Origin of the sequence: Streptomyces sp. NPDC058955 (assembly GCF_042741435.1) — a bacterium.
Taxonomy (GTDB): Bacteria; Actinomycetota; Actinomycetes; order Streptomycetales; family Streptomycetaceae; genus Streptomyces.
Window position 1 is genome coordinate 1 of record NZ_JBHYKM010000034.1, and the last position, 49,726, is coordinate 49,726.

Annotated in this window: 44 protein-coding genes, 1 pseudogene and 1 riboswitch; of the genes and pseudogenes, 13 read left to right on the forward strand and 32 right to left on the reverse strand. The window is 73.4% G+C overall.

Translation table 11 applies throughout. The features are described from left to right. Nucleotides 1-161: 161 nt before the first annotated feature. Complete coding sequence (locus ACFW1I_RS15795) at nt 162-707, forward strand: winged helix-turn-helix transcriptional regulator (protein WP_384670101.1); 546 nt, start codon at nt 162-164, stop codon at nt 705-707. On the opposite strand, the gene ACFW1I_RS15800 is transcribed toward ACFW1I_RS15795, so the two are convergent. Genes ACFW1I_RS15800 through ACFW1I_RS15815 form a run of 4 tightly spaced genes read right to left on the reverse strand, consistent with a single transcriptional unit; the run spans nt 680 to nt 6,209 of the window. Beyond that, a complete protein-coding gene (locus tag ACFW1I_RS15800) occupies nt 680-2,407 on the reverse strand; it encodes a dipeptide ABC transporter ATP-binding protein (protein WP_384670102.1) in 1,728 nt (575 codons plus the stop codon). The genes ACFW1I_RS15795 and ACFW1I_RS15800 overlap by 28 nt on opposite strands. Further along, nucleotides 2,404-3,396 carry an ABC transporter permease gene (locus tag ACFW1I_RS15805; RefSeq protein WP_384670104.1) on the reverse strand — a complete coding sequence of 331 codons (993 nt, stop codon included), beginning with the start codon at nt 3,394-3,396 and terminating at the stop codon, nt 2,404-2,406. The genes ACFW1I_RS15800 and ACFW1I_RS15805 overlap by 4 nt, the downstream gene beginning before the upstream one ends. A 35-nt stretch (nt 3,397-3,431) precedes the next feature. After that, nucleotides 3,432-5,228: an ABC transporter substrate-binding protein gene (locus tag ACFW1I_RS15810; protein WP_384670105.1), complete on the reverse strand. Its 1,797-nt coding sequence runs from the start codon at nt 5,226-5,228 to the stop codon at nt 3,432-3,434. A 54-nt stretch (nt 5,229-5,282) separates the two neighbouring features. Then, nucleotides 5,283-6,209 (reverse strand): ABC transporter permease, encoded by a 927-nt coding sequence (locus tag ACFW1I_RS15815; protein ID WP_384670107.1) that lies wholly within the window; start codon nt 6,207-6,209, stop codon nt 5,283-5,285. A gap of 617 nt (nt 6,210-6,826) precedes the next feature. Here ACFW1I_RS15815 and ACFW1I_RS15820 point away from each other — a divergent pair. Next, a complete protein-coding gene (locus ACFW1I_RS15820) occupies nt 6,827-7,681 on the forward strand; it encodes a DUF1684 domain-containing protein (RefSeq protein WP_384670109.1) in 855 nt (284 codons plus the stop codon). Between the two features lie 180 nt (nt 7,682-7,861). Then, entirely contained in the window at nt 7,862-8,410 is a 549-nt protein-coding gene (locus ACFW1I_RS15825) for a rhodanese-like domain-containing protein (protein ID WP_384670110.1), read from the forward strand. Here ACFW1I_RS15825 and ACFW1I_RS15830 read toward each other — a convergent pair. Next, nucleotides 8,401-9,765, reverse strand: coding sequence for a uracil-xanthine permease family protein (locus tag ACFW1I_RS15830; protein ID WP_384670112.1), 1,365 nt, complete (start codon nt 9,763-9,765; stop codon nt 8,401-8,403). The two genes, ACFW1I_RS15825 and ACFW1I_RS15830, sit on opposite strands and share 10 nt — an antisense overlap. Further along, on the reverse strand, nt 9,762-10,886 hold the full coding sequence (locus tag ACFW1I_RS15835) for an arylsulfotransferase family protein (RefSeq protein ID WP_384670113.1): 1,125 nt from the start codon (nt 10,884-10,886) through the stop codon (nt 9,762-9,764). The genes ACFW1I_RS15830 and ACFW1I_RS15835 overlap by 4 nt, the downstream gene beginning before the upstream one ends. A gap of 166 nt (nt 10,887-11,052) precedes the next feature. Here ACFW1I_RS15835 and ACFW1I_RS15840 point away from each other — a divergent pair, with 166 nt between their 5' ends. Next, nucleotides 11,053-11,607: a helix-turn-helix domain-containing protein gene (locus ACFW1I_RS15840; RefSeq protein ID WP_384670115.1), complete on the forward strand. Its 555-nt coding sequence runs from the start codon at nt 11,053-11,055 to the stop codon at nt 11,605-11,607. Nucleotides 11,608-11,664: 57 nt separating this feature from the next. Here ACFW1I_RS15840 and ACFW1I_RS15845 read toward each other — a convergent pair whose 3' ends face one another. Further along, the gene (locus ACFW1I_RS15845; RefSeq protein ID WP_384670116.1) at nt 11,665-13,032 is read right to left on the reverse strand and encodes a peptidase C39 family protein; all 1,368 of its coding nucleotides are present in this window, start codon (nt 13,030-13,032) and stop codon (nt 11,665-11,667) included. Nucleotides 13,033-13,213: 181 nt separating this feature from the next. Between ACFW1I_RS15845 and ACFW1I_RS15850 the strand changes: the two genes are divergently transcribed. Both ACFW1I_RS15850 and ACFW1I_RS15855 read left to right on the forward strand, forming a co-directional pair. Further along, nucleotides 13,214-13,843, forward strand: a complete 630-nt coding sequence (locus tag ACFW1I_RS15850) for a uridine kinase (RefSeq protein ID WP_384670118.1) — start codon at nt 13,214-13,216, stop codon at nt 13,841-13,843. Nucleotides 13,844-14,153: 310 nt separating this feature from the next. Then, complete coding sequence (locus tag ACFW1I_RS15855; protein ID WP_384670119.1) at nt 14,154-16,061, forward strand: AAA family ATPase; 1,908 nt, start codon at nt 14,154-14,156, stop codon at nt 16,059-16,061. A 1-nt stretch (nt 16,062) separates the two neighbouring features. Here ACFW1I_RS15855 and ACFW1I_RS15860 read toward each other — a convergent pair whose 3' ends face one another. From ACFW1I_RS15860 to ribD, 10 genes are all read right to left on the reverse strand, one after another. Next, nucleotides 16,063-17,121 carry a hemolysin family protein gene (locus ACFW1I_RS15860; protein ID WP_384670120.1) on the reverse strand — a complete coding sequence of 353 codons (1,059 nt, stop codon included), beginning with the start codon at nt 17,119-17,121 and terminating at the stop codon, nt 16,063-16,065. Then, nucleotides 17,118-18,455: a hemolysin family protein gene (locus ACFW1I_RS15865; RefSeq protein ID WP_384670121.1), complete on the reverse strand. Its 1,338-nt coding sequence runs from the start codon at nt 18,453-18,455 to the stop codon at nt 17,118-17,120. Before ACFW1I_RS15865 ends, ACFW1I_RS15860 begins: the two co-directional genes overlap by 4 nt. Before the next feature lie 244 nt (nt 18,456-18,699). Beyond that, entirely contained in the window at nt 18,700-19,152 is a 453-nt protein-coding gene (locus tag ACFW1I_RS15870) for a PH domain-containing protein (RefSeq protein ID WP_384670123.1), read from the reverse strand. A 37-nt stretch (nt 19,153-19,189) separates the two neighbouring features. Further along, nucleotides 19,190-20,038: an ATP phosphoribosyltransferase gene (gene hisG, locus ACFW1I_RS15875; RefSeq protein WP_384670124.1), complete on the reverse strand. Its 849-nt coding sequence runs from the start codon at nt 20,036-20,038 to the stop codon at nt 19,190-19,192. A gap of 52 nt (nt 20,039-20,090) precedes the next feature. Next, complete coding sequence (locus ACFW1I_RS15880; RefSeq protein WP_030493648.1) at nt 20,091-20,372, reverse strand: phosphoribosyl-ATP diphosphatase; 282 nt, start codon at nt 20,370-20,372, stop codon at nt 20,091-20,093. A gap of 35 nt (nt 20,373-20,407) precedes the next feature. Then, nucleotides 20,408-20,893, reverse strand: coding sequence for a 6,7-dimethyl-8-ribityllumazine synthase (gene ribH, locus ACFW1I_RS15885; protein WP_024760819.1), 486 nt, complete (start codon nt 20,891-20,893; stop codon nt 20,408-20,410). Between the two features lie 33 nt (nt 20,894-20,926). Beyond that, a complete protein-coding gene (locus ACFW1I_RS15890) occupies nt 20,927-22,198 on the reverse strand; it encodes a bifunctional 3,4-dihydroxy-2-butanone-4-phosphate synthase/GTP cyclohydrolase II (protein WP_384670127.1) in 1,272 nt (423 codons plus the stop codon). Further along, nucleotides 22,195-22,782 (reverse strand): nicotinamide riboside transporter PnuC, encoded by a 588-nt coding sequence (locus ACFW1I_RS15895; RefSeq protein ID WP_384670173.1) that lies wholly within the window; start codon nt 22,780-22,782, stop codon nt 22,195-22,197. The genes ACFW1I_RS15890 and ACFW1I_RS15895 overlap by 4 nt, the downstream gene beginning before the upstream one ends. 44 nt (nt 22,783-22,826) lie before the next feature. Next, the gene (locus ACFW1I_RS15900; RefSeq protein ID WP_384670128.1) at nt 22,827-23,435 is read right to left on the reverse strand and encodes a riboflavin synthase; all 609 of its coding nucleotides are present in this window, start codon (nt 23,433-23,435) and stop codon (nt 22,827-22,829) included. 2 nt (nt 23,436-23,437) lie between these two features. Then, nucleotides 23,438-24,511: a bifunctional diaminohydroxyphosphoribosylaminopyrimidine deaminase/5-amino-6-(5-phosphoribosylamino)uracil reductase RibD gene (gene ribD / locus ACFW1I_RS15905; RefSeq protein ID WP_384670130.1), complete on the reverse strand. Its 1,074-nt coding sequence runs from the start codon at nt 24,509-24,511 to the stop codon at nt 23,438-23,440. A gap of 172 nt (nt 24,512-24,683) precedes the next feature. Continuing rightward, a riboswitch (FMN riboswitch) is annotated at nt 24,684-24,814 on the reverse strand. 245 nt (nt 24,815-25,059) lie between these two features. Between ribD and ACFW1I_RS15910 the strand changes: the two genes are divergently transcribed. Next, nucleotides 25,060-27,429, forward strand: coding sequence for a chitinase C-terminal domain-containing protein (locus tag ACFW1I_RS15910; RefSeq protein WP_384670131.1), 2,370 nt, complete (start codon nt 25,060-25,062; stop codon nt 27,427-27,429). Nucleotides 27,430-27,657: 228 nt separating this feature from the next. Here ACFW1I_RS15910 and ACFW1I_RS15915 read toward each other — a convergent pair whose 3' ends face one another. Further along, nucleotides 27,658-28,782, reverse strand: a complete 1,125-nt coding sequence (locus ACFW1I_RS15915) for an ROK family transcriptional regulator (RefSeq protein ID WP_384670132.1) — start codon at nt 28,780-28,782, stop codon at nt 27,658-27,660. Between the two features lie 109 nt (nt 28,783-28,891). On the opposite strand from ACFW1I_RS15915, the gene ACFW1I_RS15920 reads away from it, so the two are divergent. From ACFW1I_RS15920 to ACFW1I_RS15930, 3 genes are all read left to right on the forward strand, one after another. Continuing rightward, a complete protein-coding gene (locus ACFW1I_RS15920) occupies nt 28,892-30,112 on the forward strand; it encodes an MFS transporter (protein WP_384670133.1) in 1,221 nt (406 codons plus the stop codon). A gap of 142 nt (nt 30,113-30,254) precedes the next feature. Next, nucleotides 30,255-31,661, forward strand: coding sequence for a uracil-xanthine permease family protein (locus tag ACFW1I_RS15925; protein ID WP_384670135.1), 1,407 nt, complete (start codon nt 30,255-30,257; stop codon nt 31,659-31,661). 73 nt (nt 31,662-31,734) lie between these two features. Continuing rightward, nucleotides 31,735-32,442 carry a DUF5995 family protein gene (locus ACFW1I_RS15930; RefSeq protein ID WP_384670137.1) on the forward strand — a complete coding sequence of 236 codons (708 nt, stop codon included), beginning with the start codon at nt 31,735-31,737 and terminating at the stop codon, nt 32,440-32,442. A gap of 27 nt (nt 32,443-32,469) precedes the next feature. On the opposite strand, the gene ACFW1I_RS15935 is transcribed toward ACFW1I_RS15930, so the two are convergent. From ACFW1I_RS15935 to ACFW1I_RS15945, 3 genes are all read right to left on the reverse strand, one after another. Beyond that, nucleotides 32,470-32,700: a hypothetical protein gene (locus tag ACFW1I_RS15935; protein ID WP_384670138.1), complete on the reverse strand. Its 231-nt coding sequence runs from the start codon at nt 32,698-32,700 to the stop codon at nt 32,470-32,472. Nucleotides 32,701-32,761: 61 nt separating this feature from the next. Further along, nucleotides 32,762-34,477 (reverse strand): flavin monoamine oxidase family protein, encoded by a 1,716-nt coding sequence (locus ACFW1I_RS15940; protein ID WP_384670139.1) that lies wholly within the window; start codon nt 34,475-34,477, stop codon nt 32,762-32,764. 51 nt (nt 34,478-34,528) lie between these two features. Next, nucleotides 34,529-35,335 carry a carbon-nitrogen hydrolase family protein gene (locus ACFW1I_RS15945; RefSeq protein WP_384670140.1) on the reverse strand — a complete coding sequence of 269 codons (807 nt, stop codon included), beginning with the start codon at nt 35,333-35,335 and terminating at the stop codon, nt 34,529-34,531. Nucleotides 35,336-35,620: 285 nt separating this feature from the next. Between ACFW1I_RS15945 and ACFW1I_RS15950 the strand changes: the two genes are divergently transcribed. After that, a complete protein-coding gene (locus tag ACFW1I_RS15950; RefSeq protein ID WP_384670141.1) occupies nt 35,621-36,196 on the forward strand; it encodes a Repetin in 576 nt (191 codons plus the stop codon). Nucleotides 36,197-36,202: 6 nt separating this feature from the next. On the opposite strand, the gene ACFW1I_RS15955 is transcribed toward ACFW1I_RS15950, so the two are convergent. Both ACFW1I_RS15955 and ACFW1I_RS15960 read right to left on the reverse strand, forming a co-directional pair. Beyond that, complete coding sequence (locus ACFW1I_RS15955; RefSeq protein WP_015032260.1) at nt 36,203-36,658, reverse strand: Lrp/AsnC family transcriptional regulator; 456 nt, start codon at nt 36,656-36,658, stop codon at nt 36,203-36,205. Nucleotides 36,659-36,668: 10 nt separating this feature from the next. Next, nucleotides 36,669-38,135 (reverse strand): amino acid permease, encoded by a 1,467-nt coding sequence (locus tag ACFW1I_RS15960; protein WP_384670143.1) that lies wholly within the window; start codon nt 38,133-38,135, stop codon nt 36,669-36,671. Between the two features lie 361 nt (nt 38,136-38,496). Between ACFW1I_RS15960 and ACFW1I_RS15965 the strand changes: the two genes are divergently transcribed. Then, nucleotides 38,497-39,495, forward strand: a complete 999-nt coding sequence (locus tag ACFW1I_RS15965) for a GDSL-type esterase/lipase family protein (protein WP_384670144.1) — start codon at nt 38,497-38,499, stop codon at nt 39,493-39,495. 98 nt (nt 39,496-39,593) lie between these two features. Here the strand turns inward: ACFW1I_RS15965 and ACFW1I_RS15970 are convergent, their stop codons facing one another. The 8 genes and pseudogenes from ACFW1I_RS15970 to fmt form a co-directional block, all read right to left on the reverse strand. Further along, nucleotides 39,594-41,036, reverse strand: coding sequence for a GuaB1 family IMP dehydrogenase-related protein (locus tag ACFW1I_RS15970; RefSeq protein ID WP_384670146.1), 1,443 nt, complete (start codon nt 41,034-41,036; stop codon nt 39,594-39,596). A 65-nt stretch (nt 41,037-41,101) separates the two neighbouring features. Continuing rightward, nucleotides 41,102-41,470 carry a barstar family protein gene (locus ACFW1I_RS15975; RefSeq protein ID WP_384670147.1) on the reverse strand — a complete coding sequence of 123 codons (369 nt, stop codon included), beginning with the start codon at nt 41,468-41,470 and terminating at the stop codon, nt 41,102-41,104. Beyond that, on the reverse strand, nt 41,457-41,888 hold the full coding sequence (locus ACFW1I_RS15980; protein WP_384670148.1) for a ribonuclease domain-containing protein: 432 nt from the start codon (nt 41,886-41,888) through the stop codon (nt 41,457-41,459). The genes ACFW1I_RS15975 and ACFW1I_RS15980 overlap by 14 nt, the downstream gene beginning before the upstream one ends. A gap of 123 nt (nt 41,889-42,011) precedes the next feature. Then, nucleotides 42,012-43,049: pseudogene (locus ACFW1I_RS15985) on the reverse strand (sugar-binding transcriptional regulator); the annotation flags it as partial. A gap of 121 nt (nt 43,050-43,170) precedes the next feature. Next, nucleotides 43,171-43,854, reverse strand: coding sequence for a ribulose-phosphate 3-epimerase (gene rpe / locus ACFW1I_RS15990; protein WP_384670149.1), 684 nt, complete (start codon nt 43,852-43,854; stop codon nt 43,171-43,173). Nucleotides 43,855-43,950: 96 nt separating this feature from the next. After that, nucleotides 43,951-45,363, reverse strand: coding sequence for an RsmB/NOP family class I SAM-dependent RNA methyltransferase (locus tag ACFW1I_RS15995; RefSeq protein ID WP_384670150.1), 1,413 nt, complete (start codon nt 45,361-45,363; stop codon nt 43,951-43,953). 58 nt (nt 45,364-45,421) lie between these two features. After that, complete coding sequence (locus tag ACFW1I_RS16000) at nt 45,422-45,760, reverse strand: hypothetical protein (RefSeq protein ID WP_384670152.1); 339 nt, start codon at nt 45,758-45,760, stop codon at nt 45,422-45,424. Further along, on the reverse strand, nt 45,757-46,689 hold the full coding sequence (gene fmt / locus ACFW1I_RS16005; RefSeq protein WP_384670153.1) for a methionyl-tRNA formyltransferase: 933 nt from the start codon (nt 46,687-46,689) through the stop codon (nt 45,757-45,759). The genes ACFW1I_RS16000 and fmt overlap by 4 nt, the downstream gene beginning before the upstream one ends. Nucleotides 46,690-46,908: 219 nt before the next feature. Here fmt and ACFW1I_RS16010 point away from each other — a divergent pair, with 219 nt between their 5' ends. Then, on the forward strand, nt 46,909-47,424 hold the full coding sequence (locus tag ACFW1I_RS16010; RefSeq protein ID WP_384670155.1) for a hypothetical protein: 516 nt from the start codon (nt 46,909-46,911) through the stop codon (nt 47,422-47,424). An 81-nt stretch (nt 47,425-47,505) separates the two neighbouring features. On the opposite strand, the gene ACFW1I_RS16015 is transcribed toward ACFW1I_RS16010, so the two are convergent. Then, nucleotides 47,506-49,635 (reverse strand): primosomal protein N', encoded by a 2,130-nt coding sequence (locus tag ACFW1I_RS16015; protein WP_384670156.1) that lies wholly within the window; start codon nt 49,633-49,635, stop codon nt 47,506-47,508. Nucleotides 49,636-49,726: the final 91 nt, after the last annotated feature.

Sequence of the window (49,726 nt, forward strand, 5' to 3'; positions counted from 1 at the left end):
CCCATCCCCCCGCGGCAGTCGGCGGACAGGAGCCTCACCGCTCTTTCCGGGCCGCCCCGGCCCGGTCTTGCCCCTTTCTTTCCGGTCGCCCGTCCCGGCGGGCGCCGGGGCGCAGAATCGGCACCGAACCCCTCCACTCGCCGACCCGACGGGAGCCGACGGTGAACAGCCCTACCCGGGAGACGCGCGACAGCGGGCCCGCGGACGCCACGCGCGCGGCCGGCCCGAAGCCGCGGATCCCCGACTGCCCGCTGGCCCGTACGGTCGAGGCCGTCGGTCCCTGGTGGACCCTGGAGATCCTGCACGAGGTCTTCGACGGCCACACCCGCTTCGACGAGATCCGCCGGAACCTGGCGCTCTCCCCCGAGGTGCTGACGGAACGGATCGCCGCCCTGACGGCGAGGGGCCTGCTGGAGACGGAGGAGGCCGCCCCGGACCACGACGACCCGCGGTACCGGCCGACCGGCCCCGGCCGCGCCCTGCGCCCGCTCGTCCTGGTCATGGCCGCCTGGGGCAACCACCGGCTGGCCCCGGAGGAGCGGAGCCTCGTCCTGGTCGACGCCGTGACGGGCGTGGCCGCCGACCCGGTCGTGGTGGACCGCCGCACCGGCCGCCCCCTGGACACCCCCGACTTCGTCTTCGCCCGCGGCCCCGCGGCGAGCGCACAGATCGCCGCCCGCTACCCGGAGGTCCCGGAGCGCAGCTGACCGAGCGGGAGGTTCTGCGGGAACGCGGCCAGCAGTTCCCTGGTGTAGGGGGCGGCGGGCGCCTCGAAGACGGTGTCCCTCGGGCCCGCCTCCACCAGTTCGCCCTGCTTCAGGACCGCGATCCGGTCGCAGAAGTGGCGTACCACCGCGAGGTCGTGGGAGATGAAGAGCAGCGAGAGGCCGAGTTCCTCGCGCAGGTCCATCAGCAGGTTCAGGACCTGCGCCTGGATGGAGACGTCCAGCGCGGAGACCGGTTCGTCGGCGATGATCAGGCGCGGCCGGACGGCCAGGGCGCGGGCGATCCCGATGCGCTGGCGCTGACCGCCGGAGAACTCGTGCGGGTGGCGGGAGAGGTGGGAGGCCGACAGGCCGACCTGTTCCAGCAGTTCCGCCGCCCGTGCCTTGCGCCGGGTCCGGTCCAGGTCCGTGTGGATGCGCAGCGGCGTCGCGAGGATCTGTTCCACCGTGCGGCGCGGGTTCAGCGAGGCGTACGGATCCTGGAAGACCAGCTGGACGTCCCGGCTCAGCTCGCGGCGCAGGCGCGAGCTGGTCGCGGCCTTCGCGATGTCCCTGCCGTCGAAGCGGACCTCTCCGCCGGTGGGGCGGCGCAGGCCGGCCAGGACTCGGGCGATCGTGGACTTGCCGGAGCCGGACTCGCCGACGAGACCCAGGGTCTCGCCGTGCGCCACGTGGAGGCTCACCCCCTTCACGGCGGGATGGGTGTGGCCCCGGCGGCGGCCCGGGTAGTCCACGCGCAGCTCGCGCAGTTCGGCCAGGACTCCGGAGCCGGTGGCGGTGCGGGGACCGGCCCCCGCCCGCTGCTCCGGACCCACCCGCTGCTCCGGCCGCGTCCGCGGTTCCGGTTCCGGGTCGTCGACGGTGGGGAGGCGGGTGCCGGGTGGGGTGCGCAGGGTGGGGGCCGCGCCGATCAGCGCCCGTGTGTAGGGGTGGGCCGGTGCGGTCAGGAGGCGCTCCGTGGGGCCCTCCTCCACGGTCCGCCCGCCGCGCAGGACGAGCATGCGGTGGCAGGTGTCCGCGACCACGCCGACGTCGTGGGTGATGAGGACCATGGCCGTTCCGGTCTCCGCCTGGAGCCGGCGGATCAGGTCGAGGACCTGGCGCTGGACCCGGGCGTCCAGGGCCGTGGTCGGTTCGTCGGCGATCAGGACGGCCGGGTCGTTGATCAGCGCCATGGCGATGACGGCCCGTTGGCGCATGCCGCCCGAGAGGTGGTGGGGGTGGTCGGAGGCCCTGGCGGCGGGGATGCCGACCCGTTCCAGCACGGCCGCGGCCCGCTCCCGGGCCTCCTTGCGGCCGGCCTTCGGGTGGTGGACGCGGTACGCCTCGGCGATCTGCGCGCCGATGGTGTGGTACGGCGACAGCGCGTCCAGGGCGTCCTGGAAGACCATCGCGACCCGGTCGCCGCGGATCCGGGTGAGGACGGACTCGGGCGCGCCGACCAGGTCGTCCGGGTGGCCGGCGAGCCGGACGCTCCCTTCGACGCGGGTGCGGTCCGGGTCGTGCAGGCCGAGGGCGGCGAGGCCGACGGTGGACTTTCCGGAGCCCGACTCCCCCACCAGGCCGAGGACTTCGCCCGGGGCGAGGTCGAAGGAGACGTTCCGGACGGCCGGCACCGGACCGCGCGGGGTGGTGAAGGTGACGGTCAGGTCGTGGACGGACAGGGCGGGCCGGTCGCTCATGCGAGCCTCACTCGGGGATCCAGCCAGGCGACGACGAGGTCGGCCAGGGCGACGAACACGACGACGAAGAACGCGGCGAGGAGCACCGTGCCGACGACGGTGGGCAGGTCGTTGCCGTTGACCGCGTCGACGGCCAGCTTGCCGACGCCGCCGAGTCCGAACACGGTCTCGGTGATGAAGGCACCGCCGAACAGGGCCCCGACCTCCAGGCCGAGCAGTTGCACCAGCGGGCCGGCCGCTCCGCGCGCGGTGTACTTCAGGTGGACGCGCACGGTGCCCAGGCCCTTCGCGCGGGCCGTGCGGACGTACCCGTGGTGCATGGTCTCCAGCATCTGCGAGCGGGTCAGGCGGGCGAAGACGGCCGCGTTGACGAAGCCCAGCACCACCCAGGGCAGGATCAGGCCGAGGGCCCACCGGGCGGGCGCCTCGGTGAAGGGCACGTAGGCCGGGGGGTCGAACAGGCCGGTGGAGTAGACGAGCAGGAGCAGCAGCATGTAGCCGAGGAAGTAGATCTGGACGCTGGCGCCCAGCAGGTTGAGGCCGGACAGGAGGCGGTCGGTCGCCGTGCCCCGGCGCAGCGCCGCCACCAGGCCCGAGCCGACGCCGAGGACGAGGATCACCGCGAGGGCGCCGACCGCGATCGAGACGGTCACGGGGAGGCGGTCCTCGATGGCGTCGAGGACGGGCTGGTGCAGGGTGTAGGAGTAGCCGAGGCAGGGGGCGGGGCAGTCGATCGGGGTGCGGTCGACGTCCGCGATGGTGCGGCCGGTGACGATGCCGCCGACGTAGTCGGCGAACTGGGAGACGACCGGCTGGTCGAGGCCCATGCTCGTGCGGACGGCCGCGAGCTGTGCGGAGGTGCACTTGGGACCACAGGCGATCAGAGCCGGGTCGGAGGGGGCGGCGTAGAAGAGCCCGAAGGTCGTGGCGGTGATCGCGAGGAGCACCGCCACGGCCTGCGCGACCCTCTTGAGGAGGTATCGGATCATGATCGCAGGAGGTCAGGGGTTCTTGTCGCCGGAGGTCAGGACTTCTTCACGTACACGTCGGCCAGGGCCGTGACGCCGTAGATCGGGTGGATGGCGGTGCCGCCGATGTCCTTGCCGCGGAACTGGGAGACGCTCTTGTAGAGGAAGGGCACCAGGGGGACGTCCTTCATGACCGTCTGCTCCAGGCTGATCAGCTCCTCGGCCTTCTGCTGCGCGTCACCGATCTTCGCGATGCGGGCCAGCTCCCGGTCGACCCGCGGGTTGGCGTAGCGGATGGGGTTGGACACCGCGTCCAGGTGGCTCTCGTAGCCGAGCGGGAGCAGGGTCGACGGGGTGGGCCAGTCCACGGAGTTGGTGGACAGGAACAGGTCGTACGGGCTGTCGTCGCCGCCGAAGACCTGGTCGTTGAACGCGTTGGGCTGAAGGCCCTTCAGGACGAGCTCGATGCCGGCCTTGGCGAAGGCGTCGGCGAGGACCTGTGCGACCTGGTCGTCCGCCGGGCTCGCGGTGGGGTACGCGTACGTCAGCCTGGTGACCTTCGTCTTCGCCTTGGCCAGGTGCTCCTTGGCCTTGGCGATGTCGCCGGTGGGGGCGACGGGGTAGAGGTCGTACTTCTTCCAGCCGACGACGGCCGGCGAGGAGAGGGTGGTCGCGAAGTCGCCGGCGTAGCGGCCGCCGAGGACCTGGCGGGCCTGCTCGCGCGGGAAGAGGTAGTGGATGGCCTTGCGGACCTCGGGATCGGTGACCCGGTCGTTCCTGATGTACAGGTCCTGGGTGTAGGCGCCCCTGCTGCCGGAGACGACCAGCTTGCGCTTGGCGGGGTCGCGTTCGACCGTCGAGATCAGCTCCGGCGGCAGGAGGTCCTTGGTGGTGAGCGTGGTCGCGCCGGTGCCCTGGCCGTTGAGCACCTCCTGCGCGGTGTTGAGGGCGGCCTTGCCGAAGGTGAACTCGAAGCGGTCCGGGTAGGCGTGCCGGATCGAGTCCGTCTCCGGCTTCCAGTACGGGTTGCGCTCCAGGGTGAGGCTCTGGTTCTGCTTGTGCTCGACGATCCTGTACGGCCCGGTGGCGAAGGGCTTCACGTCGTAGCCGGTGCCCGTGTCCTTGTCCTCGCGGACCGGCGAGGAGGAGGACTGGGCGGCCATGTAGGGCACGTCGGACTGCGGCTGGGGGAAGTGGAAGACGATGGTCTTGTCGTCGGGCGTCTCGATGGCCTTGAGGTCGCCGTCCTTCTTGGGTCCGCCGTACTTCTTCACCGCCTCGGTGAGGTCCTTGGTGCCGGTGAGCCACGGCTGCCAGTAGGTGGGGCCGACCTCGAAGCCGGGGGCGAAGGTGCGCTCGATGCCGTACTTGACCTGCTGCGCGGTGACGGGCTTGCCGTCCTCCCAGGCGATGCCGTCCTTCAGGTGGTACGTCCAGGTGCGGCCGCCGTCGGAGGGGGTGCCGGTGTCGGTGGCGAGGTCGCCGACCAGCCGGGGCCTGCCGTCGACGATCTGGTACTGCGTCAGCTGCCGGCCCCACAGCAGCGAGGTGCTGTACCGCTCGCCCGCGTAGATCTTCTGCGGGTCGAGGTGGGAGAAGTCCTCCTCGTTGGCGACGGTGACGGTGCCGCCCCTGCGGGCGCCGGGGATCTCCGGTGCGGGGCCCTGGCTGTCCTTCGCGGTGCCGAGGGTGACGGTCAGCCGCTGGCCGCTCTTGGCGGCGGTGCCGTTCCCGCTCTTGCTCGTGTCGGCGCCCGGGCCGGCTTCCGCGCCCGCGCCCGCGGAGCAGGAGCACAGCAGAAGGGCGGTGGCGAGGGCCGGGACTGCTGCAGCGCGTGGGGTGAATGCGGGCATGACTGACTCCGGTGTCGTGTGCGGGTGTTGCTCGGGGAGGGGAAGGTCGGGGGTTCAGCGGACGGTGTGCGGGTCGAGCGCGTCCCGTACGGCGTCGCCGAGGAGGTTGAAGGCGAGGACGAAGACGAGGAGCGAGACACCGGGGAACACCATGTAGGTGGGGTCGTCGTGGAAGACCTCGGAGCCCCGCGAGATCATGCGGCCCCAGTCGGGGATGGGCTCGCTGATGCCGACGCCCAGGAAGGACAGCGCGGCCTCGGTGGTGACGATCGCGGGCACGGCGAGGGTGACGTGGACGAGCACCGGTGCCCATACGTTCGGCAGCAGTTCGCGCAGGACGATGTGCCGCCGGCTCGCGCCGAGGGCTCGGGCCGCCTCGACGAACTCCCGCTCGCGCAGGGAGCGGACGAGGGTGCGCAGCACCATGGCGAGCGGTACCCAGCCGAAGGCGGAGAAGACGAGGACGAGGACGGTGAACTGCATCCAGGCGGGTTCGTTCTCGTCGGGTCCGACGAAGCGGGTCTGGATGACCGGGCCCAGGGTGAGCAGGAGCAGCAGGGTCGGGAAGGCGAGCAGGACGTTGCAGACGAAGGTGAACGTCCTGTCGGCGAGGCCGCTGAGATAGCCGGCGGTCACGCCGACGATCACCCCGACGGCGGCGACGACGGCGACCGAGGCGAAGGCGATCAGCAGGGAGGTGCGGATGCCGTAGAGGAGCTGGGTGAGGACGTCCCGGCCGAGGCCCGGCTCGATGCCGAACCAGTACTGGGCGGAGATGCCGCCGTTGGGCAGGAGGGGCAGGCCCTCCGGGCTCAGCAGGCCGGGCTCGTTCTGGCCGTAGTGCTCGGTGGGGTTCTTGCCGTAGAGGAGGGCGACGAGGGGCGCCGCGACGGCGAGGAGCACGAAGAACGCGACGACGCAGAGCGAGAGGATTCCGACTCGATCACGCCGGAACGCGTCCACCACCGATACCGCTGCCACGCTGTCGTACTCCCGACTCGTCCGGGGCGCACCGGCTGTGGTGGCGCGCCCTGCATCACATCGGAGGCGGGATGGCCGCTCCGACGCCGCACATTAGATCGAAAGATCCATGCGGTCGCAACGGATCGAATTTGAAGGTGAATCGGCGATATTGCCTTGGATTTCTGGAGTGTTTCTCCGTTCATATGGCCGCAACGGAAATGCGTACGGATCGCCGCGAATCGCCCCATCACGGGAGACGAGCGTCACAGCCGTCCGGCCCACCGGGGGCGCCTCCTCGCGATGCGGGGACCACTGGCGCGCCGCACCGGGGCCGTGTTCTCCTGAACCCGTGAGCCTTCTCGTGATGCGTCGACACGTGGACTACGTGCGCGTCACGACCATGGCCTGTTCCGGCTGACACCGAGGCCCGTCCCGGCGTCCGGACACCGGCGCGCTCACCCCGGACGACTCCTGGGCGCCCTCCGACGGCCTCGTTCCGCCCCCGCGCTCCGCCCCCCTCCCGCCGTCCGGCCCGCCTCGGCTCTTCCGGCCTCCCGGCACGGGACACGGGGCCGCGCGCACCGGACCGTCCGCCACCCCGCCGCACCGTCCACCGCACCAGGAGGAGAAGACCCATGAGCGTCCCTCACGTCCGCGACACCCGTACCGGCACCGCCGACCTTCCCGACCGGGAGGTGTTCGCCGCGGAATGGGAGAAGTGGCACCGGGACAAGGACGCCCGGCTCGCCTCGGAGCACGGCTTCCTCGCGATCACCGGCCTGCACTGGCTCTCCGCCGAGCCGCAGGCCTTCCCCGGCGTACCGGGGACCTGGTCGACGGGACCCGAAGGCGTCGTCGTCGAGCTCGACGAGGGCACGGAACTCGTCGTCGACGGCGTGGCGGTGCGCGGCCGGCACCTCTTCGGCGTCGTTCCGGAGCGCGGCGGCGTCGACGCCGTCTGGGGCGACACCGTGATCGAGGTCGCCAAGCGCGGCGGCCACGACGTGGTCCGGCCGCGCCACCCCGACCACCCGCTGAGGGCCGCCTTCACCGGCACACCCGCGTACGAGCCCGATCCGCGCTGGGTCGTCACGGGCCGCTACGAGGCCTTCGCCGAGCCGCGGCCGACCACGGTGGGCGCCTCCGTCGAGGGCCTTCGGCACGTGTACGACGCTCCCGGCCGCGTCGTCTTCCGGCTGGACGGACAGGAGTTGAGCCTGACCGCGTTCAACGGGCAGGCGCCCGGCAGCCTCACGGTGCTGTTCACCGACGCGACCTCGGGCGTCACCACGTACGCGGCCAACCGCCACCTCGGGGTGGCCGCGCCCGGTGCCGACGGCACGGTGGTGCTCGACTTCAACCGCGCCACCAATCTGCCCTGCGCCTACACCGACTTCGCGACCTGCCCGCTGCCGCCGTCCGGGAACCGGCTGCCCGTCGCGATCGAGGCCGGCGAGCGGATCCCGCACGAGCGCCGCCCGCTCTCCTAGCGGAGCGGGCGGGCGGCGCCGGCGCGGACTGTTGCCACGGTGTGGCGGCGGCATGGCGACCCCGTGACGATGCCGTCCGCCTCCCGGCGCGGCCGCGCTGCGCCGCCTACCGTTCGGTGACGGCCCCGCCTCGGTGGTGTGCGGGGCCGTCACCCCGTCTCCACCAAGGGCAGGTTCCTCATGAGTGTTCCCGGCGTCCTCAGCGTCGACGAGGCCGCGCCGCGGCTGGCCGCACTGCGCGTGGTCGACGTGCGGACCCCCGGCGAGTTCGCCTCCGGCCACGTGCCGGGCGCCGTCAACGTTCCCCTGGAGCGCGTCGAGGCCGGCCTGGCGGAGCTGCGGAAGGCCGCCGAGAGCGGACCGCTGCTCCTGGTGTGCGCCTCCGGTGCCCGCTCCGAGAAGGGCGCCGCGATCCTCGCCGCGCACGGGATCGCGGCGGCCAGCCTCACCGGCGGCACCCGGGCCTGGGCGGCCGCCGGCCGACCGCTCGACCACCCGCCCGGCCGCGTGCGCGCGGTCTGGGGGATGGAGCGTCAGGTGCGTCTCGCCGCCGGCGCCCTGGTGCTGCTCGGCCTGGCTCTGGGCCTGCTCGTGCATCCGGCGTTCCAGCTGCTGTCGACGGCGATCGCCGGCGGCCTGGTGTTCTCGGCGCTCACCGACACGTGCGGCATGGCGGCGGTCCTCGGCCGGCTTCCCTTCAACCGGCGCGGCGCCGCGCCTCAGGCCTGACCCGGGCCGCCGCCCCCGCCGGCGTCACGCTCCGCGCGACCGCTCCCCCGGCCGAACCCGCCGAGCAGCGCGGTGAGGAGGACCGCCGTCAGGGTGCCGGCGACGACGCCGCTGCCCAGGATCGTGCGGGCCCAGCCGGGGAACCCCGCGTACAGGTCCGGGCTGAGGAGCGGCAGCAGCCCCGCGGTGAGCGCGAGCGCGGCGATCAGATTCCCCGTCCCGGAGCCGGACAGGTCGGCGCGGCGCAGCATCTCGACGCCCATCACGGCGATGACCGCGTAGACGACGAGGGCGGAGCCGCCCACGACCGCCTCGGGTATGCCGGCCAGGGCCCGCGAGACGGGCGCGGCCAGGCCGAGGAGGACCAGGAGCGCGCCCGCGCCGGCGGTGACGTAGCGGCTGCGGACGCCGGTGAGCCGGCCGATGCCGATGTTCTCGGCGCTGGTGACCATGAGGGAGGTGCCGAACAGTCCGCCGGCCAGGGACACCAGGGCGTCGGCCCGGGCGACGCGCGGAACGTCCCGTTCGGGAGCGGGAGTCCGGCCGACGGTCTCGCTGTTGAGCACGGTCTGCCCGGTGATCTCGGCCAGGGTGGTGAGGCTGAACACGAGCAGCGGAAGGGCGGCCACCAGGTCGAACCGCGGCGTCCCGAAGGGCAGGAACGCGGGCAGCGCGAACCCGCTCCCGGCAGCCGAGGCGAAGGTCCCGAGCCCGGTCGTCACGGCCACGGCCGTTCCCACCGCCATCCCCATGAGCACGGAGGTCTGGCGCCAGACGCCGCGCAGGAGCACGTACGCGGCGACGGTCGCGGCGACCGTGAGCGCGGCGAGGAGCACCGCGCGCGGCTCCCCGGTGCCGTCGGGACCGGTGACGAGCCGGGCGGCGACCCGGATCATCGCGATCCCGATGAGCAGCACGGTCACCCCCATGACCAGGGGTGGGAAGAGCCGCACGACACGGGCGTACAGCGGCAGCACGGCCAGGAGCAGCGCCGCGGCCAGGAGGACGGACCCGGCGGCGGTCGGCGCCCCGTGCTCCTGCGCGATCTGGAGGAAGAGCGCGGTCGCGGCGCCGCCCGGCAGCATGACGAACGGGAGCCGGCCGCCGATCCGCCACACGCCGAGGGACTGCAGCAGCGCGCCCGCCCCGCACAGCAGCAGGACGGCGCTGAGCAGCGAGGCCGTCGCACCGGGCGGCAGCCGCAGAGTGCCGGCGACGAGGAAGACGGTGGAGACCGGGGCGGCGATCATCGCCAGGACGTGCTGGGCCGCCAGGGGCACCAGTCGCCGCACCGGTACGCGTGCGTCGACGGCCTCGGGGACGCGGCCGTCCGCGGTGGTCCGGGTGGTCGTCATGCCGTCGCCCGCAGCCAGGGGATGTCGGCGGCGGCGTAACGGTAGGCGCGGAAGACGGCGTTGGGCTCGGACGGGAAGAGCCCGCGGACCTCGCTCTCGCCGTAGCCGGCGAAGTACGGGACGACGTACTCCCAGCACAGGTAGCCGTCCTTCGTCACCTCGAACAGCCGCCCGGACGGGGAGTCGGTGACCAGCGTGTTGCCGTTGGGAAGGCGCTGCGCGGAGCCCATGAAGGGCGCGAAGAAGAACTCGCGCGCCGGATCGTGGTACTCCCACACCACGTCGCCGCCGGCCCGGTCGATCTCGACGACCCGGGAGTACGGCACGTCGTGGCCGGGCCGGAAGACGCCGTTGTCGAAGACCAGGAACCGGCCGTCGTCCAGTTCGGTCGGCGCGTGCTGCTGGCTGACCGTGCCGGGGCGGCTGCGCCAGAGGATCTCGCCCGTCTCGCGGCCGATGACGACGACCGCCGAGACGCTCCGCAGACTGGCGAGGACGTTGCCGTCCCGCAGGGGCGTGACGCTGTTGATCAGCGGCCAGTGCTCGCGGGCGTACGCCTCGTGCAGCGGGAACTCCTCGCGGTCGAGGTGCTCCGCCGCCCGCCAGGACCACAGGAGTTCACCGTCCGGGCCGACCTCCTTGATGGTGTCGGCCCAGACCACGCCGTCCGCGGCCTCCGAGCCGGGCACGCCGCCCCGCACCGCCGCGGCCTCGTCCCCCGAGAGGGGTTCCAGGGCGGTGTAGAGGATGCGCCCGTCGTCGAGGTGGTGGGCGTCGTGGTGCTGGAGGGGGTCCCGGTGCTCGCGCAGCACGGTCCCGTCGGGCGCCGCGTGGAGCATGACGCCGCCGCGGTACTTGTGCCACATCGGGAAGTGGGCCGGCTCGCCCGGCAGGACGCCGTTGTAGGCGAGCGTCCCGTCGGCGAGGAGCCGGGCGTGCCGGCCGGGGCGGTACGGCAGGTCCCAGCGGTGGACGGTCCGGCCCCGGAGGTCGATGAGGTGGACCTCCCCCGACCCGGTGAGCGGTGCGTAGAGGGTGTAGCCGTCGGACACCGCCTCCTCGTCGAGGGCGATCAGGCCGGTGGGACGTCGGCGACGCGAGTTCTGGTCGATCGGGGGCACGCCGGAGCTCCTTCTTCAAACTTTCTTTGATGAGAACAACCGGCTTTGACGTTAGGGGCGTTGTGTGACGGGCGTGTGTCGGCCGTACGAAACCGCCTGCGGGCCCCGGCCGACCGGCGCGTAGGGTGCGGTCATGCGTCACGGGGCGGGAAGGGACGGGACAACCATGGAGGCGGCGAACACACCGCGGGTCGGCGCCGCCGTGCGCCGTCGGCGCCGGGCACTCGACCTGACGCTCGCCGAGGTGGCCGGGCGCAGCGGGCTCTCCTCCCCGTTCCTCAGCCAGATCGAGAACGACCGGGCGCGCCCCAGCATGCGTTCGCTGCAACGGATCGCGGACGCGCTCGGGACCACGGCGGTGCAGCTGCTCGCGGCTTCCGACGCGACCCGCACGGTCGACGTGGTGCGCGCCGGCGACGACGGCGGTCTCGACCGGGAGGCCCGCGTCCGGCCGGTCGTGCGCGGCCGCCATCAGCTGCACGCGCTGGAGTTCACCGGCGAGCACGAGGCGGACCGCGAGTTCCGGCACCGCAACGACGAACTGATGTACGTGGCGGACGGCTCGGTGGAGGTGGAGGCCGACGGCCGGATCCACCGGCTGGGCCGCGGGGACACCCTGCTGCTCTCCGGCGGCGTCCGCCACCGCTGGCGCTCCGCCGACCCCGCGTCGCGGATCCTGGTGGTCGCGATCGGCGACCACGTGGAGGTGCTGGAGTCCTGACGGCGCGCCCGGAGCGCCGCCGTCAGGACACGGAGCCGGCCGTCGGGCCGCACCTGCTCAGAGCAGCCCGACCGACCGCAGCACGAGCCGCTGCGCCGGCACCGGCTCGACCGGCCAGAAGACGTAGCAGACCCCGCCCGTACCGCTCCTGACCCTGCCGTTCGCGTCGTAGCGTTTGGTGCGCAGCCAGATGTTCTCCCACTCGCGCCGCCGGTAGACCCGGCGGACGGCCTGGTTGTCCGGGGAGGCCGGGTCGTTGGCGATCACGTCGCCCTCGGGGGTGAAGCCGATCACCGTCATCAGGTGGCCGGAGGTGCCGTAGCCGGCGCCGGTCAGCTCCTCCTTGCGGAAGGACTGGGAGGTGATGACCGGGATGCCCGCCCGGATCAGGGTCTCCACGTCGGTGAGCGAGCGGAGCCGGGTCACCACCGCGTTCAGGTCGGGGTAGGCGGCCGCGTAGGCGGCGTTGAAGGGCCAGTTCCCGCAGCCGGAGTACTGGTGGTCGTAGGTGTGCCGGGCCGCGTGGCAGACCTGCGGGTCGGCGAAGTCCGGGTTCACCCAGGCCAGGTCGGCGGCCGAGGGCTCCCGGCCCCAGTACTCGACGATCATCTGCGAGGAGGTCGGGCTGCACCACGCCTCGCCGCCGTTGTCGTACTCGGGGTACTGGCCGACGTGGGTGTTCTGCGAGTAGCGCGGGACGGCCAGCTCGTGGGCGGCACCGGGCACGGAGGCCGGGACCGTGAACCGGTCCGGGACGTCCGAGGCCATCGCGCCGAGCCGCCAGACCGTGGGGGTGAGGGTGGTGCCGGGGCGCCGGTAGAGGGTGAGCCGGAGGCGGTACGAGGCGAGGCGGAGGCCGCTCGCCGGGTCGTCCACCGCGAGGGTGTCGGTCCAGACGGTGGACCGGCCGTCCGTCTGGTCGTCGACCGACGTGCGTCTGATGTCGGTGTCGCCCGAGGCCCACCGGCCCATCACGAACCAGGGGGTGCCGGTCCCGTCCCCGTAGGTGCCGGAGAGCTCGACCTGGAGCCAGGTGCCGGCCGGCGTGCGGGCGTTCCAGGAGGCGATCACCTCGGTGGCGGGCACCGCCGGGGTGTGCGCGGGCGAGGTCCAGCGGGCGTACTCCCAGGCGGAGGTGCGCCCGGTGTGCGGGTCGGTGTAGTCGGTGCGGCCCAGCGGGGCGTCCAGGACCAGGCCCGGGCGGCGCCCGGGGACGGCCCGGGTGCCCTCGGCGTCCCCGGCCCGCCAGTCGGTGTACGTGGACCAGAAGCGGTTGGCGACGGTCCCGGGGGCCACGAGGCCGGCCCCCTCCTCCGTACCACCGGGTTCGGACGCCGAGGCCGGCACGGCTCCGGCCGCGGCCGTGCCGGCGGCGGCCGCGAGCGCTGCGGCGAGGACGGTCCGGCGTGAGGCTGATCCGGGCATGGCGAGGACCCCCAGTCGAGGACGGAACGGCGATCGGGCGGGCTGCGCGGGCCCACTATCCCGGCTCCGCCTGGCCTCCGCCAGCACTTCGGCCCGCGTCGCCGCCACCGTCATGGGTATGGACCACTGGCGGCGGCACCTCGCTGACCTGCGACGGCACCCCTGACCTACGCTGGGCCGCATGGACGACCTCGACCGCGCCGCCCGCGCACTGCGCCGGCTGCCGCCCTCGCTCGGACCCGTCCGGCTGGTCGCGGTCGACGGCCACGCCGGCTCCGGCAAGTCCACCCTCGCCGGCCGGCTCGCCGCCGCGCTCGGCGGCGCCCCGGTGCTGCGCCTCGACGACCTCGCCAGCCACGACGAGCTCTTCTCCTGGACCGGCCGGCTGCGCGACCAGGTGCTGGAGCCGCTGGCCCGCGGCGCGACCGCGCACTACCACCCGTACGACTGGAACCTGCGGCGCTTCGGTCCCGCCCGCGCGCTGCCGGCGGCGCCGGTGGTGCTGGTGGAGGGTGTGGGGGCCGGGCGGCGCGCGCTGCGCCCGCACCTGGCGTGGCTGCTGTGGATGGAGCGGCCGGCCGGGGCGTCCTGGGAGCGGGGCCGGCGCCGGGACGGACCGGAGCAGGCGGAGTTCTGGGACGGCTGGGTGGTGGCGGAGACTCGCCATTTCGCCGAAGACCCGTCGCGGCCCTTCGCCGACACCCTGGTACGGGAGCGGACCGAGGGGTACGACTGGCTTCCCGGGCCCGCTGTGACAGCGGGCCCGGACCAGATCATCACCCACCGTGACGGCCTGATGGCGGTGGACTGAGCCGTCGGAATTCCGCTTCCGCAAGTGCCTCGACGGCGCTTGACCCCGGGGGCGTACAGGTCTTACGTTCTCAATGTGCGGCTTTTCGACAGCCGCCGCGGACACGAAGCCCCCGGTTGTTCCCCCGTGATCGGGGGCTTCGTTCTGCCCCTCCCCCACCCCTCCGGACCCCTCCTCCGGCCCTCGCGCTCACCCAGGGTCACCGATTCCGGATCTTGCGCTTCTCCTTAAGCGCACCACCCCTGCGCAGGTACGATGCCCGCAGGTGCGGTCAAATCCCGTCCATACGCCGACGGTTGTGGGGGACCCGATGGACATCGGCACGCAGGGCGCGCAGGCCCCCGCCGAACTCGCCTGGCTGCGCGGAGTGGACGCCTACACGATGGGCGCCTATCCGCAGGCCGAGGAGGAGTTCCGGGCGGCGGTCCGGATCGATCCCGGCATGGCGGACGCCTGGCTGGGGCTGCACGCGCTCCGGGTGGACACGACGGCCGCGCTGCTGCGCATGTACCGCAACCGCGAGCGGTTCGGGGAGCAGCGCACCCGGCACCGCCGCACCCTCAACTCCTGGTACTGGCTGGGCTGGTGGGTGCAGCCGGTGCTGGAGAGCCCGCGCGACCTGCTGCTCGCGCACGCCTCCCACTGGCTGGACGGACGGCACGTGCCGGAGCTGGACCGCGCCCTCGCGGAGCTGCCGCCGGTCGACACCGACCCGCAGGTCCGCTTCCTGCACGCCTGCCGCGCCTATCTGGTCAAGGACTGGGAGCAGCTGGTCCGGCACACCGAACCGCTGGTGGACGACCCGCTGCTCGGCATCGAGGCCGGTCTCTTCGGCGGCATGGCCCGGGTCCGGCTGGAGATGTACGGGCAGGCCGAACCGCTGCTCTCGGCGGCGCTGATGCGCTGCCGCAGCGAGCAGCCGCAGCGCAAGGAGCTGCGCTACTGGCTGGCCCGCGCCCACGAGGGCACCGGCCGCAGCGCCGCCGCCCTCCCCCTCTACCGCGCGGTGCACCGCGTCGACCCGGCCTTCATGGACACCGCCGCCCGGCTCGCCGCCATCGCCGAGTACGACGGCTTCGACGGGCTCGACGGCATGGACGAGCAGGCCGGCCTCGCCGCCGTCGCCCTCGGCACGGTGGGCACCGGCCCCGGCCCGGACGGCACGGACACCGCCGCCGGGCCCGAGACGGAGGCCGGCGCCCCCGGCGGCGACGGGCTGCGCCGCTCCCCCGACCCGGCGCCGGCCGCGCCCCCGGAGGTCGTACGGCACAGCTCGCCGGTGCCCACCCAGGCCGGGCCGCCGCGCTTCCCGGCCGGGCCGACGGACCCGGTCCTGCTCGCCGAGGCCCTCGCCGAACTGGAGGGCATGGTCGGGATGGAGCCGGTGAAGCGGCAGGTCAAGGCGCTCTCGGCGCAGCTGGAGATGGCCCGGCTGCGGGCCGGCCAGGGGCTGCCGGTGCAGCCGCCGAAGCGGCACTTCGTCTTCTCCGGCCCCTCCGGCACCGGGAAGACGACGGTGGCCCGGATCCTGGGCCGGGTCTTCTACGCGCTCGGCCTGCTCGGGGGCGACCACCTCGTCGAGGCCCAACGGGCCGACCTGGTCGGCGAGTTCCTCGGCCAGACGGCGGTGAAGGCGAACGAGCTGATCGACTCGGCGGTCGGCGGGGTGCTCTTCGTGGACGAGGCGTACGCGCTCTCCAACTCCGGCTACAGCAAGGGCGACGCCTACGGCGACGAGGCCCTCCAGGTGCTGCTGAAGCGGGCCGAGGACAACCGGGACCACCTCGTCGTCATCCTCGCCGGGTATCCGGAGGGGATGGACCGGCTGCTCGCCGCCAACCCCGGGCTCTCCTCCCGCTTCACCACCCGGGTCGACTTCCCGTCCTACCGGCCGGCCGAACTGACCTCGATCGGCGAGGTGCTGGCCGCGGCCAACGGCGACGGCTGGGACGAGGAGGCACTGGAGGAGCTGCGCTCGATCAGCGCCCATGTGGTCGAGCAGGGCTGGATCGACGAGCTCGGCAACGGGCGCTTCCTGCGCACCCTGTACGAGAAGTCCTGCGCCTACCGGGACCTGCGGCTCTCCGGCTATCCGGGCACCCTCACCCGCGAGGACCTGGCCACGCTGCGGCTGGGCGACCTCATGCAGGCGTACGGGGAGGTCCTGTCGGGCCGCGGTCCGGCGGACCGCGGGCCCCAGCAGGACCCCCCGTTCTGAGTTATCCGGCGACCGGCGCCGGGGCGGGCGACAGCCGGTGCGCGGGGTCGCGCACCTCGCCCACCAGCAGCTCCAGGACGTCCTCCAGGGCGACCAGGCCGAGGATCCGCCCGGAGGCGTCGGCCACCTGCGCGAGGTGGGTGGCCGCCCGGCGCATCACCGTGAGGGCGTCGTCGAGCGGCAGCTCGGCGCGGAGCGTCGCCATCGGGCGCCACAGCTGCTGCGGCACCGCCCGCTCCCGCTCCTCCAGGTCCAGGACGTCCTTCACGTGCACGAAGCCCATGAAGACGCCCGGGTGCCGGCCCTCGGCGCGGACCGGGAAGCGCGAGTAGCCGGTCCGCACGGTCAGCTCCTCGATCTGGCGGGGGGTGACCGACGGCGGGACGGTGACCAGCGCGGCGGCCGGGATGAGGACGTCGGTGACCGGGCGGCTGCCCAGCTCCAGCGCGTCCTCCAGACGCTCCTGCTCGGCCGGGTCGAGGAGTCCGGCCTGCCCGGCGTCCTCGACGAGGCGGCCGAGCTGGACGCTGGTGAAGACGGCCTCGATCTCGTCCTTGGGCTCGACCCGGAAGGCCCTCAGGACCAGCCGCGAGCAGGCGCCCAGGGCGGCCGTCACGGGCCGGCAGAGCCGGGCGAAGCCGACCAGGGCGGGGGCGAGCCAGAGCGCGGTCCGCTCGGGCGCGGCCATCGCGAGGTTCTTCGGGACCATCTCGCCGATGACGAGGTGGAGGAAGACGACCACGGCGAGGGCGATCACATAGCCGAGCGGGTGGATGAGTCCGGCGGCGACGCCGACGGCGTGGAAGGCCGGCTCCAGGAGGTGGGCGACGGTCGGTTCGGCGACCGCGCCCAGGGTGAGGGAGCAGACGGTGATGCCGAACTGGGCGGCGGCCATCATCCGCGGCAGGTTCTCCAGGCCGTACAGCACCTGTCCGGCGCGGGCGCCGCCGAGCGGCTCGATCTGGCTGCGGCGGACGGAGACGAGCGCGAACTCGGCGCCGACGAAGAAGCCGTTGGCCAGCACGAGGAGGACGGCGAGGAGGAGTTGCAGGGTGCTCATCGGGCCGCCTCCGCCATCGGCACCGGGGCGGTGCGCACGATCCGGACCCGTTCGGCCCGGAACCGGTCGACGCGGCGGACCGAGAGCCGCCAGCCGGGCAGTTCGGCCCGGTCGCCGGGGGCGGGGATGCGGCCGAGGAGGTCGGCGACGAGCCCGGCGACGGTCTCGTACGGGCCGTCCGGCACGTCGAGTCCTATCCGGCGCAGGGTGTGCACCCGGCAGGAGCCGTCGGCCTCCCAGGCGGGGCGGCCGTCCTCGGCGGGCGCGGCGGCCAGCTCGGGGCGGGCGTCGGCGGCGGTGTCGTGCTCGTCGCGGACCTCGCCGACGAGTTCCTCGACGATGTCCTCCAGGGTGACCACGCCGGCCGTGCCGCCGTACTCGTCGACGACGACGGCGATCGGCTGCTCGCGGCGCAGCCGCTCCAGGAGGGCCTGGACGGGCAGCGACTCGGGGACGAGCAGCGGCGGGACGGCGATCCGGCCGACCGAGGTCCGCGGGCGGGCGTCGGGGGCGACGGCGAGCGCGTCCTTGAGGTGGACCATGCCGACGACCTCGTCGATGCGGTCCCGGTAGACCGGGAAGCGCGAGAGGCCGGTGGCGCGGGTGAGGTTGAGGACGTCGGCCGCGGTGGCGTCCCACTGGAGGGCGCTGACCTTCACGCGCGGGGTCATGACCTGCTCGGCGGTGAGGCCGGCCAGGGACAGGGTCCGTACGAAGAGGTCGGCGGTGTCCTGTTCGAGGGCGCCGGCGCGGGCCGAGTGCCGGGCGAGCGATTCCAGCTCGCCGGGGGTGCGGACCGAGTCCAGCTCGTCGGTGGGCTCCACTCCGAGGGCCCGGACGAGTCCGTTCGCCACCCGGTTGAGCAGGGCGATGACCGGCCGGAAGACGGCCGAGAAGCGGCGCTGCGGGGCGGCGACGAAGCGGGCGACCTGGAGCGGCCGGGAGACCGCCCAGTTCTTGGGGACGAGCTCGCCGACGACCATCTGCACCGCCGAGGCGAGCAGCATGCCGATCACCACGGCGACGCCGGAGGCGGCGCCCGCGGGGAGCCCGGTGGCGGCCAGCGGGGCGCTCAGCAGTCCGGCGAGCGCGGGCTCGGCGAGCATGCCGACGACGAGCGAGGTGAGGGTGATCCCGAGCTGGGTGCCGGAGAGCTGGAAGGACAGTTCGCGCAGCGCCGAGACGACGGTGCGGGCGCGCCGGTCGCCGGCGGCCGCGGCCCGCTCGGCCTCCGCGCGCTCGACGGTCACGAGACCGAACTCGGCGGCGACGAAGAAGCCGTTGGCGAGGATCAGGAGGAAGGCTGCCAGGAGGAGCAGCAGGGAGACGATCATGCCGCCGCCTCGGACGAGGGGGCGGCGCAGGTACTACCGGACGATCCGTCCATTGCCGGAGGGAGTCACTCCTCGGGTCGAAGGGTGGCCTCGCCGGCCGCCGGCGGCGGCCCTGTACGACGCGAGGCGGTGGTGCGCCGGGCACCACCGCCTCAAGAGTAGTCACGCGGACGCCCCGCGCGGCAGGGGGGACGCCCCGGATGGGGGACGGACCGGGGTCCGACCCTGACGCCGGGACCGGGGTTCAGGCCGTCTCGGTGCCCGTGCCGCGGCTGTCCGCCAGGGCCCGCAGGGCGCGGGCGTCCCTGATGGCGGACTCCTTGGCGATGCCGGGCTGGATGCCGAGGGCGGGCAGGCTGGTGCCGTCGCTGAGGTCGAGGAAGACCCACGGGTCGCCGGGACGGAGGTTGACGCGGAGGATCTCCGCCCAGGCGAGGCGCCGGGTGCGGGTGATGTTGACGACCGTGACGCCCTCGTCGTCGGCGACGACCTTGGGGCGGCTCAGCATCACCAGGACGCCGAGGAAGAGCGCGGCGGTGAAGACGAAGCTGACCCGCTCCCCCGGTCCGAGCCGTTCCAGCATCAGCGCCACGGCGGTGATCGCCACGAACATGGCGAGCCCCACGGTCAGCAGGACGGCGCGGGTGCGGCCCGGCCGGAAGGTGACCGGGAGGGCGGGCGTGAGCGGCTCGGACATCGGGGTACCTCGGTGCCTGGAGTGGTGCGGCGGGGGATCAGAGACGGCAGGCGTGGATCGCGGTGGTGAGGATCGCGCGGGCGCCGATCTCGTACAGGTCGTCCATGATCCGCTGCGCCTCCTTGGCGGGGACCATCGCGCGGACGGCGACCCAGCCCTCGTTGTGCAGCGGCGAGATGGTCGGCGACTCCAGGCCCGGGGTGAGGGCGACGGCCTGCTCCAGGTGCTCGGCGCGGCAGTCGTAGTCCATCATCACGTAGCTGCGGGCGACCAGGACGCCCTGGAGGCGGCGCAGGAACTGCTGGACCTGCGGCTGGTCGGTCTCGGCGCCGTGGCGGCGGACGACGATCGCCTCGGACTGCAGGATCGGCTCGCCGATGACCTCCAGGCCGGCGTTGCGCAGGCTGGTGCCGGTCTCGACGACGTCGGCGATGACCTGGGCGACGCCCAGCTGGATCGCGGTCTCGACGGCGCCGTCCAGGTGGACGACGGAGGCGTCGATGCCCTGGTCGGCGAGGTGCTTGGCGACGATGCCCTCGTAGGAGGTGGCGATCGTCATGCCGCCGAAGTCCTCCGGGCCGTTCGCGGTGCCCGGGCGGGTGGCGTAGCGGAAGGTGGAGCGGCCGAAGTTCAGCGCCAGGATCTCCTCGGCGCTGGCGCCGGAGTCGAGGAGCAGGTCACGGCCGGTGATGCCGATGTCCAGCTTCCCGGACGCCACGTAGATGGCGATGTCCTTCGGCCGCAGGTAGAAGAACTCGACCTCGTTGTCGGGGTCGATGACCACCAGCTCTTTGGACTCCTTGCGCTGGCGGTAGCCGGCCTCATGGAGCATGGCCGACGCAGGTCCGGAGAGGGAACCCTTGTTGGGGACGGCGATGCGCAGCATGGGGTGGGCTTCCTTTGCCTGGGAGAGTGGTGGGAGCTGGGGGTGTGCGGGCTCAGAGGTGGGCGTAGACGTCGTCGAGGGAGATCCCGCGGGCGACCATCATCACCTGGACGTGGTACAGCAGCTGCGAGATCTCCTCGGCGGCGGCTTCCTTGCCCTCGTACTCGGCGGCCATCCAGACCTCTGCGGCCTCCTCGACGACCTTCTTGCCGATGGCATGGACGCCCTTGCCGACCAGTTCCGCGGTGCGGGAGGTGGCGGGGTCGCCGGTCTCGGCCTTGAGCTTGAGCTCGTCGAAGAGCTCTTCGAAGCTCTTGCGGGTTTCGTTCGCCATGATGGTCCTAAGAGTACGGGGTGAGGGTCCGCTCATCAGCGCCAGGGTTCGCTGACCGTGCGCAGCGTGGTGGCGGTGGCGACGGCGGCGGTGACCGCCTCGTGGCCCTTGTCCTCGGAGGAGCCTTCGAGGCCGGCGCGGTCGAGCGCCTGTTCCTCGTTGTCGACGGTGAGGACGCCGAATCCGACGGGTACGCCGGTGTCGATCGAGACCTGGGTGAGGCCGTGGGTGACGCCCTGGCACACGTACTCGAAGTGCGGCGTTCCGCCGCGGATGACGACGCCGAGCGCCACGATGGCATCGTAGCCGCGGCCGGCCAGCACCTTGGCCACGACCGGGAGCTCGAAGCTGCCGGGGACGCGGAGCAGGGTGGGCTCGTCGATGCCGAGTTCGGACAGGGCGCGCAGGGCGCCGTCCACCAGGCCGTCCATGATCTTCTCGTGCCACTGGGCCGCGATGACCGCGACCCGCAGGTCGCCGCAGTTCTTCACGCTGAGGACGGGTGCGCCCTTGCCGCTCATGGTTCTCCTTGCTCGGTGCGAAAACGATCGGGGTTACTGGTTGCCGCAGGTGGGGGCCGGGGAGCCGTCCAGCCAGGGCAGGTCGTGGCCCATCCGGTCCCGCTTGGTGCGCAGGTAGCGGAGGTTGTGCTCGCCGGCCGTGACGGGCATCGGCTCGCGGCCCTCGACGGCGAGGCCGTGGCGGGTGAGGGCGTCGATCTTGTCGGGGTTGTTGGTCATCAGGCGGAGGCTGCGGACGCCGAGGTCGGCGAGGATCTGCGCGCCGGCCGCGTAGTCGCGGGCGTCGGCGGGCAGGCCGAGTTCGAGGTTGGCGTCGAGGGTGTCGCGGCCGCGTTCCTGGAGTTCGTACGCGCGCAGCTTGGAGAGCAGGCCGATGCCGCGTCCCTCGTGGCCGCGGAGGTAGACGACGACGCCGCGGCCGGCTTCCTGGATGCGGTCCATGGACGCCTGGAGCTGGGGGCCGCAGTCGCAGCGCAGCGAGTGGAAGACGTCGCCGGTGAGGCATTCGGAGTGGACCCGGACGAGGACGTCGGCGCCGTCGCCGATCTCGCCGTGGACGAGGGCGACGTGCTCGACGCCGTCGACGGTGGAGCGGTAGCCGTAGGCGGTGAAGTCGCCGTGGGCGGTGGGGAGGTGGACCTCGGCCTCGCGGCGGACGGTGGGCTCGGCGGAGCGGCGGTAGGCGATCAGGTCCTCGATGGAGATGATCGTCAGGCCGTGCTTGCGGGCGAAGGGGACGAGCTCGGGCAGGCGGAGCATCACGCCGTCCTCGCCGGCGATCTCGACGATCGCGCCGGCCGGGCGGAGGCCGGCCAGGCGGGCCAGGTCGACCGCGGCCTCGGTGTGGCCGGGGCGGGCGAGGACGCCGCCCTCGCGGGCGCGCAGCGGGAAGATGTGGCCGGGGCGGACGAAGTCGGCGGGCTCGTGCCGGCCGCTCGCGAGCATCCGGAGGGTGGTGGCGCGGTCGGCGGCGGAGATGCCGGTGGTGACGCCGTGCTCGGGGCCCGCGTCGACGGAGACGGTGAAGGCCGTCCGCATCGACTCGGTGTTGTGGTCGACCATCTGCGGGAGGCGGAGCCGCTCCAGCTCGTCGTGCTCCATGGGGGCGCAGATCAGGCCGCGGCACTCGCTCATCATGAAGGCGACGACCTCGGGGGTGGCCTTCTCGGCGGCGATGACGAGGTCGCCCTCGTTCTCGCGGTCCTCGTCGTCGACGACGACCACGGGGCGGCCGGCGGCGATGTCGCGGATCGCCTGCTCGACGGGGTCGAGGGCGAGGCTCTCATCGAGGTCCCAGGCGTTCATGCGGGGGCTCCTTCCAGGACGGGGGTGCGGGACCGGAGCCACCAGTCGCGCAGGCCCCACAGGACGAGGGCGAAGTAGACGACGTAGACCAGGCCGGAGAAGGCGAGGCCGCTGCTGAAGGCGAGCGGGACGCCGACGAGGTCGACGAGGAGCCAGGCGAACCAGAACTCGACCAGGCCGCGGGCCTGGGCGACCATCGCGACGAGGGTGCCGACGAAGATGTACGCGTCGGCCCACGGGCTCCAGGAGAGCGACGGGTAGAGGGTGAAGAGGCCGCCGACGGCGAGGGTGCCGAGGAGGGCGCCGCCCGCGAGGAGGCCGCGCTCCTTCCAGGTCGCGAAGCGGACGGCGATGGAGCCGTCCTGAGCCTGCTGCTTCCCGCGGTTCCACTGCCACCAGCCCCAGGCGGCGACGCCGATGACGAGGAGCTGCTTGCCGACGCCGCCGGCGAGGTTCGCGGAGGCGTAGGCGCCGACCAGGATCAGGCCGGAGAGGAGCTGGGCGGGCCAGGTGAGGATGGAGCGGCGCCAGCCGAGGGCGAGGGCTATCAGGCCGATCGTGTTGCCGATCATGTCGGACCACATGATGTGCTGGCCGAGGACGGCGAACGCCTCGGAGTTGAGCCAGTTCACTTCTCGGTCTCCTTGGCGTCGGCGCCGAGCAGCCGCTCGACGTACTTGGCGATGACGTCCACTTCGAGGTTGACCGGGTCGCCGGACTGCTTGGTGCCGAGCGTGGTCAGGTCGAGGGTGGTCGGGATGAGGCTGATGGTGAACCAGTCGTCGGCGACCTCGACGACGGTGAGGCTGACGCCGTCGACCGTGATCGAGCCCTTCTCGACGACGTACCGGGAGAGGTGGGCGGGGAGGCCGACCTTGACCAGTTCCCAGTGCTCGGAGGGGGTCCGCTCCAGGATGGTGCCGGTGCCGTCCACGTGGCCCTGGACGATGTGGCCGCCGAGGCGGCCGCCGACGGCCATGGGGCGCTCCAGGTTGACCCGGGAGCCGACTTCGAGGGCGCCGAGGCTGGACCGCTTGAGGGTCTCGGCCATGACGTCGGCGGTGAACTCGCCGTCGCCGAACTCGACGACCGTGAGACAGACACCGTTGACGGCGATGGAGTCGCCGTGCTGGGCGCCTTCCGTGACCAGGGGGCCGCGCAGTCGGAAGCGGGAGGCGTCCTCCAGCTGCTCGACGGCGACGACCTCGCCCAGTTCTTCGACGATTCCGGTGAACACGGTCAGGCTCCCTTGGGGGTGGCGGTGATGCGGAGGTCGGGTCCGATCGGCGTGGTCTCGGTGATGTCGAGCCGCAACGCCTCGGTGATGGTGGTGATTCCGGCGAGGGCGTTCGGGCCCGCGCCGAGGAGGACCGGGGCGAGATAGCCGACGACCTGGTCGACGGCCCCGGCGGCGAGGAAGGCGCCCGCGAGGGTGGGGCCGCCTTCGAGGAGGACGGAGCGGATGCCGCGCGCGTACAGCTGGGTGAGCAGTTCGTGCACGCCGATGCGGCCGTCGTGCAGGGGCAGCCGGAGGAGTTCGACGCCGGGCAGGTGCCGGGTGTCGGCGTCCTCGCCGACGACCAGCAGGGTGGGTGCGGCGTCGTCGAGGATCCGGGCGGTGGGCAGCAGTCCGGCGTGGGTGTCGAGGGCGATCCGCAGCGGCTGGGTGACGCCCTCGATGCCGCGAACGGCGAGGTGGGGGTCGTCGGCGCGGAGCGTGCCGCCGCCGACCAGGACGGCGTCGGCCTCGGCGCGCAGCCGGTGGACGTCGGCGCGGGACTCGGCCGAGCTGATCCAGCGGGAGGTGCCGTCGGCGGCGGCGGTCCGGCCGTCGAGCGTGGCGGCGTACTTCCAGCGGACGAAGGGGCGGCCGGTGCGGACGGAGGTGAGCCAGGCGAGGTTGCCGGCCTCGGCCTCGTCGGCCAGGAGGCCGCCCTCGACCTCGACACCGGCGGCGCGGAGGGTGTCGGCGCCGCCCGTGGCCTGCGGGTTCGGGTCGCCGACCGCGTACACGACCCGGCTGATCCCGGCCTCGATCAGGGCCTGGGCGCACGGGCCGGTGCGGCCGGTGTGGTTGCAGGGTTCGAGGGTGACGTACGCGGTGCCGCCGCGGGCCAGGACTCCGGCCTCGCGCAGGGCGTGGACCTCGGCGTGGGGGCCGCCGGCGCGCTGGTGCCAGCCCTCGCCGACCTGGTGTCCGGAGGCGTCGGTGACGACGCACCCGACGACCGGGTTGGGGCTGGTGGCGCCGAGACCGCGCGCGGCGAGCTCGACGGCGCGTCGCATGGCGGTGATGTCGGCCTGCTGGGCCACCGGGTCCTCCTGCCTCTTCGGGCACGGACTCCGGGGCCTGTCGATGACGACAGAGAGCGGGTACGACGCTACGCAGGGGGTATGCCGGTACGGCCGGAGATCCACGGGTGCGCCGACGGAAAGCGGCCACCAGCGGACGTACGGCCGGCACACCCCTGTCAGGGGTCGCCCGCCGCGCACTGCCTCCCATCCGGACTTTCACCGTCGGTCCAGGAATCTCACCTGGTCAACCGGCCGCTGGCTTGCGGACGGGTCGCGGACTATACCGCCGGTTCGGAATTACACCGACCCCGGAGTGCGCTGCTGCTGATACACGGCCAGTGTGCCACGCCCTGTCAACGGGCATGCACACGAACCCTGTGCGATGACTCACACGATCCCACGGGAATCCCGGTTGGTCCAGACCTATTGACGCACTGGTCTAGTCCTCTTAATGTCCGTGTCACCTCCGCGGAACGGCCCGCCGGTGTGCGCACGCCTCGGGCCCAACACGTACCACCCCCTTGTTCGTTGCGTGTTTCTTCACCCTCCCCGAGGAGGACCTGATCGTGCTGTCCCCCACGACCAAGAGAGCGTCGCTGCTCGCGTCCGGTGCCGCCGTCGCCGGCCTGCTGCTCAGCTCGCTCGCGGGCGGCGTCTCGTACGCCGCCGACAACGAGAGCTGTCGCCCCGACGGCCTGTACAAGACCCCCGGCGTCGACGTCCCGTACTGCTCGGTCTACGACACCGAGGGCCGCGAGAAGATGGGCGCCGACCACCAGCGCCGCGTCATCGGCTACTTCACGGGCTGGCGCACCGGAAAGAACGGCCAGCCGGCGTACCTCGCCAAGGACATCCCGTGGGACAAGATCACCCACATCAACTACGCCTTCGGCCACATCGGCGGCGACAACAAGCTCTCGGTCGGCACGGACGGTCCGGAGAACGCCGCCACGGGCATGACCTGGCCCGGCGTGGCGGGCGCCGAGATGGACCCGGCCCTCCCCTACAAGGGCCACTTCAACCTGCTGAACAAGTTCAAGAAGCAGCACCCCGACGTCAAGACGCTGATCTCGGTCGGCGGCTGGGCCGAGACCGGCGGCTACTTCGCCGACAACGGCGACCGGGTGGACTCCGGCGGCTTCTACTCGATGGCCACCAACGCCGACGGCTCGGTCAACCAGGCCGGCATCGACACCTTCGCCACCTCTGCGGTCGACTTCATCCGGAAGTACGGGTTCAACGGCGTCGACATCGACTACGAGTACCCGACCACCATGAAGGACGCGGGCAACCCGCTCGACTGGACCTTCGCCAACGCGCGCCGCGCCGGCCTGGTCCAGGGCTACGCGGCCCTCATGAAGACCCTGCGCGAGAAGCTCGACGCGGCGGGCGCCACCGACGGCAAGCACTACATGCTCACCGTCGCCGCCCCGTCCTCCGGCTACCTGCTGCGCGGCATGGAGACCTTCCAGGTCCAGAAGTACCTGGACTACGTCAACATCATGTCGTACGACCTGCACGGCGCCTGGAACGAGTACGTCGGCCCGAACGCCTCGCTCTTCGACGACGGCAAGGACGGCGAGCTCGCCGCCGCCAACGTCTACGGCTCGTCCCAGTACGGCGGGATCGGCTACCTCAACACCGACTGGGCCTACCACTACTTCCGCGGCTCGATGCCGGCCGGCCGGATCAACATCGGCCTGCCCTACTACACCCGCGGCCACAAGAACGTGCAGGGCGGGACCGACGGCCTCTGGGGCAAGGCCACCGCGGCCACCTGCCCGGCCGGCGCCGGCCTGACCAAGTGCGGTGACGGTGCCGTCGGCATCGACAACCTGTGGCACGACAAGGACACCGCGGGCAACGAGTCGCCCGCCGGCTCCAACCCGATGTGGCACGCCAAGAACCTGGAGAAGGGGATCGTCGGCGACTACGTCACCCAGTACGGCTTCCCGGCGAACACCACCCTGACCGGCACCTACGCCCGCAAGTACGACTCGACCCTGGTCGCGCCGTGGCTGTGGAACGCCGAGAAGAAGGTCTTCCTCTCCACCGAGGACGAGCAGTCCGTGGCCGCCAAGGCCGACTACGTGGTCGACCGCGGCATCGGCGGCACCATGGTCTGGGAGATGGCCGGCGACTACTCCTGGAACGCCGCCAAGGGCCAGTACGAGATGGGCTCCACGCTCACCTCGCTGATGTACGACAAGTTCAAGGCCGCCACCCCCTACGGCGCCAAGAAGTCGAACAAGGCGCTGCCGACCCAGGCCGTGAACATCGAGACCGCCTTCACCGAGTTCAAGCTGGGCGACTCGAACTACCCGATCACCCCCAAGGTGAAGATCACCAACCGGACGAACACCACGCTGCCCGGCGGCACGGAGTTCCAGTTCGACTACGGCACCTCGGCCCCGGCCAACGCCTCCGACCAGTCCGGCTTCGGCACCAAGGTCATCAGCAGCGACCACACGGGCTCCAACGTGGGCGGCCTGAAGGGCGACTTCCACCGGGTCTCGCTGAAGCTCCCGGCCTGGCAGACGCTGGCCCCCGGCGCGACGGTCGAGCTCTCGTTCAACTACTACCTGCCGGTGTCCACCCCCTCCAACTGGACGGTGAACATCAACGGCACCACGTACGCCCTCGCCGGCGACCTGGCGCGCGGCACGACGACGGTGGAGCCCGGCACGGGCACCACGCCGCCGACCACCCCGCCCACCACGCCGCCGACGACCCCGCCGACCACTCCCCCGACCACCCCGTCGACGACGCCGCCCGCAGGCTGCACCGCCCCGGCGTACGTGGCCGGCCAGGTCTACAACGCGGGCAACGAGGTCTCCCACAAGAGCCGCAAGTGGAAGGCCAAGTGGTGGACCCAGAACGAGGAGCCGGGCACGACCGGCGAGTGGGGCGTCTGGCAGGACCTGGGCGCCTGCTGATCCCCTCTCCGAACCCCTCCTGAAAGACCCCCGGCGGCGGTCTCACGGCCCTTGGCCGCCGCCGGGCCACCGCCGCCGGGGGGGGGGTGGGGCCGGCCCCTGTCCGGGGCGCGGCGCGGTCGGCGTTCCGCCGGCTCTCGGTCGCCGGGCCGGGGACGACGGGCTCACGGACTTGCGGGCCTGCGGGCTTACGGGCTTGCGGGCCTGCGGGCCTGCGGGCCTGCGGGCTTACGGGAAGAGCGCGTCCTGCGCCGTGTCCCGGGCGCGCAGCAGCGCGCCGCGCAGGACGGCCGTGTCGCCGAGGGTGGTGGCGCGCACCTCGGTGCGCAGCGGGGAGAGCGCGGCCAGCTCCGCCTCGACGCGGGCGGCGAGATCCGGACCGCCCTGGTGGCCGGTCTCGCCGGCGAGGACCACGCAGCCCGGGTCCAGGACGGAGGCGACGGCCGCCGCGCCGACGGCGAGCCGGCGGGCGCAGGCGTCGAGGAAGGCGGTGTGCCCGGAGGCGAGGGCGCCGGCCGGGTCGAGGCCGTGCTCGGCGGCGAGGGCCGCGAGGGCCACGGTGCTCACCAGCTCGTGGAAGCCGCCGTCGCAGCCGGTCGACGAGGGCAGCCCGGAGGTGCCGGGCACCGGCAGGAAGCCGATCTCGCCGGCGCCGCCGGAGGCGCCGCGGCGCACCCGCCCGCCGAGGACGACGGCGGCGCCCACGCCCTGGCCGAGCCAGAGCAGGACGAAGTCCTCGCGGCCCCGGGCCGCGCCCTCGCGCAGCTCGGCGACGGCGGCGAGGTTGGTCTCGTTCTCGACGAGCACATGGGCGGGGAGCCGTTCCTGGAGCACGGCGACGAGCCGGCGGTGCCAGGCGGGCAGTCCGGTGGAGTCGCGGAGTTCGCCGGTGGCCGGGTCGATCAGGCCGGGGGCGCCGACGGCGACGGTGTGCAGCCGCTCGACGCCCGCCTCCCGCGCGGTGCGCTCCAGGAGGGCGACCGCCTTCTCGACGGCGGGGCCGGTGCCGGCGTCCTCGCCGACCGGGGCGGCCGCCTCGGCGAGCGGGGTGCCGAGCAGGTCGGTGACGGTGACGGAGACCGACCGGGTGCGGACGTCGAGCGCGGCGAGGTGGGCGCGCTCGGCGACGAGCCCGTACAGCTTGGCGTTGGGGCCGCGGCGTTCGGCGCCGGCCTCGCCGACGACGTGCACCAGGCCCGAGCCGCTGAGCCGCTCGACGAGGTCGGCGACGGTGGGCCGGGAGAGCCCGGTGAGGGTCTTGAGCTGGGCTGCCGTCAACGGGCCCTCGTCCTGGAGCAGGCGCAGGGCGAGCCGGTCGTTGATGGCCCGGGCGGTGCTCGGGGATGCGGCCATGCGGTGATCCTCTCAGACGCTTCCCCGCCGGCTTCTCTCCGGACCACTATTTATCAGGCAGGGTTCCTGATAGTTTACGCCCACACCACGCGACTCCGGGAGGGACACCATGACGGCGGAGACCGTCCTCAGCTCCGAGCGGCTCCGGCGGGCCCGCTTCGCCGTCGCCGCCGTCTTCTGCGTGCACGGCGCCGTCACCGGCAGCTTCGCCACCCGGATCCCCTGGATCCAGGAGCACGCCGGGGTCAGTGCCGGCCAGCTCGGCCTGGCGCTCGCCTTCCCCGCCCTCGGCGCCTCGCTCGCGATGCCGCTGGCCGGCCGGATCAGCCACCGCTTCGGCGCCCGCACCGCCCTGCGCGGCCTGCTCGCGCTGTGGACCCTCTCGCTCACCCTGCCCTCGCTCGCCCCGAACATCTGGGGCCTGTGCGCGGCGCTCTTCGTCTACGGCGCCACGGCGGGCATGTCCGACGTGGCGATGAACGCGCTCGGCGTCGAGACCGAGAACCGGCTCGGCCGCTCGATCATGTCCAGCCTGCACGGCATGTGGAGCGTGGGCGCGCTGCTCGGCTCGGCGGCCGGCACCGTCGCAGCCCACCTCGGCGGCGACGCCCGGCTGCACCACCTGGTCGCCGCGCTGGTCCTCACCGCCCTGGGCCTCGCCCTCTGCCAGGGCGTCCTGGACCCGGCGCCCACCGAGGAGGAAGAGGCCCCGCCGCGCTTCGCGCTGCCGCCGAAGTCGGCCCTGGTCATCGGTGCCATCGGCTTCTGCGCGGTCTTCGCCGAGGGGGCCAGCCTCGACTGGTCGGCCGTCTACCTCCGCGACGAGCTGGGCGGCTCGGCCGGTCTCGCCGCCGCCTCCACCACCGCCTTCGCGCTCACCATGGCGCTGGCCCGGCTGGTCGGCGACCGGGTCGTGGACCGCTTCGGCGCGGTCCGCACCGTACGGGTCGGCGGCACGGCCGCCACCCTCGGCGGGATCCTGGTCGTCCTCGCCCCGAACGCCGCCGCCGCGATGGCCGGATTCGGGCTGATCGGCCTCGGGGTCGCGGTCGTCGTCCCGCTCGCCTTCGCCGCCGCCGCGCGCAGCGGCCCGAACCCGAGCCAGGCCATCGCGGGCGTCGCCACCATCACGTACACCTCCGGCCTGATCGCCCCCTCCGCGATCGGCGGCATCGCCGACGCCACCTCGCTGGTCTTCTCGTTCGGCCTGGTCACCGCGCTCGCCTTCGGCCTGGTGCTCGGCGCGGGCGTGCTGCGGACCGCCCCGCGCGCGGCCTCGGCGGCGCCCGCCGGCACGGACGCGGCGAAGAGCGCGGGCCCGGTCGGCTGAGCCGGCACCGAAGGCGCTGCCGCACCCCCTCCCCCGGCCGGTTCCGGCGCATACCATATGGCTGATCTTTTACGGCCATGACACGACGGTCCGGCACCACGGCCCGACACGGCCGCCGGAACCGGAGAACGGGAGCGACCTCATGAACCTCGGCGTGCGCTGGACCCTGCACGGGGACGGGAGAACGCCCGCCCCCGGGGCCGTCGTCCGGCCCGACGAGCGGCTCTCCTGGCCCCGTACCGCCGGGCTCGGCGCACAGCACGTGGTCGCCATGTTCGGGGCGAGCTTCGTCGCCCCGGTGCTGATGGGCCTCGACCCGAACCTCGCGATCATGATGTCCGGCGTCGCCACGGTCATCTTCCTGCTCGCGACCCGCGGCACGGTCCCCTCGTACCTCGGCTGCTCGCTCTCCTTCGTCGGCGTGGCCGCCGCGATCCGGGCCTCCGGCGGCAGCAGCGCCACCGTCACCGGCGCCGTCCTCGTGGTCGGCGCGGTGCTCTTCCTCGCCGGTCTCGCCGTGCGGCGGTTCGGCGCGCGGATCATCCACGCGGCGATGCCGCCGGTGGTGACCGGCGCCGTCGTCATGCTGATCGGCTTCAACCTGGCGCCGGTGACCGCCTCCACCTACTGGCCGCAGGACCAGTGGACGGCGCTCCTGGTGATGCTCTTCACCGGCCTGGCCGTGGTCTGTCTGCGCGGCTTCTGGTCCCGGATCGCGATCTTCCTCGGCCTGGTCTTCGGCTACGCGATCTCCTGGGTCTTCGACCTGGTCTTCGGGAAGATCCACTCGATGTCCCCGGGCGGCGAGGTCACCGACCACTGGCGGCTCGACCTCTCCGGCGTCGGCAAGGCCGACTGGATCGGCCTGCCCTCCTTCCACGGCCCCAGCTTCGAGTGGTCCGCGATCCTGGTCGCGCTGCCCGTCGTCATCGCCCTGATCGCCGAGAACGCCGGCCACGTGAAGGCGGTCGGCGAGATGACCGGCGACGACCTCGACGACAAGCTGGGCACCGCGATCGCCGCCGACGGCGCCGCCTCGATGCTCTCCACCGCCCTGGGCGGCCCGCCGAACACCACCTACTCCGAGAACATCGGCGTCATGGCCGCCACCCGCGTCTACTCCACGGCCGCCTACTGGGCCGCCGCCGGCTTCGCGCTGCTCTTCGGCCTCTGCCCCAAGTTCGGCGCGGTCGTCGCCGCCATCCCCGGCGGCGTCCTCGGCGGCATCACCGTCATCCTCTACGGCATGATCGGCCTGCTCGGCGCCCAGATCTGGATCAACGCCAAGGTCGACCTGCGCAACCCGCTCAACCTCGTCCCGGCCGCCGCAGGCATCATCATCGGCGTCGGCGGCGTGAAGCTGACCTTCACCGACACCTTCGAGCTCGGCGGCATCGCACTGGGCACCATCGTCGTCATCACCGGCTACCACGTGCTGCGCGCCTTCGCCCCGGCACACCTCAAGGCCGCCCCCACGGAGCAGGAGCCGCTGCTGGACGCCGGCACCAGCTCCTACGAGAAGGGCTCCGGCGACACGGCGAAGAACTGAGGTATTCGCCCGTTCCGGCGAAGCCGGGCCGCAGGGACTCCCTCCCGGGCCCGGCGGCTGGAAGTCTGCCCCCATGGCGCAGACCCAGTGGACGGACGATCGGATCGGGCAGTTCGTGGCGGTCGACCCCGTGGTGGACCGGATGCGGTCGCTGCGGGCGGCCTGGCACCCGGCCGACGGGGTCGCCGTCTTCAACCGGGTGTACCTGACGGTCACCGAGGAGATCGGCCACGCCATCGAGGCGGGCGCCTTCGGGGACCGGCGGGCCGCCGCCACCCTGGACGTGCGCTTCGCCGAGCGCTATCTCGCCGCCGTCGACGCCCACGCGTCCGGCGTCCCCGGCCCGGCCTGCTGGCGGCCCCTCTTCCACTACCGCCGCCACCCCGGCGTCACCCCGCTCCAGTTCGCGCTCGCCGGGATCAACGCCCACATCGGGCACGACCTGGCGCTCGCCGTGGTCGACGCCTGCTCCACCCTGGAGTGCGGTCCCGCCGACCTGGAGGACGAGTTCGACCGGGTCGGCGACGTCCTCGTCCTCCTGGAGGAGCGGATCCGCGAGGAGCTGATGCCGGGCCCGGACCTCCTGGAGGTCGCGGACCCGCTGACGCATCTGCTCGGCTGCTGGAGCCTGGACCGGGCCCGCGACGGGGCCTGGCTGGCCGCCCGCTCGCTGTGGCAGCTGCGGGCGCTGCCGGGGCTCGCCGGCGAGTTCACCGAGCGGCTCGACCGCTCGGTGGGCCTGGTGGGGCGGATGCTGCTCACCCCGCTCACCCGCCCGTAGGACCGCCCGTCGGGGCCTGGCGGGGAGTCACCTCAGCAGGAAATCCTCGCCCGCGATCCGGCGGAGACAGCCGCCGGACCGGGTGAGCACCACGGTGTACCCGTCCGCGAGCCCCGGCCCGGCGAAGCCGGTGCGGTCCTCGCAGCGGAGGATGTCCCGGACCGTGATCCCGGTGGTGCTGATCAGCCCGCGCAGCGCGCCCCGCCGCTCCCGCACCGCCTCGTCGCACCGCTGCGGGCCCGGGTGCCGCTCACCCATGAGAGCCGCCCCCCGTCGGGGTCGGATCCCCCGCCGGAGGGCGGCTCACACGCGGAGGGACTCAGTCCTCCGGCAGCTCGACCGGGGCGATCTCGTCGTAGACGTCGCCCGGGCCCGGGTTGGTGGCGTCGGTCGCGCCGCCGAAGTGGTGCATCACGCCCCACACCGCGTTGAGCGCCGTCTGCACCGCGCCCTCGGCCCAGCCGGCCGTCCAGGAGATGTCGTCGCCGGCGAGGAAGATGCCGCGCTTGTCCTCGGGCAGGCGGTCCTGCATGAAGTGGGTGAAGAGGCGCCGCTGGTAGCGGTAGTGGCCGGGCAGGTTGGCCTTGAAGGCGCCCATGAAGTAGGGCTCGTTCTCCCAGGAGACCGTCACCGGGTTGCCGATGATGTGCTTCCGGATGTCGACCTTCGGGTAGATCTCGCCGAGCGACTTCAGCATGACCTCCATCCGCTCGCTCGCGGAGAGCGGCAGCCACTTCAGGCTGTCGTCGCACCACGTGTACGAGAGGCAGATGACGGCCGGCTTGTCCGGGCCGTCGTCCAGCAGGTAGGTGCCGCGGGTCATCCGGTCGGTGAGCGTCATCGACATGACGTCCCGGCCGGTCGGATTTCCCCTGTCGTCGACGGCCTTGTCCAGCCAGAACGGCCGGTCGACGGGCACGAAGAGCTTCGACGACTCCATGTAGTGGGTGCGCTCGATCGCCGTCCAGTGGTCGATCGGGAAGAGCGAGTCGTCGCAGGCGATCTTGGAGAGCAGCATCCAGGACTGGGCGGTGAAGATCGCCGCCTGGTAGGTGCGGATGTCGCCGGAGGCGTCGGTGACGGTGATCCGGTTGCCCGCCGTGCGGTTCAGCCGGGTGACGGCCGGCTTCGGCTGCCCGCCCTCGTGCAGCGAGGCCAGCGAGGTGCCCTGCGCCCAGTGGACGATCTTCTCCGGCTCGCGCTCCCACAGGCGCAGCGGCAGCTGCTGCGAGCCGCCGACGATGCCGCGGTGGTGGTCGTCGGCCTCGGTGTAGACGACCCGGAGGATCTCCAGGATGGAGTTGGGGAAGTCGGTGTCCCAGCCGCCGGTGCCGAAGCCGACCTGGCCGAAGATCTCACGGTGCCGGAAGGACTTGAAGGACTCGGACTCGCAGAGGAAGCCGTAGAAGGTCTGGTTGTCGAGCTTCTCGACGAGCTTCGCCCAGATCTCGCGGATGCGCGGGACGTCCCGCTCGCGCATGGCGCGGTTCATGTCGGAGAAGTCGGCGCCCTCGTCCAGGCACCTGTTCCAGGCGTCGGCGACGTCGCGGTAGACCTGCGGCAGGTCGGCGATGGTCTCCGCGTAGTGCGACTCGCCCTTGAGGTCCACCACGGTCGAGGGGGTGGCCTCGGCCAGCGGGTTCGGGAACGGCGAGGTCGTCAGGCCGACCAGGTCGATGTAGTGCTGGAGGGCGGTGGAGGAGGGCGGGAAGCGCATGGCGCCCATCTCCGCCGTCAGCCCCTCGGTCTCCGGGCCCTCGAAGCCGACCGTGCGGAGCCGGCCGCCGATCTGGTCGGCCTCGTAGACGACGGGCTTGAGGCCCATCTTCATCAGCTCGTACGCCGCGATGATGCCGGACAGGCCGCCGCCGACGACCGCGACCTCGGCGCCGTGCTCGGTCGCGGGTATCTGGCCCAGGCCGGCCGGGTGGGCCAGGAAGTCGTCGTAGGCGTACGGGAAGTCCGGGCCGAACATGGTGATCGGCGGCTGCTGCTCGTCGGCGTGCTCGACGGCGTTGGGCACGGTGGACGTCATGGGGTACGGACTCCTTGCACGGAAAACGGGTGGGAGAGGATCGGGGGGCGCTCAGACGAGGGAGCCGTACAGGCCCGGCCTGCGGTCGCGGAGGTACGGGTTCTCCGCGCGGGAGGCCGCCAGGAAGCCGGTGTCGACGTCGCCGATCACCAGGTCCTCGCCGCGGCCCGCGCGGGCCCGGGCGGTGCCGTCGGGGCCGGCGAGCACCGAGAGGCCGACGAACTCGAAGTCGCCCTCGGCCCCGGCCCGGTTGGCGTACGCGATGTAGAGCTGGTTCTCGAAGGCGCGCACCGGGACCACCGACTCGGGGACGATCTCGGCGGGGTGCATCAGCGCGGTCGGCACGAGGAGGAGGTCCGTGCCGGCCAGCGCCTGGGCCCGGACGTTCTCGGGGAACTCGACGTCGTAGCAGATCATCAGGCCGACGGTGACGTCGCCGATGCGGGCCTGGACCAGGGGCCGGTCGCCCGGGGTGAACCACTTCAGCTCGAAGTCGCCGAAGAGGTGGGTCTTCCGGTAGTGCGCGAGGGGGGTGCCGTCGGCTCCGAAGACCGCGGCGGCGTTGTAGATCACGCCGTGCCGCTCGGTGTCGCGCTCCGGGTAGCCGTAGCCGACGGCGAGGCCGTGGCGGGCGGCGATCCCGGCGACCGCGCGGGCGGAGGGGCCGTCGGACGGCTCGGCCAGGCGGGCGATGTCGGCGCCGATGGCGTAGCCGGTGAGGAAGAGCTCGGGGGCCAGCAGCAGGTCCGCCCCGGCGGCCGCGGCGCGCTCGGCGGCCTCGTCGAGGATCCGCAGATTGGCGGTCACGTCACCGAGCCGGCCGGAGCTCTGGAGCAGGGCGGTGCGCAACGCGGGCATGGTGATCCTCGTGGGGGCGGAGGGGAGGGAGGGGCGTCTCCGGGAGACGTCCAAAACGGTACGGTTCCGGGCTCGGCCGGGACAAGACGGGACCGTTGCGGACCGACCGTCGAACCGTTGCGCGATGTACGACCAGGGCGGCGATTCGTTGCGCGGGGGTCAGACCGGGGTCGTACGCGCTCCGCGACCGGCGGCGTACCCCCGGATCGTCCGCCGGCGCGACGACCGGACGGCGCCCCGGCGGAAGAGTGGGGCACGTCCGAACGACCTGCCGGAAGGACCGCCATGAACCCCCGTACGAAGATCGCCGCCGTCGCCGTCGCGCTGCTGCTCGGCGCCGGAGCCGCGGGCGCCGCCACCGCCTCGTCGCCCGCCGCCGCACCGTCGGACACGGCGGCCCCGGCGGCCGACGGGCCCCGGGAGGCCGCCGCGCTGACCGGCACGGCCAAGCTGTTCCGGCCCGCGCCGGCCGACGACGACATCACCTTCTCCTTCGACGCGCACCTGGCGGCGGAGCACCGCGGCGACCCGCAGGCGGCGACCGGCACGTTCCGGTACAGCCACTACGCCAAGGGGCAGGGCGGCTACGCGGTGGCGGAGGTGGACTGCCTGGTCACCGGGGGCGAGGTCGCCGTGGTGACGGGGGTCGTCGTCGACACCGACGTGAAGGAGCTGCGGAAGAAGCGGGTCGGCGTCACGGTGCACGACCTCGGGGAGCGGGACCGGCTGGGCTACAGCTGGGTCGGCCGGGACACGAACCTCAAGGTCCCGCCGTGCCTGAGCTCGGCCCCGTTCGAGACGGTGAAGGCCGGGACGGGCGATTTCGACGTGCTGCCGTGGGAGCCCCCGTACCAGCAGTAGCCCCGGTCAGGCGGGCGAGCCCGAGGAGAAGCGCCGCAGCAGCGGCGAGAGCACCAGGACGGACTTGGTGCGCTCCACGAAGGGCTCGCCCGCGATCCGCTCCAGGACGCGCTCGAAGTGGCGCATGTCGGAGGCGAAGACCTGGACGACGGCGTCCGCGTCACCGGTGACGGTCGACGCGGACACCACCTCGGGATACCGCTCCAGACCCCGCCGGATGTCGTCCGGCGAGGTGTTGTGGCGGCAGTAGATCTCGACGAAGCCCTCCGTCTCCCAGCCGAGCGCCGCCGGGTCCACCCGCACGGTGAAGCCGGTGATGGCGCCCTCGGCCCGGAGCCGGTCCACGCGCCGTTTCACGGCGGGGGCGGAGAGTCCGACGAGCGAGCCGATGTCGGCGTAGCTGCGGCGGGCGTCCTCCGCGAGGGCGTGGACGATGCGTTCGTCGAGGTCGTTGAGTCGCACTACGGGTGGATCACTTCTCTGCGTCGGTGGCCAGTCGGGAGCGGCGCATGCCGTACAGGAAGTAGAACACGAGGCCCGCGAGCATCCAGGCACCGAAGTACACCCAGGTGATCAGGTCGAGGCTGTACATGCTGTATCCGCAGCAGAGGAAGCCGAGGACGGCGAAGACCGGGCCGAAGGGGACCTTGAAGGAGCGCTCCATGTCGGGGCGGGTGAAGCGGAGCACCACGACGGCGACGTTGACCAGCGCGAAGGCGAAGAGCGTGCCGATGCTGGTGGCGTTGACCAGCTCGCCGAGCGGGACGACGGCCGCGAGACCGCCGCAGAGCAGCGAGACGATCAGGGTGTTGGTACGCGGGGTGCCGGTCCTGGCGTCGACCTTGCCGAAGACCTTCGGCACCAGGCCGTCGCGGGACATCGCGAAGAGGATGCGGGTCTGGCCGTAGAGGACGGTGAGGACCACGCTGGCGATGGAGATCACGGCGCCGGCGGCGAGCAGGGTGCCCCAGAAGCTCTGCCCGGTGACGTCGTTCATGATCGCGGCGAGGGTGGCGTCGGTGCCCGCGAACTTCTTCCAGTCCCAGGCGCCGACGGCGACGGCCGCGACGAGGACGTACAGCGCGGTGACGATGACGAGCGAGAGCATGATCGCCCGGGGCAGGTCGCGCTTGGGGTTCTTGGCCTCCTCTCCGGCCGTGGAGGCGGCGTCGAAGCCGATGTACGAGAAGAAGAGGATGGCTCCGGCGGCGCCGACGCTGCCGATGCCGAGCGGCATGAAGTCGGAGTAGTTGCCGGACTTGAAGCCCATGAAGCCGACGGCGCAGAAGAGCACCAGGGCGGCGATCTTCACCACGACCATGATCGTGTTCGCGCGGGCCGACTCCTTGGCGCCGCCGAGCAGGAACAGCATGGCGAGGACGACGACGATCAGCGCCGGCAGGTTGAACACACCGCCGTCGCCGGGCGGCGCGCTGAGCGCGTCGGGGAGGGTGACGCCGATCGTGCCGTCGAGCAGCTCGTTCAGGTACTCGCCCCAGCCGACGGCCACCGCGGCGACCGAGACGCCGTACTCCAGCATCAGGCACCAGCCGCACACCCAGGCGACCAGCTCACCCATCGTTGCGTACGCATACGAGTAGGAGGATCCGGCGACCGGGATCGTGCCCGCCAGCTCGGCGTACGAGAGCGCCGAGAAGAGCGCGGTGAGGCCGGCGAAGACGAAGGCGAGGGTCACGGCGGGGCCGGCCTCGGGAACGGCCTCGCCGAGGACGACGAAGATGCCGGTGCCGAGCGTGGCACCGATGCTGATCATGGTCAGCTGCCACATCGAGAGGGAGCGGCGAAGGCTGCCGCCCTCACCCTGCCCACCCTCCGCGACCAGGCGCTCCACCGGCTTGCGGCGGATGAGGGCGGTCAGGACGGAGGTCTTGGGGACGGTCGTGGACTCGACCGGTGGGGCTGCGCCGTGATCCAGCACTGCGGAGGCTCCTTATCGCTGCCTGTCGGTACGACGGGGACGGCGACGGACGCGTGCCGGTGCGCGGGCATGCCGAAACAGGCCCACGGGGGCAGGAAGTCCGCCGAGCAGGCGGTCCCCGCCACTCCTGGTACGAGGCATGAGCCTAAGGCAGCAGCTTCGCACTTGTAACGCAGCGTTGTTGCGCAACGGCGGATGATCATTGCGCACTTCGGGCTCGGACGGGGAAACATTGCGCGCCTCCGCATGAATCGACACATCGGGGACAGGACGGCTCCGGTGCGCGTGCCTTGACTCCTCGCCCCCGGTGGACCACCCTGCACGCGGCCGACCGGAGGTCCCGGGGATGCGGAGGTGCCGTGTGAGCTGGCTGGATCCCGAGCCCTTCCTGCGCGGCACCGCATGGCGCGACGGCGACCGGCCGGTCCGGGCCGACCCCGCCGACCTGGAACGGCTGCCGTGGGACATCGCGGAGCGGGCGGCGCTGCCGATCGGGGTGCGGGTGGAGTTCCGGGCCGAGCCGGGCACGACGGCGGTGGAACTGCGCTACCGGGCGGCCGTTCCGGCGGCCGGGGACGAACTGCGGGCGCTGCGGCACGTGTTCGCGCTCTGGCGGGGCGGGTCGTGCGCCGGGGAGGTGTTCGCGGAACCGGCGGAGGAGAGCACGGTACGGCTCCGGCTCCCGCCGGGCGGCGGGGAGTTCACGGTCCATCTGCCGGAGGGCCAGGGGCCCGTCGTCCGCGCCCTGCGCGCCGTCGACGGCGCGCTCTCCCCCGCCCCGCGGCGGCCCCGCTGGCTGGTCCAGGGCGACTCGATCACCGAGGGCTGGTGGTCCACCCGGCCGGCCCACGCCTGGCCTGCGGTGGCCGGCCGCGCGCTGGGGCTCGATCCGGTCAATCTCGGCTACGCGGGCGGGGCGCGCGGCGAACTCGCGCTCGCGGAGCACCTCTCCCGGCTCCCGGGCGAGCTGATCACCCTCGCGTTCGGCACCAACTGCTGGGACCGGGTCCCCGCGACGCCGGAATGGCTGCACGCGACGGTGCGGGCCTATGTGGCCCTGATCCGCCGGGGCCACCCCCGCACCCCGCTGCTCCTCGTCTCCCCGGTCCTCCGCCCGGCCGCGGAGCACACCCGCAACGCGGTGGGCGCGACGCTGACGGAGCTGCGCAGGGCGATGGAGCGGGCGGGGCGGGAGCTCGCGGCGGAGGGCGACCACCACCTCCTGGTCCTGTCCGGGCGCCCCCTCCTCACCCCGGAGCACCTGGCGGACGGCCTCCACCCCGACGACGAGGGCCACGCCCGGCTCGCGGCAGCGGTCACGGCCACGCTCCGCCGCTCCGTTGTCGGCATGCACCCTTAGCGGTGCCTCCGCACATACGCCTGAACCCGCACCCCTACGAAAGGGGTGCGGGTTCAGACGCGGAAGCCGAGGCCCGGCACACGGGAGACTCGGAAGGGTCAGCTCCAGCTGGCGTGGAGGGGCTTGCCCTCCGCGTAGCCCGCCGCGGACTGGATGCCGACGACCGCCTTCTCCTCGAACTCGGCGAGCGACCCCGCACCGGCGTAGGTGCAGGAGGACCGCACACCGGCGATGATCGAGTCGATCAGGTCCTCGACGCCCGGACGGGCCGGGTCGAGGAACATCCGCGAGGTGGAGATGCCCTCCTCGAACAGCGCCTTGCGGGCCCGGTCGTAGGACGACTCGTCGGAGGTCCGGTTGCGCACCGCGCGGGCGGACGCCATGCCGAAGGACTCCTTGTAGGCGCGGCCCTGCGCGTCGTGCTGGAGGTCGCCGGGGGACTCGTACGTCCCGGCGAACCAGGAGCCGATCATCACGTTGGACGCGCCGGCGGCGAGCGCCATGGCGACGTCGCGCGGGTGCCGGACGCCACCGTCGGCCCAGACGTGCTTGCCGTACTTCTTCGCCTCGGCGGCGCACTCCAGGACGGCCGAGAACTGCGGGCGGCCGACGCCGGTCATCATGCGGGTGGTGCACATGGCGCCGGGGCCCACGCCGACCTTGATGATGTCGGCGCCGGCCTCGATGAGGTCCTTGACGCCCTCGGCGGCGACGATGTTGCCGGCGACGATCGGGACCTGCGGGTCGAGCGCCCGGACGGTCCTGATGGCGGAGATCATCGACTCCTGGTGCCCGTGGGCGGTGTCGATGACGAGGGTGTCGACGCCCGCGTCGAGGAGCTGCTTGGCCTTGCCGGCCACGTCGCCGTTGATGCCGACGGCGGCGGCGATGCGCAGCTTGCCGTTCGCGTCCACGGCCGGAGTGTACAGGGTGGCGCGCAGGGCGCCCTTGCGGGTGAGGATGCCGGCCAGCTTGCCGTCCGCGTCCACGGCGGGGGCGTAACGGCGGTTGGCGGTGTCGAGCGTGTGGAACGCCTCGCGGGGGTCGATGTCCGCGTCCAGCAGCAGGAGGTCCTTGGACATGACCTCGGAGAGCTGGGTGAAGCGGTCGACGCCGGTGAGGTCGGCGTCGGTGACGACGCCGACGGGGCGGCGGTGCTCGTCGACGACGACGCCGGCCTCGTGCGCCCGCTTGGGCAGCAGGGCGAGGGCGTCCGCGACGGTCTGGTGCGGCTCCAGCACGATCGGGGTGTCGAGGACCAGGTGGCGGCCCTTGACCCAGGAGATGACCTCGGTGACGACCTCGATCGGGATGTCCTGGGGGATGACGACGAGGCCGCCCCGGCGGGCGACGGTCTCGGCCATGCGGCGGCCGGCGATCGCGGTCATGTTGGCGACGACCAGCGGGATCGTCGTACCGGTGCCGTCGGGCGCGGAGAGGTCGACGGCCTGACGGGAGCCGACGGCCGATCGGCTCGGCACCATGAAGACATCGTCGTACGTGAGGTCGTACGGCGGCTTGACGTCATTGAGGAAACGCACGTGCTGACATCCCAGTCGTTCGGATCGGCCCCTAGGCATTTCAGCCAGGGGAAAAAGCACGTAGTTCATTGTCCCACGTCAGGGGTGTGGGGTGCTGCGGGCGGATCGTCCGAGCCTTGCGCGGAGGCGCTTGTGCGATCCTCCCAACCACCGAGTACGAGGAGGACCGCGAGGCCCTGACGGCTGGTGCGGGCCGCCGCGGAGAAGACCTCCTGCGCGATGGCCCAGTCGTCGGGTTCGGCCTCGGCATAAGCCTGCCAGCCGGTCATCACGATCGCCATGGGTTCGCGCATATCGGCCAGGCAGTCGGCGAGGGCGTCCCAGTTGCGGCCGAACCAGACGGGCAGCGGGAGGGCCCGGACGCAACGGTTCATGAAGGCGGTCTTGTCGGTGACCCCGTGCAGGTCGAGGACGACGGCGTCATCGAGTTGCATCCTCGACCACCTCCCGGAAGCTCTCGTAGTGGTCGTCCGTGTAGTACGCCTCCCCCTCCTGTCCGGTGACGATGCGGCGGGCCCCGCGGTCGCGCTCGCCGGGGGTGCGGACGGTGTACTCGTGGTAGTAGCCGCGTTTCCGCCGCGGCAGGATCCGCTCGAAGTTGGAGAAGACGGCGCCGTCCCTGGCGTACGGGTAGGGGCCGCCGGCGCGGATCAGGGCGAGCGTGTGCCGGGCCTCCGGCGGCAGCTCCGCCTCGCGGACGGTGGGCAGCCCCGAGGCGCGCGAGGCGGTGGCGGAGGGGGCCGGGGCGGCGGCGGTGGCGGTGGACGTGCCCGTCCCGGCGGAGCAGCCGGTGAGGAGCAGCGACAGTCCGGCCAGGAGGGCGAGCACCGGCCGGACGCAGCGAGCGATCATGCCCCGATGCTGTCACCGCCCGCGCGGCCCCGCCCGGGGGACGCGCCCGGATGCGCGGAGGGCGCCGACCGTGCCCGCGGGGGGGGCCCGACCGTTGGGTGGTGAGCGGGCGCCCGTTCCCGTGTCCGGGGCGGGGCGGGCGTGCGCCGGGCGCGGGCCCGGGCTGAACTCGGTGAGCAGGTAGTCGGCGGCCGAGCGGTCGGTCACCAGGCTGGTGACGAGGCCGGAGCGGAGCACCGCGCCGATCGCCGCCGCCTTGCGCTGGCCGCCCGCGATGGCGACGACCTCGGGGATCCGGCGCAGCCGGTCCGCCTCGACGGTGATGCACCGCTCGCCCAGGTCGCGGCCGACCCGGCGGCCCTCGGCGTCGAAGAGGTGCGCGGACATCTCGGCGGCCACGCCGAGGGAGGCGTAGTGTGCCCGCTCCTCCTCGGAGAGCATGTCGTGGACGGTGGAGATGCCCGGCTCCCAGGAGCCGATGGAGACGCAGGCGACCGTGACCTTGTCGAAGTACTCAAAGGCCCGGGCGATGCCGGTCTGGCTGCGCAGGGCGGCGGCGGTGGCCGGGTCCGGGAGCAGCATGGGCGCATAGATGGGGTGGGCCTCGCCGCCGGAGACCTGGGCGGCGCGCCGGACCGCCTCGACCGAGCCGCGCTCGGCGGTCCCGGCGTCGTACACGCCGGTGAGCTGGACGACCGTGCACGGGGGCAGCCGGTCGAGGGCGGCCGCCATGTGGATGGTCGAGCGACCCCAGGCCAGGCCGAGGACGTCGCCCTCGGTGACCAGCTCGCCGAGCAGGTCGGCGGCGACCTCGCCCAGGTTCTCGGGGTCGGGCGACTCGTCGTCCTCGGCCGGGGACTCCACGACGACGGCGTGGCGGAGCCCGTAGCGGGCGCGCAGCGCGTCGGAGCGTTCGGCGTCCAGCTCGGCCGGTACCCGGATCTCGATGCGTACGAGATCCCGCTCCAGAGCGGTCTCCAGGACCCGGGCCACCTTGAAGCGGCTCACGCCGAACTCCTCGGCGATCTGGATCTTGGACTTCCCCTCCAGGTAGAAGCGACGGGCCATGGCCGCCGCCTGCACCAGCTCCGCGGGGCCCATCCGCAGGGCTGATCGTCCCGCCGACATTCCCGCCACCGCGATCTCCTCACTGCTGTTCACGCACCGCTGTCCACGGTCCGTGTTCGTTCACACTCTGGACCCGCTGTTCATCCTGTCAGAAACGGCGGGCCTTGATCAGTCCTGTCGGCGGCCCGTCGGACCGCGTTCACCGGCCGGAGGCTCAGTGGCCACATGCCCAGGCGGCACCGGCCGTGGCGGCCTCCGCCCTGGCCCGCAGCGCGGCCACCGCGGCGGCCGGGTCGGCCGCCCCGTAGACCGCCGAGCCGGCCACGAAGACGTCGGCGCCCGCCTCGGCGCAGCGCTCGATGGTCGACTCGGAGACGCCGCCGTCGACCTGCAGCCACAGCTCCAGGCCGTGCTTGGCGATCAGCTCACGGGTGCGGCGGATCTTGGGCAGCATGATGTCGAGGAACGCCTGGCCGCCGAAGCCGGGCTCGACGGTCATGATGAGCAGCATGTCGAGCTCGGGGAGCAGGTCCTCGAAGGGCTCGATGGGGGTGGCCGGCTTGAGCGCCATGGAGGCCCGGGCGCCCTTGGCGCGGATCTCCCGGGCGAGCCGGACCGGCGCGGCCGCGGCCTCCACGTGGAAGGTGACGGAGCCGGCGCCCGCTTCGACGTACTGCGGCGCCCAGCGGTCCGGGTCCTCGATCATCAGATGGCAGTCGAGGGGGGTGTCGGTCGCCCGGCTCAGCGACTCGACGATCGGCACGCCCAGCGTCAGGTTGGGCACGAAGTGGTTGTCCATGACGTCGACGTGCAGCCAGTCGGCGCCGTCGACGGCCTTGGCCTCGTCCGCGAGGCGGGCGAAGTCTGCGGAGAGGATGCTGGGATTGATCTGCGCCATGTGCCAAGCCTGCCACGTTCTCGGGGGGTTCTTTGCCGCGAACCGGTGAGTAGCAATCTCGCCACCGGACGTACTGGTACGGACCAGTGGAAACCGTCAGGCGGTCCGGCGGACGAGTGCCAGATACATGGCGTCCGTACCGTGCAGATGCGGCCACAGCTGGACGTCGGGACCGTCTCCGAGCGCGTCGACGCCGGGGAAGTACGGGCGGGCGTCGATCAGCTCGCCGCCGCCGAGCTTCTTGAGGACGTCGTCGACCACGACCCGGGTCTCGGCGAGGTGCGGCGAGCAGGTCGCGTACCCGACGACGCCGCCGACCCGGACGGCCTTCAGCGCCTCGGTGAGCAGCCCGCGCTGGAGCGGGCCGAAGCCGTCGAGGTCCTCGGGGCGGCGGCGCCAGCGGGCCTCGGGGCGGCGGCGCAGCGCGCCGAGCCCGGAGCAGGGCACGTCGACCAGGACGCGGTCGAAGGAGCCCTCGCGCCACGGCGGGCGGGTGCCGTCGGCGGCGATGACCTGGTACGGGCCGGGGTTGCCGGCCAGGGCGCGCTCGACGAGCCGGGCGCGGTGCGGCTGCTTCTCGGAGGCGAGCAGGGCGGCGCCGCGTTCGGCGGCCAGCGCGCCGAGCAGGGCGGCCTTGCCGCCGGGGCCGGCGCAGCCGTCGAGCCAGCGGGTGTCGGGGCCGTCCAGCGGCGCGTTCGCCAGCGCGATCGCGACGAGCTGGCTGCCCTCGTCCTGGACGCCGGCCCGGCCGTCCCGGACGGCCTCGAGGGCGCCGGGCTCGCCGCCCTCGCTGAGCCGCAGGGCGTACGGGGACCAGCGCCCCGGCTCGGTCTCGGCGGCCTCGGCCAGCTCCGCGACGGTGGACCGGCCGGGCCGGGCGACCAGGGTGACCTCGGGCCGCTCGTTGTCGGCCGCCAGGAGCGCCTCGATGCCGGCGCGGCCGCCGCCGAGCGCGTCCCAGAGCGCGGAGACCACCCAGCGGGGGTGGGAGTGGACGACGGCGAGGTGGTCCTCGGCGTCCTTCTCGTACGGCGGGGCGACCTCGGCCACCCAGGCGTCGAGGTCCTGCCGCGTGATCTTCCGCAGCACCGCGTTGACGAACTTGGCCCGCCCCTCGCCGAGCACCGCGCGGGCCAGCTCGACGGTGGCGGAGACGGCGGCGTGCGGCGGGATGCGCGTGCCGAGCAGCTGGTGCGCGCCGAGCGACAGCACGTCGAGCACCGGCGGGTCGACCTCGCGCAGCGGCCGGTCGACGCAGGCCGCGATGATCGCGTCGTACGTCCCCTGGCGGCGCAGCGTCCCGTAGACCAGCTCGGTCGCCAGGGCCGCGTCCCGCGCCTCGAAGCCCTCCTTCTCGCGCGCCTTCCGCAGCAGCGGCGGCAGCACGAGGTTGGCGTAGGCGTCCCGCTCGTCGACCGCCCGCAGCACCTCGAAGGCGAGCATCCGCACCGGATCCTTCTTGGGCCGGCGGTGGGGCTTGGGGGGACGGCGACGTGCCTGCTCGCTCAAAGGTGCTCCGCGTGACGAAATGAGGGGTCGAACCCGTCCAGCCTACGTCCGCGCGCCCCTACCGGGGAAAACGCCCCCGGCGGACCGCCCACGCCTCGGCGGCGAGGAGGCAGGTGACGGGTGCGGCGCCGCCGCCGTCCGCCTCGAAGGCGAGGAGCACGGGCGGCTCCTCGCCGGTGCTCCGGACGACCTCGGCCCGCTCCTCCGCCGTGGGCGCGCGGAAGACGGGGTCCATGAAGGCCGTCGGGCACCGCACGTAGAGCACGTCCGTCAGCTCCACCTCGAGGCCGTGGTGGTACGTGAGGTCGTACCCGGCGGCCAGGGTGAGCCGGCTGCCGTCGTACCGGCGCAGCTCCCAGGCGTCCCAGGGGCCGTCCGGGAGCGGCAGCGGGATCACGCGCCCAGGCGCTCGCCCGGGGCGATGCGGACGCCGCGGGCCCAGTCGGCGGCCTTCATGGGCTTCTTGCCCTGGGGCTGGACCCACAGGAGCTCGACGGCGTGGGAGCCGGTGCCCGCGTACACGTTGTTCTTGCCGGCCGCGAGCTCGCCGGGGGCGAGGTCGGTGCGGTCCGCGACCGGGGCGGCCTGGATGAGCTTGAGGCGCTCGCCGCGGAAGAGGGTCCAGGCGCCGGGGGCCGGGGTGCAGCCGCGGACCACGCGGTCCACCCGCAGGGCGGGCGCGGCGAAGTCGACGTGGGCGTCCTCGACCTCGATCTTCGGGGCGAGGCTGATGCCGTCGGCGGGCTGTGGGACGGCCTTGAGCGTGCCGTCCTCGATGCCGTCCATGGTGGCCGAGAGCAGCCCGGCGCCCGCGAAGGCGAGCCGGGTGAGGAGGTCGCCGCTGGTGTCGGTGGGCCGGATCTCCTCGGTGATCACGCCGTAGACGGGTCCGGAGTCGAGGCCCTTCTCGATCTGGAAGGTGCTCGCCCCGGTCACCTCGTCGCCCGCCATCAGCGCGTGCTGGACGGGGGCCGCGCCGCGCCAGGCGGGGAGGAGCGAGAAGTGCAGGTTGACCCAGCCGTGCGCGGGGATGTCGAGGGCCTTCTGCGGCAGCAGCGCGCCGTAGGCGACGACCGGGCAGCAGTCCGGGGCGATCTCGCGCAGCCGGGCGAGGAAGTCCTCGTCGCGGGGGTGCGCCGGCCGCAGGATCTCGATGCCCTCCTCCTCGGCCCGCTGCGCGACCGGGCTGGCGACGAGCCGCCGGCCGCGGCCCGCGGGCGCGTCGGGACGGGTGACCACGGCCGCGACCTCGTGGCGGCCGGAGGCGAGCAGGGCGTCCAGGGCGGGGACGGCGACCTCGGGGGTGCCTGCGAAGACGAGCTTCATGGGTGGCGACTGCCTGTCTGTCCGGGGGCGTTGCGGGCGACGCACCAGTCTAGGGCCCGGGAGGGGGCGTACGCGGCGGCGAGCGCCCCGCGCATATGCGTGTACGCCCCCGCAGCGTGACCCAACTCCCGGTGGCGCGTTGGTCAAGAGAGATTGACCGTACCGGGCCGCCGTCCCCCTGCGGCACGCCCTTCCATCGCCGGTTCGAGAGGCTTTCACATGGCCGACCACGCAACCCACGACGCCCAAGCCCGGGCGAGCCTGCATCTGTTGGTGCGGGACATCGAGCGGGTCCGGCGGCAGGTGGACGCACTGCGCACGCTCACGGCCCAGCTGGGCAATGTCTACCGCCCTCGCCGCTCCGGCCCGTCCACGGGCTTCGTCGTCTACGGCCGCGCGCCCGCCCCCACCGTGCGGCTCGCCCAGGAGCTCCGCGACAGCGTCGAGACCCTGGTGACCGCCGCCGTCGAGTTCGACCGCTCCCTCGGCTTCTCCTGGGACGCCGTGGGCTCCGCGCTCGGCGTCACCAAGCAGGCCGTCCACCGCCGTTACGGTGCCCGCCGGGCGCCCGCGCAGCCGGTGGTGGAGCCGGAGCGCGGCGCCGAGCCGGGCGTGACCCGGACGCTGCCGTCGGTGCCGGCCGCCCGCTCGATGCCGCCGCAGCCCACCTCGGGGAGCGCCACCCTCCGCGACGAGCCCCGCTCGCCCGCCTTCCCCAGCCCGCGCAACGGCTGACCTCGCGGAGCCGACGACCGGCCGCCACCCCCTGGCCCGAGGGGGCGGCGGCCGTCGTCGTACCCGGCGCTCCTCCGGGCGTCAGCCGATGTCCGGCGGATCCACCCTGATCCGTACGGTGTCCCCGGTGCCGCGCGCCTGACGGCTCGCCCGGGCGTGCTTGAGGGCCTGCGCGAGGGCCGCGCCGCTGCCGGGCGGCACCCGGACCAGGGCGCGGTCCCACTGCTCGCCGGGCGGCGGGTCGCCGGGCCGGCGGGCGGAGCCGGGGCGGACCACCGGCAGCGGCACCGGCCCCAGGACCTCCGCGTCCATCGGCAGCGCCGCGGCCGCCAGGAAGGTCTCCACCGACTCGGCCGGCCCGCTCACCGCGGCCATCCGGGAGACCGGCGGGAAGCCCAGCTCGGCGCGCTCGGCCAGCTCCCGCTGGGCGTGCCCGACCGGGTCCCAGCGGACCAGGGCCTGCACGGGCCGCAGCGTCGGCTCGGCGACCACCACCACGGTGCCGCCCTGCTCCTGCCCCCGGACCAGCGAGGCCGCGTCCATCCAGCGGCGCAGCGCCTCCTCGCCGGCCCGCAGGTCGGGGCGGCCGAGCAGCGCCCAGCCGTCGAGCAGCAGCGCCGCCGCGTAGCCCCCGTCGGCGACCGGTTCGGCACCGGGGGTGGAGACGACGAGGGCGGGGCGGTCCGGGACCCGGTCGAGGACGTGGTCGCGGCCGGAGGTCCGTACCGGCACGGCCGGGAAGGCCCGGCCCAGCTCCTCCGCGGTCCGCCGGGCGCCGACCACCTGGGCCCGCAGCCGGGTCGAGCCGCACGCCTCGCAGTGCCAGGCGGGGGCCGCGCGCCCGCACCAGCCGCAGTGCAGCTCGCGCTGGTCGGGTGCCTCCAGCGGCCCGGCGCAGTGGCGGCAGCGGGCGGGCGTCCGGCACTGCTGGCAGGCGAGCCGGGGCACGTACCCCCGGCGGGGCACCTGGATCAGCACCGGGCCGGTGCGCAGCCCGTCCCGGAGGGTCTCCCAGGCGAGCGACGGCAACCGGGCGGCGCGGGCGGCGCCGTCCCGGGCGAGGAGGTCGTCCCCGACGGTACGGACGAGGGGCGCGGCCCGGCGGACCTGGTCGCGGCTCGCGGCGAGCGGCCGGGCCCAGCCGGACTCGACGAGCTGCGCGGCCTCCACGGTGCAGCCGGTGGCGCCGAGGAGGAAGGCGCACCGGTCGTGGGCGGCGCGCAGCAGCAGCACCTCGCGGGCGTGCGGCTGGGGGGCGTGCGGGTCGCTGTGGCTGCCGTCCCCGTCGTCCCAGATGACGACGAGGCCCAGGTCCTCGACCGGCGCGAACATGGCGGCCCGGGTGCCGACGACGGCCCGCACGGAGCCGCGCCGTACGGCGAGCCACTGCCCGTACCGCTTCTCGGGGCCGGCCTCGGCGGTGAGCACCGCGTGCCGCCCCTCCCCCAGGACGGCGGTGAGCGCCGCGTCGACCCGCCCGACGGCCCGCCCGTCGGGCACGACGACGAGGGCGCCGCGTCCGGAGGCGAGCGTGGCGGCCACCGCGCGGGCGATCTCCTCGGCCCAGTACGGCCCCGGCAGCGCCGTCCAGACCGCCCGCGGCGTCCCGCCGCGCGCCAGCGACTCCAGGAACGCGGCCCCCTGCTCGTACCGCCCCCAGCTGCCCGCGGCGGGCGGCGGGGGCGGCGGCAGCGGCGCGGGCGAGGAGCGGCGCTCGGCGGCGGCGCTGCGCGGCGGCACGGCGAGCTGGAGCACGTCGGCGAGGCTTCCCGCGTACCGGTCGGCGACGGCCCGCGCGAGCCCGAGCAGCTCGGGCCCTAGCACGGGCTCGGGCGACACCACGTCGGCGAGCGCGGCCAGCGGCCCGGAGTAGTCGGAGGCGGCCCGCCGCTCGACGAGGAACCCGTCGATCAGCCGCCCGCCCTCCCGCCGCCCGCCCCGCACCTGCCCGGCCCCGGCCCCGAACCGCACCCGCACCCGCACCCCCGGCCGGGCGACCTCGTCGAGCTCCTCGGGCACCGCGTAGTCGAAGAACTGGTCGAGGTGGAGCGCCCCCTTGTTCACCACCACCCGCGCGACCGGCAGCTCCTTGGCGAGCGCGGCCCCCCGCCAGGTCCGCGGCTTCGCCTTCGGCACCTTCGCCTTCCGCACGGTCTCCCGGATGAGCGCGAGCTGCTCGGGCCCCTCGGGATTCTCCTTCTCGCTGCTCACAGCCCCATACCTACCAGACCGCTCGGACAACGGGGGAAGGCCGAGGCCCGGGGGGGCGCGTCGTGGTGGCCCGGGCGGGGGGTGGGTGCGG

Excerpts from the sequence above, each read along its gene's own strand:
- ACFW1I_RS15925 (WP_384670135.1), top strand. The coding sequence starts at position 30,255 with ATGAACCTCGGCGTGCGCTGGACCCTGCACGGGGACGGGAGAACGCCC.
- ACFW1I_RS15800 (WP_384670102.1), bottom strand. The coding sequence starts at position 2,407 with ATGAGCGACCGGCCCGCCCTGTCCGTCCACGACCTGACCGTCACCTTC.
- ACFW1I_RS16010 (WP_384670155.1), top strand. The coding sequence starts at position 46,909 with ATGGCCGACCACGCAACCCACGACGCCCAAGCCCGGGCGAGCCTGCAT.
- ACFW1I_RS15930 (WP_384670137.1), top strand. The coding sequence starts at position 31,735 with ATGGCGCAGACCCAGTGGACGGACGATCGGATCGGGCAGTTCGTGGCG.
- ACFW1I_RS15805 (WP_384670104.1), bottom strand. The coding sequence starts at position 3,396 with ATGATCCGATACCTCCTCAAGAGGGTCGCGCAGGCCGTGGCGGTGCTC.
- ACFW1I_RS15980 (WP_384670148.1), bottom strand. The coding sequence starts at position 41,888 with ATGATCGCTCGCTGCGTCCGGCCGGTGCTCGCCCTCCTGGCCGGACTG.
- ACFW1I_RS15890 (WP_384670127.1), bottom strand. The coding sequence starts at position 22,198 with ATGAACGCCTGGGACCTCGATGAGAGCCTCGCCCTCGACCCCGTCGAG.
- ACFW1I_RS15950 (WP_384670141.1), top strand. The coding sequence starts at position 35,621 with ATGAACCCCCGTACGAAGATCGCCGCCGTCGCCGTCGCGCTGCTGCTC.
- ACFW1I_RS15920 (WP_384670133.1), top strand. The coding sequence starts at position 28,892 with ATGACGGCGGAGACCGTCCTCAGCTCCGAGCGGCTCCGGCGGGCCCGC.
- rpe (WP_384670149.1), bottom strand. The coding sequence starts at position 43,854 with ATGGCGCAGATCAATCCCAGCATCCTCTCCGCAGACTTCGCCCGCCTC.
- ACFW1I_RS15830 (WP_384670112.1), bottom strand. The coding sequence starts at position 9,765 with ATGACGACCACCCGGACCACCGCGGACGGCCGCGTCCCCGAGGCCGTC.
- ACFW1I_RS15825 (WP_384670110.1), top strand. The coding sequence starts at position 7,862 with ATGAGTGTTCCCGGCGTCCTCAGCGTCGACGAGGCCGCGCCGCGGCTG.
- ACFW1I_RS15870 (WP_384670123.1), bottom strand. The coding sequence starts at position 19,152 with ATGTCCGAGCCGCTCACGCCCGCCCTCCCGGTCACCTTCCGGCCGGGC.
- ACFW1I_RS15945 (WP_384670140.1), bottom strand. The coding sequence starts at position 35,335 with ATGCCCGCGTTGCGCACCGCCCTGCTCCAGAGCTCCGGCCGGCTCGGT.
- fmt (WP_384670153.1), bottom strand. The coding sequence starts at position 46,689 with ATGAAGCTCGTCTTCGCAGGCACCCCCGAGGTCGCCGTCCCCGCCCTG.
- ACFW1I_RS15840 (WP_384670115.1), top strand. The coding sequence starts at position 11,053 with ATGGAGGCGGCGAACACACCGCGGGTCGGCGCCGCCGTGCGCCGTCGG.
- hisG (WP_384670124.1), bottom strand. The coding sequence starts at position 20,038 with ATGCTGCGCATCGCCGTCCCCAACAAGGGTTCCCTCTCCGGACCTGCG.
- ACFW1I_RS15940 (WP_384670139.1), bottom strand. The coding sequence starts at position 34,477 with ATGACGTCCACCGTGCCCAACGCCGTCGAGCACGCCGACGAGCAGCAG.
- ACFW1I_RS15850 (WP_384670118.1), top strand. The coding sequence starts at position 13,214 with ATGGACGACCTCGACCGCGCCGCCCGCGCACTGCGCCGGCTGCCGCCC.
- ACFW1I_RS15935 (WP_384670138.1), bottom strand. The coding sequence starts at position 32,700 with ATGGGTGAGCGGCACCCGGGCCCGCAGCGGTGCGACGAGGCGGTGCGG.
- ACFW1I_RS15895 (WP_384670173.1), bottom strand. The coding sequence starts at position 22,782 with ATGTGGTCCGACATGATCGGCAACACGATCGGCCTGATAGCCCTCGCC.
- ACFW1I_RS15845 (WP_384670116.1), bottom strand. The coding sequence starts at position 13,032 with ATGCCCGGATCAGCCTCACGCCGGACCGTCCTCGCCGCAGCGCTCGCG.
- ACFW1I_RS15820 (WP_384670109.1), top strand. The coding sequence starts at position 6,827 with ATGAGCGTCCCTCACGTCCGCGACACCCGTACCGGCACCGCCGACCTT.
- ribH (WP_024760819.1), bottom strand. The coding sequence starts at position 20,893 with ATGAGCGGCAAGGGCGCACCCGTCCTCAGCGTGAAGAACTGCGGCGAC.
- ACFW1I_RS15855 (WP_384670119.1), top strand. The coding sequence starts at position 14,154 with ATGGACATCGGCACGCAGGGCGCGCAGGCCCCCGCCGAACTCGCCTGG.
- ACFW1I_RS15975 (WP_384670147.1), bottom strand. The coding sequence starts at position 41,470 with ATGCAACTCGATGACGCCGTCGTCCTCGACCTGCACGGGGTCACCGAC.
- ACFW1I_RS15810 (WP_384670105.1), bottom strand. The coding sequence starts at position 5,228 with ATGCCCGCATTCACCCCACGCGCTGCAGCAGTCCCGGCCCTCGCCACC.
- ACFW1I_RS15915 (WP_384670132.1), bottom strand. The coding sequence starts at position 28,782 with ATGGCCGCATCCCCGAGCACCGCCCGGGCCATCAACGACCGGCTCGCC.
- ACFW1I_RS15865 (WP_384670121.1), bottom strand. The coding sequence starts at position 18,455 with ATGATCGTCTCCCTGCTGCTCCTCCTGGCAGCCTTCCTCCTGATCCTC.
- ACFW1I_RS15880 (WP_030493648.1), bottom strand. The coding sequence starts at position 20,372 with ATGGCGAACGAAACCCGCAAGAGCTTCGAAGAGCTCTTCGACGAGCTC.
- ACFW1I_RS15860 (WP_384670120.1), bottom strand. The coding sequence starts at position 17,121 with ATGAGCACCCTGCAACTCCTCCTCGCCGTCCTCCTCGTGCTGGCCAAC.